This window comes from Enterobacter sp. HSTU-ASh6 (genome assembly GCF_026319105.1).
GTDB lineage: Bacteria > Pseudomonadota > Gammaproteobacteria > Enterobacterales > Enterobacteriaceae > Enterobacter > Enterobacter sichuanensis.
In genome coordinates this window covers 1-57,671 of record NZ_WSPD01000007.1, presented here as the reverse complement: position 1 = coordinate 57,671, position 57,671 = coordinate 1, and the positions used below count along the sequence as shown (strand labels likewise).

The following is a 57,671-nucleotide window of genomic DNA, read 5'->3' as shown; positions in this document are numbered from 1 at the left end:
GCGTCCAAACAGGATGATCGCCCCACCAATCAAAATCATCAGCGTGGAGACTTCCCCGATGGAGCCCGGTATGTTGCCAATAAAGGCGTCAAACCAGGTGACAGGCTGGCCTGTGGCGTTGTTGACCAGCGTTTCGCCGCCGTGTGCCGCCCACTGTGAAAGCGGCGTTGCGCCGGAAAAACCGTCGGCCGCTGTCCATACCAGGTCACCCGAAATTTGCGCCGGATACGCAAAGAACAGGAACGCTCGCCCCGCCAGTGCCGGGTTGAGGAAGTTACGCCCGGTGCCGCCGAAGATCTCTTTGGCAATCACCACGCCGAAACTGATGCCCAGCGCCGCCTGCCAGAGCGGTAAGGTGGGTGGGACAATCAGGGCAAACAGAATGGAGGTTACGAAGAAGCCTTCGTTGATCTCATGTTTACGAATGATGGCGAACAGCACTTCCCAGAAGCCGCCCACGATAAAGACCGTGATGTAAATCGGCAGGAAGAACACCGCACCCAGCGTCATCATGCTCACCCAGCCTGCGTCTGGCGCAAAGCTCACACCCAACGACTGGGCCAGACGGTAGTGCCAGTCTGACTGGAGCACCTGCGCCAGCTGCTGTGCATCATACATATGGTGCAGCGCCGGAATGGTCTGCAGACCGACGTTGTACATCCCCCAGAACATCGCCGGGAAAACCGCAAACCAGACCAGGATCATCATCCGCTTAAGGTCGATGGCGTCACGAACGTGCGCCGCCCCTTTCGTCACCAGCCCCGGCGTATAGAAAATGGTCGCCGTTGCTTCATACAGCGGGTAGTACTTTTTGAGCTTCCCTTCGGTAAAGTGCGGCTCAATTTTTTCAAAGAGGTGTTTTAAGCCCATCGGTTATCCTTCCTGCTCAATGCGGGTTAACACCTCGCGCAATACGGGTCCATATTCGTATTTTCCCGGACAGACATAGGTACAGAGCGCCAGATCTTCTTCGTCAAGCTCAAGGCAGCCCAGCGCCTGCGCGCTGTCGGTATCGCCAGCGAGCAGATCGCGCAGCAGCATGGTTGGCAGAATATCCAGCGGCATGACGCGCTCGTAGTTGCCAATCGGGACCATGGCGCGCTCGCCACCGTGCGTAGTGGTCGAGAAGTTAAACAGCCTGTTACTCAGGAAGTGACCTAACGTGGTACGGGTGACGGAAAATTTTTCCGCACCGGGCAGTACCCAGCCGAACAGCTCTTTGTCTCGGCCTTCCTGCACAATGCTCACCTGCAAATGGAAACGTCCCAGATAGGCGTGCGCATCAACAGCATGGCGGCCACTGAGAACGGAACCGGAAATCAGGCGGTTTTCACCCTCTTTGATTTCCCCCGCCAGCAGTTCATTGATGTCCGCGCCCAGCAGCGTTTTCACCAGACGCGGATGCTTAGCCTGCGGCCCGCCAATCGCAATGATGCGTTCCGCACTCAGTTCACCGGTGGTGAACAGCTTACCGATGGCAATAACATCCTGATAGTTAAGATGCCAGACCTGTTTCGTCAGGCTTACCGGCTCAAGGAAGTGGATGTGCGTCCCGACCAGCCCCGCCGGATGCGGCCCCGCAAACGTATTAAACGTAACCTGCCCCTGCGGATGGCCGCCGAGCTTACCGCCGCCGGCCTGGCAAACGTGGACTTTCCCCGATGTCAGGCGGGTTAAAAGGGTCAGTCCGGCATCAAAGGCTTTACGCTGCGCCAGAATAACCGGTTGTGGATCCACGCTGAGCGGGTTGGTGTCCATTGCCGTCACGAAAATCGCGGCCGGCTCCGTACCCGGAACAGGGGATTTGCTGAAGGGACGCGTACGAAGCGCGGTCCATAAACCGGACGCCAGAAGCTGAGCCTGAACAGCGTCGCGGCTTAGCGATGCGAGATCTGCGGTGTCGTAATGGGCGAATTCACACTGCTCATCGCCTTCAATGCGGATAACCACCGACTGCAGAACGCGCCGTTCGCCACGGTTGATCGCCACTACGGTACCGCTCGCGGGTGCGGTGAACATCACGCCGGGATTTTTTTTGTCCTCAAAGAGTGCCTGGCCTTTGATAACGCGATCGCCTTCCTCTACCCGCATTGAAGGACGCATTCCCAGGTAGTCGTCGCCCACAATGGCGACATGACGGACACTTGCGCCTGTCGAAACGTGCTGCTCTGGCACGCCTGCAATCGGCAGATCAAGTCCTTTTTTGATTTTAAACATGTGGTTAGCAGGTTTCCATGAACAACAATCCAGTGGGCGCGAAGTGTAACATTTTCCCCTTCTCGCGGGCAGGTAATCCGCCGTTACGCGCGCCAAATTGCGAGCTAATACGCAAAGTTCCTGGAGTCAACGCGATTTCGATGGTTTATAAAGTAAAACTAATTTGTAAACTCACCGCCCGGCTCTTGCGAAAATCTCTGGCGGTGCTAATGTGAGCGCTCCTAACAGAATAATCTGATTTCGGGTCTCTTTTGCCGTCCTGGCAAGTTGGTCATGGTTTTATCAAGGAACTAGTAGTATGCGTAAAATCGCATTGTTCATTGCGATGCTTCTGATTCCGTGCATGTCGTTTGCCGGGCTGCTCAGCAGTAACAGCTCAACGACGCCGATCAGCAAAGAATATAAACAGCAGTTAATGGGATCGCCGGTTTATATTCAGATCTTCAAGGAAGAACGCACTCTCGATCTGTTTGTAAAAATGGGTGAGACATATCAGCTGCTTGATAGCTACAAAATATGTAACTACTCCGGTGGATTAGGGCCAAAACAGCGTCAGGGCGATTTCAAAAGTCCGGAAGGGTTTTACAACGTTCAGCGTAGCCAGCTCAAACCGGACAGCCGCTTCTATAAAGCCATCAACATCGGGTTCCCGAATGCCTTTGACCGTGCGCACGGTTACGAAGGTAAATACCTGATGATCCACGGTGCCTGCGTCTCTATCGGCTGCTACGCGATGACCGATTCCGGCATTGATGAGATTTTCCAGTTTGTCACCGGTGCGCTGGTCTTTGGTCAGCCTAACGTTCAGGTCAGCATCTATCCGTTCCGCATGACCGATGCCAACATGGCGCGTCACAAGTACTCTTACTACGCGGATTTCTGGAAACAGCTGAAACCAGGCTATGACTACTTCGAGCAGACGCACAAGCCGCCTGTTGTCTCGGTGGTGGATGGCCGTTACGTGGTCAGCAAGCCGCTGAGCCACGAAGTTGTCCATCCACAGCTGGCGTCAAATTACACGGTCCCCGAGACAAAATAGTACCCACTCGCCTGGCATAATCTTTTGCCAGGTTTCGTTGCCCGTCAGCGGCTGCGTTGCAATGACAGTGACCACATCGTTCGGTGTGGTCTCTTTCTGAAAGTCTATCTCCACATCCTGATCGAGTAGCGTTGCAACGCCAAACGGCGCACGACGGGTGATCCAGAACAGGTTCGTCGAGCAGAACGCCATCACATAGCGCCCGTCAGAGAGCAGCATGTTGAACACGCCTTTTTCGCGCAGCTCAGTGGCCAGCGTCGCGATGTATTTAAACACCGCCGCCATGTTGCCCGGGGTTCGCGGATAGCGCTCCGTCAGCTTATGCAGCAGCCAGCAAAAAGCTTTTTCGCTGTCGGTTTCGCCTACCGGGCGGAAATTGCCCGTCTCCAGCGACTTATAGCCCGTGAGTTGCCCATTGTGCGCGTAGGTCCAGTTACGGCCCCACAGTTCACGGGTAAACGGATGCGTATTTTCCAGCGCCACTTCGCCGCGGTTTGCCTGGCGAATATGGGCGATCACCGAGCGCGACTTGATGGGATAGTCCTGCACCAGTTTGGCAATCGGTGAGTTAAAGCTGGGCTGTGGATCTTTGAACGTGCGACACCCTTTGCCTTCGTAGAAGGTAATGCCCCAGCCGTCTTTATGCGGCCCGGTTCCTCCACCGCGCTGCACCAGCCCGGTGAAACTAAAGCAGATATCGGTTGGCACATTGGCGCTCATCCCGAGCAGTTCGCACATACGTCACCTCCACAACAGCGGGGGCAAGGGTGCCCCCAGCGAAGTCTTACTTAACCATCTCTTTTTCGATCAGCTGAATCAGGATGTGGATCACTTTGATGTGAATTTCCTGAATACGATCAGCATAACCGAAGTGCGGCACACGGATTTCGATATCCGCCGTACCGGCCATCTTACCGCCATCTTTACCGGTCAGGGTGATGACTTTCATCCCTTTTTCACGTGCGGCAGCGATCGCTTTGATCACGTTTGCAGAGTTGCCCGAGGTAGAGATCCCCAGCAGCACGTCACCTTCACGACCCACCGCTTCAACGTAGCGGGAGAAGACGTAGTCGTAACCAAAGTCATTGCTCACGCAGGAGATATGGCTCACGTCGGAAATCGCGATCGCAGGGTAGCCCGGACGGTTTTCACGATAGCGTCCGGTCAGCTCTTCTGCAAAGTGCATGGCATCGCAGTGGGAACCGCCGTTACCGCAGGAAAGCACTTTGCCACCGGCTTTGAAACTGTCGGCCAGCAGGACCGCCGCGCGCTGAATAGCGTGAATATTGGCATCATCTTTCAGAAAGTTAGCCAGCGTTTCCGCCGCTTCGTTCAGTTCGTTACGAATAAGATCCTGGTACATGAGGATAATCCTTCAGTATTGATGAAATAACACAGTGGAGTGTACCGGATAGCGGTAAAAGCGAGAAGCTAAAGCCATACGAATCCCCTGGCGTTTTGCTTTTTCGTGCCGGCGAAAACGCGAACAATGTGAACCAGGTTGTAATTATTTTGTAAACACATTGCTAAAGGAAATAACATCAACTACAACCATATCATCACAAGTGGTCAGACCTCCTACAAGCAAGGGAGCTTTTCTTTATGATGATTTTGAGCATTCTCGCAACTGTTGTTCTGCTCGGTGTGTTGTTCTATCACCGCGTCAGTTTATTTCTGAGCAGCCTGATCCTTCTGGCCTGGACCGCTGCGCTTGGCGTCGCCGGTCTGTGGACTATCTGGCTTTTGGTCCCGCTGGCCATCATTCTCCTGCCGTTTAACCTTGCCCCGATGCGTAAATCCATGATCTCCGCGCCGGTGTTCAAAGGTTTCCGCAAGGTGATGCCGCCGATGTCGCGTACGGAAAAAGAGGCGATTGATGCCGGTACGACCTGGTGGGAAGGCGATCTGTTCCAGGGCAACCCCGACTGGAAAAAGCTCCATAACTACCCGCAGCCGCGTCTGACCGCTGAAGAGCAGGCCTTTATTGATGGCCCGGTGGAAGAAGCGTGCCGTATGGCGAACGACTTTGCCATTACCCATGAAATGGCCGATCTGCCGCCCGAGCTGTGGGCGTATCTGAAAGAGCATCGCTTCTTCGCGATGATCATTAAGAAAGAGTACGGCGGTCTGGAATTCTCCGCCTACGCTCAGGCGCGTGTACTGCAAAAGCTGGCGGGCGTTTCCGGGATCCTGGCGATTACCGTGGGCGTGCCTAACTCCTTAGGCCCGGGCGAACTGCTGCAGCATTACGGTACCGAAGAGCAGAAAGATTACTACCTGCCGCGTCTGGCACGTGGTCAGGAAATCCCTTGCTTCGCGCTGACCAGCCCGGAAGCAGGCTCCGATGCGGGCGCGATCCCGGATACCGGCGTGGTCTGCATGGGCGAATGGCAGGGCGAGCAGGTGCTGGGTATGCGCCTCACCTGGAACAAGCGTTATATCACGCTGGCGCCTATCGCTACCGTGCTGGGTCTGGCCTTTAAGCTCTCTGACCCGGAAAGACTGCTGGGCGGCGAAGAAGATCTGGGCATTACCTGTGCGCTGATCCCTACCTCGACGCCAGGCGTTGAAATTGGTCGTCGTCACTTCCCGCTGAACGTGCCGTTCCAGAACGGCCCAACCCGCGGTCAGGATATCTTTGTGCCGATTGACTACATCATCGGTGGCCCGAAAATGGCCGGTCAGGGCTGGCGTATGCTGGTGGAATGTCTGTCGGTGGGTCGCGGTATTACCCTGCCGTCGAACTCAACCGGTGGTCTGAAGTCTGTGGCGATGGGGATTGGCGCGTACGCCCATATCCGCCGTCAGTTCAAAATCTCCATCGGCAAGATGGAAGGTATCGAAGAGCCGCTGGCGCGTATCGCGGGCAACGCTTACGTGATGGACGCCGCCGCGTCGCTGATTACCTACGGCATCATGCTGGGCGAAAAACCGGCCGTACTGTCCGCCATTGTGAAGTACCACTGTACCCACCGCGCGCAGCAGTCGATCATTGACGCGATGGATATCGCAGGCGGTAAAGGCATTATGCTCGGCGAAGGCAACTTCCTGGCGCGCGGCTATCAGGGCGCACCGATTGCCATCACCGTTGAAGGGGCAAACATTCTGACCCGCAGCATGATGATCTTCGGTCAGGGGGCGATTCGCTGCCATCCTTATGTCCTGGAAGAGATGGCCGCTGCGCAAAATAACGACGTGGATGCCTTCGATAAACTGTTGTTCAAACATATCGGTCACGTGGGCAGCAACAAGGTGCGCAGCTTCTGGCTGGGCCTGACGCGCGGTCTTACCAGCGCGACGCCAACCGGCGATGCGACAAAACGTTATTACCAGCATCTTAACCGTCTGAGTGCCAACCTGGCGCTGCTGTCCGACGTCTCTATGGCCGTACTTGGCGGCAGCCTGAAGCGTCGCGAACGTATCTCTGCCCGTCTGGGGGATGTGTTGAGCCAGATTTTCCTGGCCTCTGCGGTGCTGAAACGCTACGACGATGAAGGCCGTCAGGAAGCGGATCTGCCGCTGGTGCACTGGGGCGTTCAGGATGCGATGTATCAGGCAGAACAGGCGATTGACGATCTGCTGGCAAACTTCCCGAACCGCTTTGTCGCCGGCGCCCTGCGCGCGGTGATCTTCCCGACCGGTCGTCATCATCTGGCGCCGTCGGACAAGCTGGACCACAAAGTGGCGAAGATCCTGCAGGTACCGAGCGCAACCCGCTCCCGTATCGGCCGTGGTCAGTATCTGGCCCCAACCCCGCATAACCCGGTGGGTCTGCTGGAAGAGGCGCTGCTGGACGTGATGGCCGCCGACCCGATTCACCAGAAAATCTGTAAACAGCTGGGCAAAAACCTGCCGTTTACCCGTCTGGACGAACTGGCGAAACAGGCGCTGGCCGGTGGCATTATCAGTAAAGATGAAGCAGCCCTGCTGGTGAAAGCCGAAGAGAGCCGTCTGCGCAGCATTAACGTGGATGATTTCGAACCGGACGAGCTGGCGACGCAGCCGGTAAAGCTGCCGGAGAAGCACCGTAAACCTGAAGCGGCATAACCCGTTTCGCCTGCACAAACCCCGCCGCGCGCGGGGTTTTTTATTGCCACATTTTCTCTTTATGTCGTGCTACAGTGTCAAAAAGCGGTCGTTTGAGGAGTCTGAATTGTGCCTGGTCTGAAGATTTCTATTTTGCAGCAACCTTTAGTGTGGATGGATGGCCCCGCCAACCTGCGCCATTTTGATCGTCAACTGGAAGACATTACCGGGCGTGATGTGATTGTCCTGCCGGAGATGTTCACCACTGGCTTCGCCATGGAAGCGGCAAAACAGTCAATGCCGCAGGAGGAGGTGGTCGCCTGGATGCATACCAAAGCGCAGCAGACTCACGCGCTGATTGCCGGCAGCGCCGCCCTGCAAACCGAACGCGGGCCGGTGAACCGCTTCCTGCTGGTTGAGCCGGAAGGGAAAGTGCATTTTTACGATAAACGTCACCTGTTCCGCATGGCGGATGAACATCATCACTATGAAGCGGGTAACGAGCGCGTGGTTTTTGAATGGCGCGGCTGGCGTATTTTGCCGCTGGTCTGCTATGACCTGCGCTTCCCGGTGTGGTCACGCAACCGCAACGATTACGACCTGGCGCTGTATGTCGCCAACTGGCCTGCGCCGCGCTCCCTGCACTGGCAGTCGCTGCTGGTGGCGCGCGCAATTGAAAACCAGGCCTATGTGGTGGGCTGTAACCGCGTAGGAACTGACGGCAACGGGCATCACTATCGCGGCGACAGCCGGGTGGTGAATCCGCAGGGCGAGATTATCGCCACCGCCGAGCCGCATCAGGCGACGCGGATTGATGCCGAGCTGTCATTGACGGCATTGCAGGAGTATCGCGAGAAGTTTCCGGCATGGCAGGACGCGGATCCGTTTAGCATTGGCTGAAATTTTCCCCTCACCCCAACCCTCTCCCAAAGGGCTGAGGAATCCCCACAAAATAATGCCTGCACAGACAACCCCCTCTCCCTTGAGGGAGAGGGCTGGGGTGAGGGGGAACATACGGCTCTGGTGGACATTCCGTTCACTTTATGTTCAATGCTACTCTGTAACAACATGACCAGTGAACGTGCCAGGGCGGCTCAATCGCCACCGCCCTGGCGACCCGGGCTCCCGGCGGTAAATCGCCGCTTCGCGGTACCCTCAGCTTATTCCTCCAGGCTATCGGGTCGGGCATGAGCCTGCATCCCTGCAGGCCACGCCCTCTCGGCGCATCCCTGCGCCTCGCCCCGGCCTTACGGAAACGCTTCGGCGATTTACAGCCGGACCAGAGCATCGCTGTAAGTCATTAATTTTGCTGAAGCAACGTTCATCGCTTCAGGTAAAAAATTACTGGGGATCCCTCAGCCCAAAGGGAGAGGGAGGATAAAACATTAACTCACCAACGCCTGCCCGTCTTTGCGGCTCTCCGTCGCGGCCACGTAGTGCCCTTCCGGCATCCGGTAAATCACCTGGGCTCCACCGAAGTTGTAATCCTGAAGCGGATCCTCCACCACGATGTGGTGCCCGCGCTCGCGCAGCGCCGCGATAGTATTGCGATCGAACGTCGATTCGACGATCACCTCCCTGCCCTGTACCACGCGCCAGCGCGGGGCATCGATGGCCGCCTGCGGGTTTTGCCCGTGCAGCATAATGCGCAGCGCCATCTGCATATGACCCTGCGCCTGCATCGGCCCGCCCATCACGCCGAAGGACATCAGCGGCTTACCGTTACCGTCCATCGCAAAGCCCGGAATGATGGTGTGGAACGGACGTTTGCTGCCCGCCAGTGCGTTCGGGTGCTCAGGATCCAGTACAAATCCGCAGCCGCGGTTTTGCAGGCTGATCCCGGTATCCGGCACCACAATCCCGGACCCAAAGCCCATATAGTTGGACTGAATAAACGAGACCATCATCCCGCTGGCGTCCGCAGTGCTGATGTAGACCGTGCCGCTCTGCGTCGGGGAACCGTAGACAAAATCAGACGCGCTGTCGTGGTTGATCAGCGCCGCACGCGACTTCAGATAAGCGTCGCTCAGCAACTCTTTTGCCGCGAACGCCATATGATCTTCATCCGCCACGTAGCGGTCGAGGTCCGCCAGCGCCAGCTTCATCGCCTCAATGGACAGGTGCAGGGACTGCACGGAATCCGGATGGTGCTTCTCAATACCACACTGCTCAAGAATGCCCAGCGCAATCAGCGTGGCAATCCCCTGGCCATTCGGCGGCAGCTCCTGCACCGAACCGCCCGCGAAGTCGCGTGACAGCAGCTCTACCCAGTCGACGCGATGGTTAGCCAGATCCTCCGCCGTCAGGTGCGCGCCGTGTTCTTTGGCAAAGGCGGCAATTTTCTGCGCCAGCTCGCCACGGTAAAACGCCTCGCCGTTGGTTCTCGCAATCAGCTCCAGTGAGTTCGCCTGCGCCGGGTTACGGAAAATCTCCCCCACGCGCGGGGCGCGGCCTTCCGGCGCGAAGCAGGCGCTGAAGCCCGGCTGATCTTTCAGCTTGAGATAGCCGCGCTGCCAGAGATGCCCAATCAGCGGCGAGACCGGGAAACCGTTGCGCGCGTAGTCAACCGCAGGCTGCGCCAGGGTGGTCAGCGGCAGCGTGCCGAAGCGTTCCGCCAGCGCGACCCAGCCGGATACCGCCCCCGGTACGGTCACCGCGTCCCAGCCGATTTCCGGCACCGCAGTTTTTCCGGCAAACAGATCCGCATGCCAGCTCGCCGGTGAACGACCCGACGCGTTCAGTCCGTGCAATTTTTCACCGTCCCAGACAATGGCGAAGGCATCGCTGCCAATCCCGTTGCCGGTCGGCTCGACCACCGTCAGGGCCATCGCGGTGGCAATGGCCGCATCAACGGCATTCCCGCCCAGTTGCAGCATCTTCATCCCCGCCTGCGCCGCCAGCGGCTGAGACGTTGCCACCGCGTTATGGCCCATCATCGGTGGGCGACGTGAAAGGTAACCGGACGTAAAATCAAGCGCTTTGGTCATCATGACTCCTTAGTCATGGCGCGGATCGAGCGCATCGCGCAGCCCGTCGCCGAGTAAATTAAAGCCCTGCACGGCGAGGAAAATCGCCACGCCGGGGAAAATGGACATCCACGGCGCCTGCTCAAGAAACCCTTTCGCGGTGTTGAGCATCGAGCCCCAGGACGGGTTGGGCGGCTGCTGCCCCAGCCCTAAAAACGACAGGCTGGCTTCGGCGATAATCGCCGAGGCAATAGCCAGCGTGGCCTGGACCAGGATCGGCGACATCACGTTGGGCAGGACGTATTTGATGATGATCCAGCGATCCGGCAGGCCAATCGCCCGCGCGCCGTCGATGTACTCTTCGTTGCGAATGGCGATCACCTGGCCGCGCGTCAGGCGGGCGAAGATCGGCATGGCGGAAAGGCCGATGGCGATCATCGCGTTGGTGAGACTCGGGCCTAAAAACGCCCCGAGCGCGATCGCCATGATCAGGAACGGGCAGGCCAGCAGTGCCTCGATAACGCGCGAGATCACCCCGTCCCACATCTTCTGGAAGTAACCTGCCACCAGCCCCAGCGGCACGCCGATGACCACCGCGATAACCACCGACATGCAGCCCGCCATCAGCGAGGTGCGCGCCCCCCAGATAATGCGGGATAAGATGTCGCGCCCCAGCTCGTCGGTGCCGAACCAGTACATCGCCGACGGCGCTTTGCGCACCGCCAGGAAGTTAGCCTTGACCGGATCGAACGGGGCTACCCATGGCGCCAGCAGCGCCACCAGCACAAAGAAACCCACTATCACTGCGCCAGCCACTGCGCTCTTGTTCGCGAGGAATTTCTTCAGCACCCGGCTCTGCGCGCGCGGCAGCGCAGGCGCAACGGTTTGTGTCGTCAGTTCCGCCATCGTTAACCTCGCATTTTCGGGTTGATAAGGACGTAGAGCACGTCGGCCAGCAGGTTCAGCAGCAGGAAGCCGATCGCCACGATCAACACCACGCCCTGCACCACCGCGTAGTCACGGTTAAACACCGAGTCGACGATCATCTTGCCGAAACCCGGAATGGTGAAGACCTGCTCGGTCAATACCGCGCCGCCCAGCAGCTCGCCGAACAGCAGCGTAGTAAGCGTGATCACCGGCACCAGCGCGTTGCGAAACGCGTGCTTTAAGATCACCGCTTTCGGCAATAGCCCTTTTGCCCGCGCGGTGCGGATGTAATCCGCTTTCAGGACCGCAATCATCGACGCGCGGGTATGGCGCATCAGCGTCGCCGCCAGACCGGTTCCGAGCACGGCTGCCGGCAGCAGCAGCGTACGCAGGTTCTGGATCGGATCTTCACTGAACGGCACGTAGCCTGAGGCGGGCAGCCACTGCAGGTTCACCGAAAAGACCAGAATCAGCAGGATCCCCAGCCAGAAGTGCGGTATTGAGATCCCGGAGATCGCCACAAAGTTCGCTCCGTGATCGACCCAGCTGTTTTTGTACACTGCGGCGAGGATCCCCATGCTGATGCCAAACACCAGCGCAACAATCATCGCCAGCAGCGACAGCTCCAGCGTGACCGGCAGCTTGCTGGCAATTAACTGCGTCACCGGCTCGTGGGTGCGCAAGGAGACACCCAGATCCCCCTGCAGCGCGCGCGTCAGCCAGTGGAAATACTGCACCGGGATCGGGGCATCGAGATTCAGCTCCGCACGCAGCTGGGCGATGACCGCCGGATCGCGCTCCTCCCCGGCCATGGCGATCAGCGGGTCGCCGGGCAGCAGCTTTTGCAGCCCGAAGACCATCATGCTCACCAGCAACAGCGTCGGGATGGCCAGCAGCAGACGTTTGCAAATCAGTTCCAGCATGGGCTCTCCTCAGGACGTTTATTTCGCCAGCGTTAAGCCAGCCAGACGCACTATGCCGTCCGGATACGGTTTAAAGCCCTGCACTTTCTTGTTCAGGCCAAAAATGCGCGGCTCGAAGTAGAGCCAGGCAATCGGCATGTCGGTTTGCAGCTGCTTCACCACCTTGTCGTACAGCGGCTGACGAACGGCTTTGTCGTTGCTGAGACGCGCCTGGGTCAGCCACTCATCGACCTGGGCGTTGCTGTAGCGACCGTCGTTCAGGGTGCCTTTGCTGTGAATAAACCCGTAGATGCTGCCGTCCGGATCCGGGCGACCCGACCAGCCGGAGAAGCTCAGCTGATAATCACCGCTCTGCTGGCGATCCAGCAGCGTGGCGAATTCGGTCATCTGCAGGTTCAGGTTAAAGCCCGCCTCAGCGACCATCGCCTGCAGCACCTGACCGACCTGCTGCGAGGTTGGGTTGTTCGGCACCAGCAGGTTGACGGTCAGCGGCGTGGTGACGCCTGCCGCTTTCAGCAGCGCTTTGGCTTTATCGACATCGCGCGGTGGCACCGGCAGGTTGACGTGATACGGGCTCACCGTCGAAAACGGCTGGTTGGCTGGCGTATACAGCCCTTCAAAGACTACCTGGTTTAGCGCATCGCGGTCGATGGCCTGAGAAAACGCCTCACGCACGCGGGCGTCCCTGAACGGATCGTTCGCCGGCACCTTGCCGTTATTGATGTTGAAGGTAATGCCCTGATAGCCCAGACCGGTCACTTTTGCCAGCGCCAGCTTGCTGTCGGCTTCGACGGTTTTGACATCGCTGGCGGCAATCCCTTCGGTCAGGTCGAGATCGCCCGCACGCAGGTTCGCCAGGCGCACGGAGGCATCCGGGATCGGCAGATAGATAATTTTGTCGAAGTGGTAGGCATCTTTGTTCCAGTAATTGTCGAAACGCGTAAGAACGATGCGGTCCTGGGACACGCGGCTGTCGAATTTATACGGGCCGGAACAGACGGGATGGGCGGCAAAATCCGGTTTTTTCGCCGCGTCGGGGGCCATCATCGCGCCCGCGCGGTCGGTGAGCTGCATCAGCAGCGCGGCGTCTGGCGTTTTCAGGTGCAGGGCAATCTGCATCGGGCCTGTGACCTCAACGGACTCCACGGAGGAAATCTCGCTTTTACGCAGGGAGCCTTTTAAGGTCAGGGCGCGGTCGAGGTTGTATTTTGCGGCGGCCGCATCGAATTTCTCACCGTCGTGGAAGGTGACGCCCTCGCGCAAATTCAGGGTCAGGGTTTTGCCGTCGTCGCTCCAGGCCCAGTCTTTCGCCAGACCAGGCACGACCTTCAGATTTTCATCCACGTCCACCAGCCTGTCGCACAGGGAGGCAAACACGAAGCGGCCATAGTAGGTGCGCGCCAGATGCGGGTCGAGCATGTCCGGGTCAGCCCCCAGCCCCACACGCAGCACGCTTTCAGAATGGGCGGGCAGCGCCGCGCCAAGCAACATAACACTTCCCAGTACGGTCAAAAGAGAATTACGCATTGTCATTATCATGAGTTCCTTGAAGGAAGGGAGGAGTGAGTGGCCGCGTGTTCAAACAGCGCGCGGCGGCGCAGAAAAGCAGCGGATGGCGGTGCAATCTGGATAACACTGCGATCGCGATTAATTTCCTGCCAGCGATGACAGGCCACCTGACGTCCACCGTCCAGGAGTTGGTTAATGGGTTCAACCTGGCGGCATTCGTCAGTGACGTACGGGCAACGCGTATGGAAGCGACAGCCGGTCGGCGGGTTGGCCGGGTTCGGCAAATCTCCCTGCAACAGCGGGGCGTCACGTTCCGCGCCGGGCTGCATCTGCGGCGCCGAGGCGATCAGCGCCTGGGTATAAGGGTGCAGCGGTGCGTCAAAAATCTCATCGACGGTGGCAAGCTCGACAATTTGCCCGAGGTACATGACCGCCACGCGATCGCTCATATGGCGGATAACCGCCAGACCGTGGGCGACGATCACCATCGTCAGCCCCAGCTGGTGCTTCAGACTTTCCAGCAAATTTACCACCTGGGCCTGCACAGATACATCCAGCGCGGAGACGGGTTCATCACCCAGCAGCAGTTTGGGTCCCGACGCCAGCGCGCGCGCAATGCCAATGCGCTGACGCTGCCCGCCAGAAAACTCGTGCGGATAACGTCCGGCCCAGGCGGCAGGCAGGCCAACGGTCTTCAGCAGTTCAGCTACGCGGTACTGGCGGTCGGCTTTTTTCATGTTCTGGTGCAGCCACAGCGGCTCGCCAACGATCTGCTCCACCGTCATGCGCGGGTTGAGCGAGGCAAAGGGATCCTGAAAGATAATTTGCAGCTCGCGCCGGAGCTGGTTGAGGCGCGCACCCGAGGCATGCGTGATCTCCTCCCCCTGGTAAAACACGCGCCCTTCGCTGGCGGCCAGCAGACGCAGCAGCAGACGACCGAGGGTGGATTTCCCGGACCCCGACTCCCCGACAATCGCCAGCGTTTCGCCCGGCATCACGGCCAGCGACACGCGGTCGACCGCCGTCACAAACCGGGCCGGGGTAAAGAGTTTTTTAGGGCCAGGGAACAGCTTGCTGAGATCGCGGGCTTCAAGGATCGGCGTGGTCATGCGGTCTCTCCCAGGGCAATGTGGTGTTCAAGCGGTACGCGGAAGCAGGCGACCTGATGGCCGGCCCCCTGCGCAGTGAGCGGTGGTTTTTCAGCATGGCAGCGCGCCTGCGCAAACGGACAACGAGTGGCAAAACGGCAGCCCTTCGGCATGAATTCCGCCAGCGGCACCGATCCGGGAATCGTGGAAAGCGGGCCTTTACGTGCGCCCAGAGAGGGAATCGACCCCATCAGGCCGATGGTGTACGGGTGCTGCGGGTCGGCAAAGATGGCCTCCACGCTTCCCTGCTCCACCACCTGCCCGGCATACATCACCGCCACCTGCTGGGCGACCTCTGCCACCACGCCTAAATCGTGAGTGATCATCAGCACCGCCGTGCCGGTCTCTTCTTTGAGGGTGTTCAGCAAGGCGAGAATTTGCGCCTGGATCGTTACGTCGAGGGCGGTGGTCGGTTCATCGGCAATCAGCAGTTTCGGGTGGTTAATCAGCGCCATCGCAATCATCACTCGCTGGCGCATGCCACCGGAAAGCTGGTGGGGGTACGCCTTCAGCCTCATCTCTGCGGCCGGGATCTGCACCTTCTCAAGGATCTGCAGCGCGACCTTCATCGCCTCTGCTCGCGAGACGCTCTGATGGCGCATGACCGCTTCGCTCAGCTGATCCCCCAGCGTAAATGCCGGATTAAGCGAGGTCATTGGCTCCTGGAAAATCATCGCCAGCTCGCTGCCGCGCAGGTCGGCATATTCCCGCGGTGAAAGCTTGCGCAGATCGTGACGGCGAAAATGCATCTCCCCGCTGACGATCCGGGCGCTGGCAGGCAACAGGCCCATCAGCGCTAATGAGGTGATACTTTTCCCGCAGCCTGACTCCCCCACCAGCGCCAGGGTTTCGCCCGCTTTAACCGTCAGTGAAATATCCTCCAGCACGCTCACCGGCGAGCCGGCGAACCTGACATTCAGATTGCGTACGCGCAGAACAGGCGTGGGATCGTTAAATGGGATCGTCGTCATAGCGTGAAGTCGTCCTCAAGGTGGATCGCATGGATCAGGGCGGTTTGCAGGCTGAGCAGGTGTTCGCGCATGGCGGCCGCGGCCTCATTTGGCTGGCGATGGATAATCGCAGCCATGATCTTGTGATGGTGGTCGTTATAACTGTCGACGCGTTCGGGGGTGCGGGCTAATTCGCGCAGGTGCTGCCAGCCCGGTTCACGTCTGACGGCATCTATGGCATCAAACAGGCCGAGCATCAGGCGGTTACCCGCGGCCTCCGCAATGGCGCGGTGAAAGGCGCTGTCCCACAGTTCGTTGAGATCGCGGTCATCCGGGCTGACCTTATCAATGCGTTCCAGCATGCGCTGCATCAGCGCGAGGTTTTCCCTGGTGGCACGCAGTGCCGCAAGCCGGGCTAAGCCGGGTTCGAGCTGCAGGCGAGCTTCCATCACTTCCAGAAGGTTGGTTTGCTGAACCAATCCCTGAAGGGCCAGCGGTTCGACAGGGGCAGAAGGACCGATAAAGGTGCCTTTGCCCTGCTTACGCCAGATGCGCCCCTCTTCTTCCAGCACATCCAGCGCACGACGCACTTCACGGCGTCCTACGCCGAGCGTCTCCGACAGCTCACGTTCCGTGGGCAGTGGAGTGCCTGGTGTTGACTCATGCTGGTTGATTAGCCCACGCAGTTGCTCAAGCGCGGTGCTGGAATTTGCCAGAAACCGTGACGGTTTTTCCATATTGGTTCGCTCGCTTTCATCATTGTTTTATTTTTATTAACGATAAGTTATTGATATGACGTGCTACTTACCGTGCTAATGATTAAGCAATAAACGAACCAATTGTGCATTGGTTCAAATACTTGACGTGATATGAAGAGCAACCTGCTCATTATTAAAGAGATCTCAGGCACATCAGACACGCGTGGGGCGTTATGCCAGAGCGCATTCTGCACGCCACCTGCACAATAATAGTGCAAACAACGCACCAAAAACGATCAATTGTTAACATAATGCACCAATATTGTTTACACTTTGTTAACTTGAGATTATGTTACCGGCTATTTGCTTAGGGAACCCGGCGAATAACATCCAGGATAATGACGGCGAAACGATCGGATATTATCCAATAACATGTCATATAAATAAGACAATGACTTTCCCGGCAAGCGCTTTTTACTATTTCATGCGTCAACCACAATTACTTTAGTTAATAAACTAAAGTCATTTTCCATCTATATTTATCGGTTTCCACCCCGCTAGTCTGATAATTAAAAAAGGCCATTAAAAGTTAACTAAAATACAACAATTACAACATTTCAAAACACAGTAAACACATCTCACTCTCATTTAAGAAATTCCCTAACCAATTGTTTTAATGGCATTTAAATCTTAATAAGAACTCTGCACCCTCACTTCAGACTATTTAATTAAGAATAATGCCTGGTGCATCATATGATTATTCCTAAAGAACGACGGCGTCGGTAAGACCCTCGTCAATGTTATTATCGTAAGACATCATTGCGTGTGAGGTATAATATGTACAGTGCCACTAACAACCCCATTTATTTATCTCATACTGACGGACAACCGGTTTGTCATACTCCAGCCATGCATTGTTATGGCTGTGAAAAGAAATGCCGCTTTAATACCCTGGAACGTGGCCCAAGCCATGACTGTCACGGACTGGAATATGCTATATGGCCTGATAATAATACTTTTTTAGTTGAGGGTATCCGCCACCATTTTGGTGAGGTAAGTGACAAATACGTTTCGCAGCCGGTGGTAATCATCGACTTCAGCTACAAAAACATTAATTATTTTTTATCCGATAACTGGTTAGATCAGTTCAAAAACATGAGATTAATTCTTGTCACCGATAAAAAGATGACGGCAATTGCGCATTACTGGTTCTATAACGACACGTTAGAAACCACCATCAGCTCCGTTATCTTTTATGACGATACCGCAGAAGAAGTCGCGGCGAAACTGAAAAAAACATTCCTGGCGAAAACGATTAAGCCGACAGGTAACCGACCCAAACTGAGTCAGAATGAATACAACCTGTTTTCATTCCTCTTTAATGGCTGGTCACCAAAGAAAATCGCCTACAGGAACGGCACCAGTGTGAAAAACACCTATGCCATGAAGAACAGGATTGAACGCAAACTGGGCGTGTCTATCACGCGTCTTGCAAGCTAGCGTAAACACCGCGAATACGCTCTGTCGATAATTCCTGGACGAACAGAGCGTAATCTTACTGTGACGCGTATTTTTCCGTAATGCAAGATTAATCTGATTGTTGATATATTACGTAATATTTACATATTTTATATGGACGCGTAGCGTTTCATCACATGGATATAATTACTATTAAACCTATTAATCACGACAACATCACTATGCGCTGTTATGGGTGTATTCATAAATGCGCCTATGCTTCCATTCGTACCGCAAAGCATGATGAATGCTGCGGAACAGAATTTTATATCTGGCCTGAAAATAACGCATTTCTGATAGAAGGAGTTTTACAGTACTTCACTGAAATTAATACAAAAATAATTTCACAACCCATTGTTGTCATAGACTTCAATTACAAAAATATTAATTACTTCTTATCAAACAATTGGTTAGCTCAGTTCAAAAACACACGTTTAATTCTGATCGCTGATAAAAAAATGGCGGCTATTGCGCACTACTGGTTCTACAACGACACGACAGATACGATCATCAGCACGGTCATCTTTCATGATGATATGTCCGAAGACATTAAAATGAAGGTCAGCCAGTCATTTATGGGTAAAATTATACGCCCGTCAGAAAAACGAGCCAAACTGAGTGCGAATGAATATGCATTATTTGCTGAATTGTATAAAGGGCAATTACCTAAAAAGATCGCCATGAAAAATGCCACGAATGTCAAAAACATTTACGCGATGAAAATAAGGATAGAAACAAAGCTGGGCGTCCCCATTTCACGGCTCGCCAGTTAACCCATCACGCGTATAAAAAAGAATGGCGAAACAGCAGCATAACAAATTGTACGTAGAGTATTCTTAAAGGGACAGTTACTTTTCTTTATTGTGTATCAGAGGGGTAACCCCCTACACTAAGCTATTACCAGAGCTTGTATTTTCAGCATAATCCATCCGCGTCACCCGCTGTATTTACGGATGCCCCCGGTCTTTTTTAAATACACTATTCTTTACTTTTTAAATCTAAGTGAGGAACGCAACTACAGGTCTGAATTCGAAAATGAATACACATTTCTCCACGGTAAAAATTAATTCAGAGCACGCTCTTAATGATATTGACGCCCCTGAAAAAGATTCTCTTCTGTGGGGTGTTGAATGGCTTTGTAGACATCATGCGAAGTATGCCAGCAAAGAGGTGCTGTACGCTGGCCTGCCAAAAAGCGACAAGCTCGAGCCTGAAATGGCGCTGCGTATGCTTGAGCAGATGGGCATATCCGCAGGGTGGGTAAAGCGCGATCTTAATTCCCTTTCCTCCTGGCTGTTCCCTTTGCTTATTGCCCGCAAGGACGGGACATACTGCATGCTTACCGCGCGCAATGGAAAGCGCGGGCAACACACTTACCAGATAATCGTGCCTGAAAACGAAGGGACGCTGGTGCTTGATGAGGCGGAACTCCACGCGGGTTATGGCGGTTTCGCCCTTGTCACGACGCCAAAACCTACGCTTGATGCACGCGCCGAGGACCAGCTGTTACCGAAAGCCCAGGATGAAGGTCACTGGCTCTATTCGACGCTGTGGCGTTACCGGCATTATTTCTACAGCGCGGCGCTGGCGGCATTGCTGGCAAATATTCTTACGCTGGCCGGCACCTTCTTCACCATGAACGTGTATGACCGCGTGATCCCCACCCAGGCATACGTCACCCTCTGGTCGCTGGCCATTGGCGTGGTCATTGCGATTATCTTTGAATTTGCCAGCCGGCAAATCCGCGCATATTTGATCGACATCGCCGGTAAAAAAGCCGATCTGATCCTCGGAGCAAAGCTGTTTCGCCAGGTGATGTCGATGCGCATGGAGTACAAGCCGCAATCCTCGGGAACCTTCGCTAACCAGTTACGCGATTTTGAAGCCGTGCGCGACTTTATTACCTCTGCGACCCTCGCCACGCTGTCTGATCTGCCGTTCTGTCTGCTGTTCATGTTCATCATCTACATGATTGGCGGCCCACTGGCCGTTGTACCGCTGGTCGCGATGCCGCTCATTTTGATTGTCAGCGTCATTATCCAGTGGCCGCTGGGTCGCTATATGGAAGAAAACGTCCGGGAAATTTCGCTTAAGCAGGGTCTGCTTATTGAGAGCATCGAAGGGCTTGAGGCGTTAAAAGCCGCCCAGGGGGAAGGGGTCATGCAAAAGCGCTGGGATGACTTCAGCGCACTGGCGGCAGCGTCCTCCATGAAAACCCGCTATCTCTCAATGCTGACCACCAACTTTGTCTCGTTTGTGCAGCAAATTACCACCGTCTGCATCGTGGTGCTTGGCGTCTATTTAATCCACGCCGGGGAACTGACGATGGGGGCCATGATTGGGGTGGTGATCTTGTCCAGCCGTTCGCTTGCGCCCCTGGCTTCTGTGGTCGGGCTGGCGTTGCGTTATCAGCACGCCAAAACCGCGCTGAAATCCCTGAACCAGCTGATGGAAACGCCGACCGAGCGCGACGCGCTCATCAATTATCTGCCGACGCCCAATTTCACCGGCAGCCTGCGTCTGAAAAAGGTGGGGTTCACCTACCCGGTACCGGGAATGATGGTGGCGCCACGCATTCTGGACAACATCAATATCAACATCGAAGCCGGGGAGCAGGTGGCCATTCTGGGCAAAATCGGCAGCGGTAAGTCTACTCTGCTGCGCGTCATGGCTCGCCTGTACCAGCAGAGCAGCGGACAGCTTTTCATTGATGGTGTGGATGCAACCCAGGTAGATCCCGCGGACTGGCGCGCCGCGGTGGGCTACGTCGGGCAGGACTGCCGTCTGTTTTACGGCACCCTGCGCCATAACATCGTCATAGGTAACCCGGGCGTGAGCACGGAAGAATTTCTGCGGGTGGTGCGTCTGACCGGGCTTGATCACGTGGCGGCCCGACATCCGTTGGGTTTTGACATGCCTATCGGCGAAATGGGCAATTGCCTTTCCGGTGGCCAAAAACAGCTTGTCGCCCTCGCCCGCTGCCTGTTGCTGCGGCCAAAGATTTTGCTGATGGATGAACCTACCAGCTCCATGGATGCGATGACGGAAACCCTGTTCCTTCGCCGGTTAAAAGAGGCGACGCAGGGACAAACGCTGGTCATTGTGACCCACCGCATGTCGGTGCTGAGCCTGGTGGAGCGTCTGATCGTCATGGAAGACGGGCATGTCGTGAAAGACGGACCAAAAGATCAGGTGATGGCCAGCCTGAATGAGAATGTACTGAAGAAAAAACAAGCAATGCATTCAGTCGAAGAGAAGCAACAGAAACAAGGTGTGAATGGATGATGAACGAGGACGCTACGCAGAAGAGAGCCGGCACCGGGCTGGCATTGCCCCCCACACAGCCAACGGGGAAAGTGAAAGCAGACGATCTGAAATTCATGCACGACCTGCAGGGAGCCCTGATCGCGCAGAAAACCCCTTTCAGCATGATCATGCTCTACACCATCACGCTGGTGGTGGTGGTGGCGCTGGTGTGGGCGCATTTCGCCCGGGTTGAGGAGATTACCCGTGGCGACGGGAAAGTGATCCCCGCCAGCCGTGAGCAGCTGATTCAGAGCCTGGAAGGCGGCATTCTCGAAGAGTTGAATGTGCAGGAAGGCGACATTGTCGAGAAAGGACAGGTTCTGCTGAAAATTGACCCGACTCGCGCCGCGGCCAGCTATGGGGAATCTTTGTCGAAAGTGCAGGGGCTGAAAGGCAGCATTGCCCGCCTCAGGGCGGAAGCCTACGACACGCCACTGACCTTCCCGCCGGATATCGCCGGGATTGAGTCTATCGTGCGTGATGAGACTCAGGCCTATAACGCACGCCTGAAGACCCTGAATGAGAGCGTAGAGGCTTTAAAACGGAGCCTGTCGCTGGCACAAAACGAAGTCAGTTTGTCAGAGCCGCTGGCGCGCAGAGGGCTGATGTCGGATGTCGAAATCCTGCGCCTTAAGCGCCAGGCAAACGAATTTAGCCTGCAGATCGCCGAGCGGACTAACCGCTTTCGTTCCGATGCCAACAGCGAGCTGAACCGTCTGGAATCTGAACTGGCGCAGGCGGAAGAGATTCTGCGCGGGCGCCAGGACGTGATGAACCGTACCACCGTGGTGGCTCCCGTGCGCGGCACCGTTAACAACATCCGGGTGACCACGCGCGGCGGCGTCATTCAACAGGGGGCGGAGATCATGACCATCATTCCGCTGGAAGATAACCTGCTGGTTGAAGCCAAAATCAAACCCTCTGATGTGGCCTTTATCCATCCTGGCCTGCCCGCCACGGTAAAAATTACCGCCTACGACTATGCCATCTATGGCGGATTAAACGGTGTCGTCGAACACCTCAGTTCAGACACGTTGATCGATGAAGAGAAAGCCCGTCAGGGGCGTGGGGATTCCACCTATTACCGGGTGTTCGTCCGCACCGACCGGGCCGCGTTACAGGTAAAAGACAAGTCGTTCCCGATCATACCGGGAATGGTGGCAAACGTAGAAATCAGAACGGGGGAGAAGACCATTTTGTCTTACATCCTCAAACCGATACTGAAAGCGCGCGAAGCCTTCAGGGAGAGATAATTTTATGGTTAAGGCACGTAAAGAGCGTCGTTGGGCAAGGGTTGCAACCGCAGTTGCCCTCTGCTTGCCCTGCTCTTCTTTTGTCATTCCGCTGCACGCGGCTGACATTGCGCAGGCTAAAAGCAGCCTGGCGTCATTGCCGCCAATGCGCACGCAGTCACAGCTCAACCGGGAACCGCAGCCTGTGACGAGGACAACGTCGCAGGGTACGACATCGCAGACATCATTGCCCGCTATGCGTACCCAGTCACAATACGCCAGCACGCAAAAAGCGGTACCGGTGCCATCCACTGCTCGCCCTGCGCGTTACGCTTCTGCAACGCCAGACCGGGAGTTTGCCCCCGCCTCGCCAACGCCAGCGGCAAGCCGGGCAGCGCTGAAGAAAAACGCAGACTTCTTCCCGCCCGTCACCGAGTACTACAAACCGGACCCGGCGTACGCCGGGGTGCGTCAGGAGGGAGATGCGCGGCACGCCATCAGCGGCAGGTCGCAGAGCTACCTTGCCGGCAGTCAGGATTCGCTTGTCTTCCTGCGAAGCATGGTGGCCAGAGCGCTGGCGTATAGCCCGGAATTGCGGGCGGCATCAGCAGAGGTGATGGCTTCAGATTACATGGTCGATCAGGTTAAAGGTCAGCGCCTGCCACAGGTACGTCTGGGCGTGACCTCGCCGCTGTCGACCGTGGGCGGCGATCGTCAGTCGTCCTCCAACAATAGCCATATCAGCGACTCCAGCGGCACGGTCTCCGTCAATACACCGATTATTGACTGGGGAAGGATCAGCAACCAGGTGGACAACTCTCTGGAAACGGCAAAAGCAGCCCGTTATTCAAAAGAGTATTCCCGCGAACAGCTGGCCTATAACACCGTGTCTGAACTGATGAATATGGGGCGCTACCAGCGCAGTAAGGTTGTGGCGAAACAGTATGTCGGCCGCATGAAAGAGCTGGTCACCATGCTGTCGCAAATTACTCAGGCGGACCGCGGAAGAGAGAGTGAACTGGTACAGGCAAAAGCAAAACTGATGTCGGCCCAGGCGAGTCTCGATAACATTGAGCATCAGCTGAGCGCCAGCAAAATCAAACTGGTGCGCCTGCTGGGGAGCGAGCCTGAATTACCGGAAGGCATAAGCTGGCACGACACGGTCATTCCGGCCTCGGTGGCCCTTTCGGCGCTGGATAAAAACCCGATGATGCTGAACCTGCAGTCCAAAGTACGGGCGGCAGAGTATGAGGCAGAAAGCATTAAATCCTCGGCTCTGCCACAGGTGAACTGGGTCATCTCCAAAAGCACCGCCAAAGACAGCAACGGTAACGAGGCCGGGTGGTATACCGGTTTAAACGTCGAGTGGGAAGCGTTTAGCGGCGGCTCTCAGCGTGCCGCCGAGATGTCGGCGCGCGCGAAAGCCAATATGGCGCAGCAGCAATATGAAGTGAGTTACAAAGATCTGGAGTATCAGATCAACTATCAGATCCAGGTCCGTGACTCCTCCTTCCTGCGCGCCGATGATTACGATCGTCTGTCAGGTGAAACGGATCGGGTTCGCCGCATGTTCTACGAACAGTGGTACCACCTGGGCAAACGCACTTTGCTCGACGTGCTGACGGCAGAAAACGATCATTTTAATAATCAGCTTTCTGCCATTAACAACCGCTACGACGGCTATATTTCCAACATTAACGTCATTGCCAGCGCATCCATGCTGCTGTCTTGGATGAAAATGAGCTAAGCGAAACGGGCGTAGTAAAAAGCCAGACCGTCAGCAATGACGGTCTGGCTTTTTTATTCCGGCAATAAGGTCATTACCAGAGGGAGTTCTCTTTGCTGATCTCCGCCCAGCGCAGATACATATCGCTCGACATCATAAAGTCGGTATGCCATTTCCACCAGGTATGCAGCGTGTAATACACCAGACACGGCAGATAACAGAGCAGGAAATAGACCTCAAACCAGACCTGCCATCCCGAAAGCGTAAGCAGCACACCGATAACAGCCGACCAGAGACATTCAACCCCCACCAGCATCGCCAGCCTTAACCACAGGGGTTTCTCAGACAGCGTCCGCCACGGGATTGACGGGGAGAAATAGAGGTCAATCTCGTTAAGGAACAGATGGCCAAGAAAAACATAGCGTCGGGTAAAGCGTAAGAACAGCAGGTTGATTGCCAGCACCACCACGCAGAGCACCACCATGGTAATGATGGCGGTTAAGGTGAAGTAGCGTCCATAGAGGTCAAACTGCTCGCTGTTGCGTAACGGACTTATCGTCAGGAGATTCAACACCACGCTCATAATGACAGCGACGGCCACATACTGTGAAAGCCGTGTGTACTTGACTTTGTCTCTGGCGGATTCAATGACCTGCAGCGTATAGATATAGCGCAGTGCGGCAAACATTCCCCAGATAAGCAGCGGCGCAACGAGGGCCAGAATCAGTAACACCATCCCCGGCTGAGCCAGCGCAAGGAGGAGCGCGATGATACCTGCAAACATCAGGGTAGCGATGAGCAACACAACAAACGGTTCAAAAATGAACGCCTTTATCTTCGGGCTTTTTTTGCCGATAAAAAACGATAAATCAATATTCTTGATGGCGCATTTATAGGCCCAGAAGGCCTTAAGATCGGCAATAAAGCTGTACAGGATCAGCGCGAAAATACCGCTCGCTACCCAGGCATCTTGCCGGGAAAAAGAGAAACCGGCATTTTTCCAGTAAAAAGCCAGCAGGATAAACGTCACGATATAGATAAAAAGAACGTTTCTTTTATCCTGAAAACGGATGAAGGTTAAATAATCAGGAATCATAGCTCGGCCATCACATCTCTAAAGCTTTTCTGCAGTGCAGGACACGTTCGGAAGAGAAACCGGCAAAATCATTCAGCATCTGTCCCAGATAAGGCTTGTTGCTCATCTCCAGGAACAGCGGTTGTTCTGGATGATGGATCAACCTGGCCATGGAATCAGCCCATTTCACCGTATGCGTCAGATGCAGGGAGAGGTTTTCTTTGATGATGTCCGGTGCCGTTTCTATTCTGGCTGTCACGTTCATCAGCACGTCATAAGCCGGCGAGGTGAAGGGCTGTCCCGCCAGGAAATCCCGCATCAGCGGCACGCCCTCAGCCATTAAACGGGTATGCCAGGCTCCGCTGACGCCGAGCTTGATGGGTTCATAGCCTTCGTCCGCCAGCACTCTGGCAAAATCACTCAGCGCAGACGGCGTTCCGCCAATCACCTGCTGACGCGGTGTGTTGTCGCAGCTGATATCCAGCGCGATCCCGCTGCGGGTGATGATGTCACTGAGGGTGGCAAAATCGGCCCCCTTCAGCGCCAGCATCGCGCCTTTATGTTTTTTACTCACCGCATCCATGGTGCTGGCACGAAAATGCAGCGTACGGAACAGGGTCTCAAGCGAAATTGCGCCTGCCGCGTACAGCGCGCTGTATTCGCCAACGCTATGGCCGCAGGCGCCCACGACGCGGAGCGCCGGGAAGCGCTCGCGGCAGAGGCTGTACAGCGATATGTTGATCGCCGTAACGGCCAGCTGTTGTACCGTGGTCTGGATCAGCCTGTTCATCGGCCCTTTGAGGCAGAGTCGGCGCAGATCGAGACCCGACACATCGCTGGCACAATCCCAGATCTGTTTCGTCGTTGCATTCAGATCCCACAGATCGCTGCCCATACCAATCACCGGGTTTCCCTGGCCGGAAAACAGCAGCACCACAGGCTGCGATGGATTATCACGCGTCATAGTCATTTCCTTATAAGTAATACTTAAAGCCAACATAGCCACCGGCGACATCGCCGAAGAAGGCAAACTCAGAATTTGCGCTACCCAGCGCGGAATAGACGCCGGTATACGCTTCCAGCTGGTCATCGATAAAGGTCAGCGGTGCGCTGATGTGGAGTCCCGCCATGGTGCTTTTATCCATCAGGTTGAGGATAAAATAGGGTTGCAATGCAATCTGATGGGTGAACTGCACGCTGGACCAGGCGTTAAGATAGTGTTTCCCCTGCAGCATGCCTTTATTGCCCGTATTGCTTATCTCGGAAGCCATCAGGTACTTATAGGAATCAAATGCCCTGTCGAGCGGCGCATAGCCTGTCGGGGTATTTAAGAAGGTCATCAGCTCACGCTGTTTGCGCCATTCCGAGCGGGAATACCCTTCGCTCTGGTAATAATATTCCAGGCCGAAAACATTAAAGGTATCAGAGGTATATTGCCCGCCAACGGCCAGCTCTACGCCATTTTTGTCCCCGGCGTCATACAGCGAGGAAGGAAAGGCATAGTTCTGGACTTCGGCACTTTTCTCCTCAGAGAGATGACGCCAGCGCTGCTCCCGGTGCCAGGCCATCTCGGCATTCAGGGTAAGCTGTGGGGTGTAGTGATAGCTGTCAGAGACGGCAATCGACTGCGACTCACCCAGCAGGATGCGCATTCCCGGCGTATGGTGACGGAAGGCATGTGAGGTATAGCTCAACAGCCAGGTCTCGCTGCTGTTGCCACGCTGGTTCGCGGACCAGTTGCCGGAGGTCAGGTAGTCTTTACCGATCGTCGCCAGCTTCGGAATCACGGTCAGCGAGAGCGACTCCTCCCGGTTATCCATTGACAGCGTCGCGGCCCAGGACGAGGACTGATACGCCGTGCGAAGCGCGGGATCGTAAAGCCGCGTCGGTTTGAACCCGGCGTAGTAATGCGGGGTCAGATCGGACGGTGAACGCAGGAAAAAGAGCCCTGGCTTCGCCTGAAGTTTTCCCACTTCAAGCTGCACGCTGTCTGACACGGCGTAAACCAGTCTCAGACGTTCAATCAGCAGTTGAGAGCGGCTGTCGTCCTCTTCAAATGCCCCCAGCTTACGCGGGGAGTACCAGGTCAGCCCGTAGAGGGATAAGTCCAGTTCCAGCGCATTATCAACAACGGCGCACCGGCTGGTGAGATTCACACCGGCGTCATTGTAGATATTGTGTCTGGTATACGGGTTTCGGCCAGCAATTCGCCAGTCTGAGATTTGCTTTTTGACCAGCGACACCTGCTCATACAGCGTGACCGTGCTGTTTTTAGCCACGTCGGAGCCGGACAGGCAGTCCGCCAGTACGCTCACCGGCAGAGCGGAAAGGGCCAGGGTTAACCCCATGAGTGTGCGTTTCAATTGACACCTCGCTGAATAGACTCGCGAGTAAAGTGGGATTCCGGCAAGGATTCCAGGCGAACATCGCTGTACTCCATCACGGAATAGCTTTTACCGTGACGGGCCTCCTGGACGATAATTTTCATCGGACGCATCTTCCCTAATACCATTTGAAAATCCTGATACAGCACGTCTTTAATCAATTTATTATCCAGAGAGTAATACGACGCTTTATAAGGACGGTTCTCCCCCTCTTTTTCGACGTAATAGATAACTTTTGGCCAGGTGACGTCATCCGTTTTGCGCACTAACGCCAGCTTATAGCACTGCGTTTCGCCGCACGGCTCTTCACCCAGCAGGGTGGCGTGGTAGGCATACTCAAAATTGGTCACAATGACGTCGCCATTGGAAATTTGTCCCACCAGACGCTGCTGGCGCGAAACGGGAACCGGGCGACGAAGTTCCGGGGTGTAGAACCAAAGATCGTACCAGTCAGAGAGCAGCACTTTGCCCTTGTCGCGCGGGGGATAAATAAACCGTGCCAGCGAACGGGCGTCGGCTTTCATTTCCCCTTCGGGTTTCATAAAGCGCATGGAAATATCCAGTATCTGCTTATTGTCAGGTTGAGACGCTCCCGACTTATATTCATAAATGGTCAGGGTGTAGCGAAAAGGTTTATTCGGAGAACGCACCTCATCGGCACGGCGAATAATCTCTGAGGCTTTGTTATCCACCGGGGCTGAAAACGCCCCCGCGGAAAACAGGCCCAGACAAAAGAGCAGTTTTATGATGACAACGCGTTTCATATCGCTTCCTTACGAAAATTTAAAAGCATCTGAAATATTCAGCCGTGACGCACGTAATGCGGGCAGCACAGAGGCACCGGTGGCGGCCAGGATCGGTAATACCAGGGTTATCCAGATAAGCGCGACGCTGTTGGTTTTAATAAATGCCGTATAGCCCAGCGTTTGTCCCGGTGACGGCGGCATCGCAATACCGTAAAGATTGATGGCGGAGGCAATGGCATAACCTGTCGCCAGACTGCCAACGGCGCCGATAATGCCAATAAAAATCCCCTCCAGTAAAAACAGCCTTGTAACGTGCAGCGGTTTCAGGCCAATCGCCCTGAGGGTGGTTATTTCCCGGGTACGTTCAATAATGTTCATGGTCATCGAATTGCCGATCATAAAGATCACGATCAACCCGACGATGAGCTTAATGAAGAAATAGATCCCGGATAATAAGCCTTCCACTTGCTGATAAAAGATCGACGTCTCTTTCCAGTCTTTTACCATCAGCGGTAAATGATGCTTCGTAATAAACTGGCGCAGTTTGGCGCTGAACAGGGCGGTATCATCGTCCTTCAGCAGTATTAATACCTTGCTGACGCTGTTGGTCCCCATGATGCGCTGCGCGGTATCAAGCGGGATTTTCATTGCCACATCATCGTAATCCTTAATACCGGACTCAAAGATGCCGCGAAGCTTCATCGATAACGCGCCCTGCCCACCCTCGGTATTCACCACCAGCACATCCAGCCAGTCGTCATAGCGGGCATTAAGCGTTTTCGCCAGCCCACTGCCCAGCGTGATTTCGTCCGTACGCACCCGGGACAGATCGCTACCGGAAATTAATTTATCAAACGATCCCAGCTTTAAGGCAGGCAGAGGCTCCACACCCAGTGCGGAAAAATAACTGGACGTTTCGCTTTCATACTGCGAAATCACCCCGGTAAATTCCAGCTGACCGGATAGCGTCGAAATATGCGGTGCGAGATCGCGATCGTTGAGAATCGCTTTTTTCAGGGCTGCATAATCTGCAATCAGGCTTTTATTCTTATTCGACGTCTGGAAGTAATTTTCATTATAAATTTGCACATGCCCAATATTGGTTCGAATCGTTTGCTCTTTCAAAATCCAGAAAGAGTAATCGATAAACCCGCCATACAGAAAAATCGACACGCCACCGAGCATAATCGCGGCAATGGTGGAATACGATCGTCTTTTGTGGCGAAAGAGGTTTAAAAAAGCAAACTTCACGTCCCGCGAGCGGAATAATACGCACCAGAGGACAAAAATCAGAATCAGGACAACAACACTATTCGCTAACACCATAACCCCGGACATTTAGTTCCCTTTCACCAGCGGTAACAAGACCTCTGTCACTTCGTTGATATCCCACTCTGGCGCATCGCCAGAAGCCAGCGCTAATGCTGAGTTGGCGTTGCGCAATTCAATGTGTGCCAGTAGCGCTTCTGCCTCAGCGGTACGTTTACAGCTCAGCAGCGCGCGATAGCGCATTTCGTCAATGTGCTTCATCAACCCGGCATTAAATACTTCAGGGCTTTTCGCCATCAGTTCCGTATCTTTTAACGTCACCACACAGCGTCCAATATCCGCTGACAGGTAAGCGTCGACACGGGCGCGCATGTAGCGCACCAGCAGATTGCCCTCATTAAGATCTACCGCTTCATCAAGGTAGAAAAAGCCCGTTTTGCCGTATTCAGACGCCCGAATCAGGTCATTCGTTTTGAGGGAATGCTCTGCCTGGCGCAGCATGCCGTAGGCATAAAAAACCAGCGACAGCGCGTTATCATTGGCCTTGTATTCGGTAAACAACGCACGGGTGATATCGGCAAGCTTTTCCGCCTGCGCCGGGAAGCCACTTTTTATCACCTGCTCAGCCACGGGGGCCGCTGCGGCTTTAACGCTCCCGGCATAGGCCATGCAGATCAGCAGCCAGCAGAGAATGAAAAAATTACGATTGTGAATCATGAACTAACACTCCGTCCTTAATTTCAACGACACGCCGCGCGCGCTCTTTCAGCTGGCTTGAGTGCGTCGAAATAATGAAAGTGGTACGCGTCTCCCGGTTGATTTTCAGCAGCAGATCCAGGATGGCTTCACCGGTCACCAGATCGAGGTTCCCGGTCGGCTCATCGGCAATCACCACCTGAGGGTCATGCGCCAGCGCACGGGCGATAGCCACGCGCTGCTGCTGTCCACCCGAAAGCTGGCCCGGCTTACGATCGGTATATCCCATCAGCCCGACGCTCTCGATAAAATACAGCGCCCGCTCTTTCGCCTCTTTTTTGCTGGTATGACCGTTTAATACCAGCGGGAAAAAAACGTTATCAAAGACGCTCAATACGGGTATCAAGTTAAAAAACTGAAATATGAATCCCAGATGCTTGCCGCGAATCTCCGATAATTGTTCTTCCGGTAAATTATTGAGTAACTTTCTCAGAAACATCACCGAGCCAAAGCTGGGCTTATCAATCCCCGACAGGATATTTAACAGCGTACTTTTGCCGCTGCCGGAAGGGCCGCACAGGGCCAAAAATTCGCCTTTCTCTATTTCAAGATTGATATTTTTCAGGGCATCGACTTTGCCTTCGCCCGAGCCATAACTCTTATAAATATTGTTCAGCGATAGCATTGGGAGTTCTTTAATTATTCCGCTCATGGGTTGCCGTTATTCCTTGCAAGAGTCAATGTCGAAATAGCTGTAACCGAACTGCCTGTCAGGAACGACAGTTCTTAATTTTCCGGCGAAATGCGGCGCCTGCTGGATATACGCAAAGCTTAATGCCGGCGTCAGGCAGCCACTGGCACCATAGGTGTCGACCAGATCTAACGTCTTCACCGGCGAAACGGTTGAGCGAGACAGCATCTCTTTACGCAGACCGGCAAACGCCACGCGATCCGCAGCGTCCGTGTTCTCAAGGGTATCTGCCAGCACGTATTGCCCGCCGTTCACCCGGATCGCACTTTCCTGCTGACTAAAAATGAAACATCCCGCACGCTCGACGGTTAAATTGACATCCTGGGCTTTACCCTTGTGCTTCTCTCTCCACTTGAGCGCAATATCTTCGTCCGAAAAGACCAGCACCGGGATCGCCCGGTAGGCGGCGCAAATCACCACGTAATCAAACACATCCCAGCTCAGGTAATCCTTTGCCAGACTCATGGCCTGAATGAAAGATTGCCTCTCCCCCCGGAGTTTGCAGGTGGGTGAATTCACGGAAAATTTCTTCACCAGGTTTTTGGGCAGCGTATCAATCATCGAGATATGTAATGCGCTGGAGATATTTTCAAACGGCCCGGATTCGCCCCAGGAATCGACATAAATAAATGCCGTCCGCTGCTTTAACAGCCTCATCCGCTCTTTCGCCGACAGCGCCATGAGGGCGTTATCTGCCGCTTGCTCCATTGCTTCAAGGTATTTTTGATACTGAGGATTACGGATCATCTCACCGGGATATAACTCCGGCTGGGTCCCAAAACGTTTTAAGCCCCAGCCGTTGGCATGGGTTGATTTAAGCGCTTTATTAAATAAATGCGCCTCCCAGGCGTTTAGCCAGCTGGGCTGATAGAAATAAAATTTATCTTCCGGCTCAATGAGCGAAAATGAGGATAAATACATGTAACTCTCCATGATCGTTCAACAGCCTGGATGAATATCAGACATCACGGCGCCAATAATTGAGCCATCCACACCCACCCCGACTTTAAGCAGATGATTTTTTTGATGTCCAATAACGCCCTGGTCAATCAGGACATGCTGAGCAACGGCATCAATAATGGTGTCGTTGCCAACGGGTGAAATAAGCTCTCGCTGGGTTAGCGAATGATGCCCAATAATTAAATCGATAATCCCTGAGCCGGTGGCGGTATAGCCAATCTGGCCTTTATAAGCCAGCACCGGGAGGGTATTCCCCCCAGTAAACATCTCGATCGCTTTGGCTTCCGCTTTATCACTGACGGATGAGCCATTACCGTGGGGGATAATCGCGCATAATGCCTCCGGGTCGAGTTCAGCTTTTTTCATCGTGGCCTGCATCACTTTTAATATATTGGTGCTAAGCCAGGAACTGTCGTTGCTTCTGCCTGCGCTGATTTGGGTATAGGTTGTTTGTAGCCGCACCCCTCCCTTTGCTTTTCTGGCACGTCGGTGACGGCAATTTTCCAGCAGAATCGCACTATAACCTTCAGCGAAAAGCACCCCCTGACTGTTTTCACCAAAGGGCTGAACAAGATGGCTATCCAGCATCGACTGGGTATCCAGAAACCAGATATCCTGGGTTTTTATTTTCGAGCAGTTCACGACTAACACAATATCCACGCCGCCATGCTCAATAGCCTGGCAACCTAAATGCACCGCCGTCAGGGCTGAATTACTGGTGCAATTCATATTGGGGGGTAAATACTGCAGGTTATATTTACGCGCAAGATGCCCGGCAATACGATCCTGCGACATATTATCGACATGCAATTGCATCAATGACTTTGAAAGATAAATATCCTCAACGTCATTTTTGTTGTAGAAACTTTTATAGGCCATACCATCGACCCGCGGGCCAATACCGGTTAAATAAACCCGGGCATTGCACCCGGCCAGCCATTGTGCATCCAGGTTTGCCTGGCCGAGTGCATCGTCAATCAGACGATAAAGCAGATCTAATGCGCTATCATCCGTATGATCCAGCGTGGCAATATGTTTATTGCCATCGAACCCACATTTAATTGCCTCGTCGTCGGATTTAAACCAGGGTTTTCTTTCAACGCGTTTGCCCAGCTTCAGATTATGAATTAACTGAAGACTGTCTTCGGCAAACGGCAGACAGGAACTGAACCCCGAAATGATAGCGGCATTATCCACAATATTATCCTTTAATCACAAACGCGTAGTAGTTGCCGCCTTCCGTCGCGCCCACCAGCAATACGTGCTTCAGGGCAAGTTTCAACGGTTCACGAACGAAGTTAATTCGTTTATCGAAGAACTCAACGGTATGAGGAATAGCGGGAACCGCCTGCTTCTTAATACAGTCAATAATGACGGCCAGGTTAAGCAGTCCGGCAGCAGACGCCACAAAGCCAAAGCAGGCGTTGTAGTTAACAACCGGCACGTCCGGCTTTGTCCGGGCGAAGATTTCGCAAATCGCATCAATTTCAATGCGTGAGCTGTCATCGCTACCGTTGCTGGTACCGCAGACCAGATCGATCTCCTGCGCCGTTACACCGGCATCCGCCAGCGCACGGGCGATGGCCAGCGCCATGGAGGAGGATTTCTCGTCCCGCTGAGAGGCGTCAAAATAGCTGTTGCTACAGGCTTTACCGTAACCGGCCACTTCCGCCAGCACTTCTGCACCCCGCGCGGCGGCACGCTGCGGATCTTCCAGCAGCAACATGCAGGCACCTTCGCCAGGAATGTAGCCCTTCGGATCGTTACCGTAGACCTGATATTCTCCGGCGTTGGAGGTCATATGCAGCTTCTGAGTAACGGCATCCATATAGAGGGACATGGACGGGAAATACTCATCCGCACCGCCCACCAGCACCTGCGGCTGCAGATCCTGACGCACGATTTCGTAGCCGTAGGTGAGTGCGCCTAATGCCGCGTTTTCACCGGTCGCCAGCGTTGTGGTGTAGCCCTTGATGCCTTCCGAAATGCCGCAGAACGTTGGGATGGAGTTCATCAACGATCCCGGGAATTCGGAGGTTCTGACTTTGCGTGGGTCCGGCTTAAGGCTCTGCAGATATTTGTAGGTTGTCTCCTGCGGCCCGCTGGACATCCCCATGACCATGCCAAGCGCGTCGCCATCACGCTTGATTTTACGCTTCGCCTGCTCCAGCGCTTCGGACAGGGCAATCAGCGCGAATGTCCCGCCACGCGTGGCCTTACGAGGGTCAAAGCGGCGCAGATGTTTACGCGGCTCGAGCCCGGTAACCTGGAAGGTTTTAAAGTGTTCATTCGCTTCCGGCAGCGTTTCGGCCAGCGCGCTGAAATCTTCCCCAAACAACGCTTCGAACTGACGGGTGGTTTCAAGCACCTCCAGCAGTTCTTTCGCCTCTTCCAGCGTGTCTTCCGGGAAGGTGACGCCGCCCAGCTCAACGGTATGGTGTTGTTGCCATACGTTGTCGAGGATCTCGTTAACGGTGTGGCCAATCGCGGAAACGGCACCCAGACCGGTGATCGCCACACGCTTTTCGTCGTAGGCAGTGACCGGGATCGAACAAGGCTCCATGCTGATAATCATGCTGCAGTTGTTACCGCCGAAGGCATAATTGTTCTTCATGAAGAGGTTGATTTTCTGGTCACGGAAGTCGTTTGGCACGTAATCCAGATCGCAGTTTGGACGCGCGTTCGTGAAGTTCAGCGTCGGCAGAACGCGGTTATCCGGCAGCGTGACCAGGCAGGCGATCAGTTCGACGATGCCCGCCGCACCGATGTTATGACCAAAGTAAGACTTGGTTGAGCTCACCAGCAGTTTTTCATTGTTGGCGAACACCTTTTTCATCGCCAGCGTTTCGATACGATCGTTGGCTTCTGTTCCGGTACCGTGGGCGTTGACGTATTCGATCTGATCCGGGGTGACGCCGGCATTTTCCATCGCCTTATGCATGACCTGCACCGCGCCGCTGGCGCGTGGATCCGGTCCGGTTTCGTGGAACGCATCGCAGGAGGTGGCATAAGAGAGGATTTCACCGTAAATGGTGGCGCCGCGTGCGACCGCATGTTCATATTCTTCAAGTACGATCGCCCCGGCCCCTTCACCGATGGACATCCCCGAGTTGCCGGAGAACGGCGTGCAGGCCTCCGGATGCATCACGTTCAGGGCATAAAAGCCCGCGAAGGTTGGCAGGTAGATCGGTTCCGTCCCGACGGCCAGCATGGTTTTGCTTTTGCCGTTCTGGATATAGTCAAACGCCATACCGACCGCGTTAGGGCTCGCCGTACAGGCGGTCGCGACCAGCTCAACGCCGCCCTGTAAGCCGAGCAGCGTGGAGACGCTGGAACAGCAGGAAGAGAAACCGCCAGAGAACAGCGCTTTACGCAGGGAGAAGTCTTCCATGCGTTGCTCAAACAGCGGCAGAAACGCCTCTGTCCCGGCAGACGAGACACCGACAATTAAACCGGTCTCTTTAAGTTGCGCCTTATTCTCAGCCAGCCCCGCCTGTTTCAGCGCATCTTTCCCCACCTTCCAGGCCCAGAGTGCGGCATTATCCAGGGAGGCGATAACGTCATCCGGTAATTCCGAATAATCAATGTCATGCAAGACTTCGGCGGCTCTGGCATTCTCAAACCATTTTGAAAACCGCACGCTGTCCGTGACGCCATTTTTTTTATTCAGTAATGCGTTTCTGAAATCCTGCAGGTTTTCAGCCAGCGAAGAGAGAATACCGATCCCGGTAATGACAACCCGTTTTCTGTTTGTCTTCATAAATATATGTACCGCCATGTACAGGCAATAAACCGCGAAAAGGATCCGTGGTGTTAATATCCCCACGGATTCTCTTCTCGCCGTTTTAATTAATAATTACAGTGCGCTTTTCGCTTTAGAGGCATCAACAAAACTGTGTTCAGTAGGATTCACCAGCATGCTCAGGTTATAAATAAATGGCATACCTTTGGTTTTCGCGGTCACCGTTTCCGAACGCGTTTGAATCGCAAAGCCGCTAATATCAGACCATGCATATTCATTGTCCATCAGCGCCAGAGCAATAAAGCACTGCAGGGCGGGAGAATAGATGGCCTTAGCCACGTTCCCGACCACCTGACCATCAACCAGTACGTTATCGCCTGATTCAATGCCCGAACAGGCACCCTCGGTAATCATGCCGATAACCTTGCGTGCGCCTTCGCGGTGAGACAGTTCTTCGGCCGCGTCTTTACCCACAAAGCCTTCTTTGTCGTACTGCACGGCCCATTGCAGCTGCAGCTCTACCGGATTGAGGTTGTACTCCGCCCACAGCGCGTCGTCCCAGCCTGGGTTTTCGATACGCACAATTTTCTGGTAGTCCAGCCCGCCGGTCTGCAGCTGGTATTTGCCGCCGTGCTCCAGCAGCTGCTGCCACTGATCCAGCAGCTGTTCCTGCTGGCCAATGACCATATAGGCGAATTCACCGTGTTTACCGCAGCGGAATACCATCAACTCATCGTCGGTATTCATGTACTCATAGTAAGGCAGACCAATCACGTCGAAGCCGTGGATCTCGGACATCAGCTCCCAGGAGTAAGGCCCTTCTACCATGATCGCGCCCCAGTTCTGCTCGCGCATATCAGCCATTTCGGGCGCTTCCTGGATATCCAGCTCGTCGGCTTTTTCCAGAAGGGCGTTCAGGCCAGCGATAATTTCCGCCGCCGGAATGTTCTCGGACATGATGTAATAGCCCTCGGATGAGCAGAGCACATACACATCGCCGCGCACGGTACCGTCTTCATTCAATACCAGCGAGTAGATCCCCTGCTCATCGCGGATAATCGAGACATCGGCAGAGACAAAATAGTTCACCAGTGCCCAGGCATCATCCCCCATCACGCTGACAATCGACATGTGGGAATAGTCCACCAGCAGCGCATTTTCACGCACCGCTTTATATTCCACCATGGGGTCGTGATAGGCAGAAGGAACGTTGGCATTGTTGTAAATGCCCATTTTCGCTTTGTTTTTTAAATGAAAATCATAAAGAGATTTCATAACGTAATCCTGTTATTCGCAATGATAAATTAAGCTTTTTTCTTCTGGATGATAAATGTCGCCAGATTATTGATACTTCTCATATAAGAAGGATCGTCGCTTTCGCTCACTTTGATATCGAAAACTTTATCCAGCATGACCACAATTTCCGTCGCATCAACGGAGTCCAGTTTTAAACCATTACCAAACAGGGCAGTATCATCATCAATTTGAGACTCATCACGTTGGATATTCAAACGCTGAATAATCTCAGTTTTAATTGTCATCAGCACGTCCTTGCGCTGGTCAATTTCGTTTTTCATTGTAGACATGGTTATAACTCTCTCAGGGGTTTATTTTGTTTCGCGGAAATTAATAATGGTGCCATGGCTAATTAACCGCTTACCGACGTTTGCCGTCACGGAATAGTGCTTAAAGCCATGGGCATCAGAAAATGCCAGCTTGCTGGTCACTTCAATCGAATCGCCTGGGTAGGCAATATCTTTAAATTTCAAATTCTGGGCCGCCAGAACACCGCGAACCTGTGCGCGGCGCGTGCGAATGATTGCCAGCATCTCGTCACGCTGAATGAGCGCATGAATGTCGCGTAACGATTTCAGCTCACCACCGAACGTCTCATTGTAGATATCGCAAATATCGGTGAGGAACGACAGATACTCGCTGGCCTGACCAAAAATCTCAGAAATAATGACCCCGGGCATGATCGGATCGTCCGGGAAATGCCCCAGCAGATAAGGTTCGTTATAGGTGATGTGTTTGGTCACCTTCACGTAGCCATTTTCGCCATATTTGAAGTCATCAATTCTGTCGACCATCAGCAGCGGCTGGCGCCAGCCGCCCATTTCCAGAAAAATCTTCGAGGGGATAACGTATTTAGACATAACTCACCGCATCACCAGACCGCCATCGATAACGATGGTTTGACCCACAATATAGCTGGACGCTGTCGAGCCCAGATAAACGATGGTGTTGGCCACTTCATCACACTGGCCCAGACGGCGCAGAGGAATGGAGGCGGTGACGCCACGCACGACGGTACGGGATACCTTCTTCACCATTTTGGATTCAATCATTCCCGGCGCGATGGCATTTACGCGCACGCCATACGGCGCCAGCTCAGCCGCCAGGGTACGGGTGAATCCGAGGATGGCCCCTTTAGACGCGCTGTAGTTTGCCTGCCCGACGCTGGGGATAATGGCCGCAATGGAGGCCACGTTAATGATGGCCGGGCTTTCGGCGGAGCGCAGCAGCATTAAGGCTTCTTTCGTCAGGCGGAAAATGCTGAACAGGTTGGTGTCCACCACCTGGCTGAAATCATCAAAACTCATTGAGGCAAACAGGCTGTCTTTCACAATCCCGGCGTTGTTAACCAGCACATCCAGCTTGCCCGCTTCCTCGGTCAGGCGTGAACAGAGCGCAGTGACGCTCAGTGGATCGGCGAGATCGCACTGAATCAGCGTGAGTTTGCCCCCGGCCGGGTGGGTTTCTTTCAGTTCGGTTAACTGCGTGGCATTCGATTTATACAGCGCATAAACGTCGCAGTCCTGATCAAGAAACTTAGCGCAGATCGCCAGGCCAATATCACCACTGGCGCCGGTGACCAGAACCGTCTTTTCCTTAAGATCGTTATATTGATACATAATATTCACTGATAGTTAGGTTAATAAAGTATGACAACAGCCGTCGCATAACTCTGACAATGCGAAATACTCAACGATGAATTCGCAATTTTTTTCTCGACCAGCAACGCTTTTACGCGTCCGTTAAAAATAAAACAGGGGCATCCATAATCATCATGGCTGATTTCGATGTCCTGAAATGTAATACCGTCCCGGAAGCCACACCCCAACGCTTTTACGAGCGCCTCTTTCGCGGCCCAAAACCCTGACGCACGTTCATAATTGGGGTCGGCCAGATCAATTTTTTTGATTTCTTGTTCGGTATAGACCCGCTGTAAAAAATCTGCCTGCCAGTGGGTTATTGCCCGACGTATTCGTGAAACCTCGACGATATCCGTACCGATACGCATTTTTTTGCCAGTCCTTTTTTATAACTGATAAGTCAGATTCAGATTAAAATTAAGCTTATCGACATCCATGCTGCCGGGGTATTTCAGCGGTACTGACAGTGATGAGTCATAGCCCAGACTTTTTATGCTTCCCTGAATACCCACTGTCCCACCGATAATAAATTCCTCACCCCAGGTCTGGTCCCGCCGCATTTGCCCGCCATCTACGCCGATATAGTAGCTGGCGTTGATATTTCGCACCGGGTGATAGAGTGTATTTTGCAGGTAGTAACCGCTGTTTCCCGTCAGGCCAACGCTATTTTCAAACCCACGAACGCTCCAGCGATCCCCTATCGTTATTTGATCCTGGAGGGTCAACTCACGCGGCGCGTATTGCGCAAAAAAAAAGGCGCTATATACGTTATTGCTAAACTGTCGGGTATAGCGACTTTCAACATTAACCCGCTGACTGACGGGGCTGACATCGCCATAGACCATATCCGGCGTTTTTTCGGCACCGAACCCGGTGACAAAACGCTGCCAGGATAAGGTGGAATCCCAGTTTGCATTCACCAGCTGCTGCGTGTAATTCACACCAAACTTGACGTTATCCATGTCACGCTTCTGCAGGACAAGCTCTTCGCCATTAATGGTATAACCGGATTTTCGCCGAATCAGCTCGGCACTCCCCGTCACCTTCCGGCTTTTATCCCGGTAGACCGTACGCGACGCTTTGACGCTGCCGTACTCACTCTTTCCGGCGTAGTCCACCGAGGTGTAATAGAGCGGTATCGCCTGCCGCGAACGACTGCCGCTGTAGAACAGTGAGTAATTCCAGTAGCCTACCGGCAGGGCATAGTAACCACTTACACTCTGGTACTGCCCCGTCGTGCTCTTCGTTCCTGCCAGATAAAACAGGTCACTAAAGCGGGCGGTGTTGTATAAATATCCCACCACTGAGGCCAGGTATTCTCCTGTCGCTTTATCGCCCCAGTTGTTATAGCTCGCCCGCACGCTCCACTGCTTTTCCCGGTTGGTGGTGATGCGAATCGTGCTATACCCATGCTTCGTACCCGGTTCAATATTGATCTTCACATCCACGCCGGGTTCTTGCTGCAGGTTTTCCAGGCCCTGCTCGATATCGCGAATATTCAAAATATCTTCTTTCGCAAACGGCAGCATCCATGGATTAATATCATTATGCTCGACAATAATTTTTTCTATTTTCCCGGCATTCACATCAAGCTTCAGCGTGCCGGAGGAAATATCCTGCGAAGGAATAGTGATACGGGTCGTGATGTAACCGGCATCAATATAAAAATCTTGCAACGCGGTGGCAATTTTCACCACACCGATGCTGCCAACGCAGCGTCCGAGGATCTCTTTTTTAACCGCTTTTTCGGTTTTACGTTTCAAAAAATCATTATCAAGAACAAGCGCCTTTAGGGTAAAACAGTTTTCCTCCTCCGGTAGTTTATCCAGTCTGAATACTTTACGTTCGGTGCTGGAGAATACATCCTGCCGATACACCTTTTGTTCTTTGAAAGCATTCAGATCTGCATTTTGCTGCTGTTTAATCAGAGTAGAAATGTCGTCAACCGCAAACAATTGAAAAGACATCACCAGCAATAACAGTAAAAATTTAAATCGCAGTTCCATTCACTTTCTCAGAAGAAAAGGCAGCAGGGTCTCGTTCTGACTTTGCGCTATCAGGCGATAGCTGCTGCCTTTTGTTACACCTTATCGATTACATACCAACAATGGTGCCGGTATTGGTTACTTTATTGGTAATCAGTTCCATACCGTATAAGCCGCCGAATACGGCATCCTGACCGCTGTTTGTCACGTTATTCGCCGCGACACCAGCAACGCCATAAGACAGCATATTGAGGTAGTTATAGATATTTCCTGTCGTTTTCACAGACAGCGTATAATCGCTCACAATATTACCGCGGTTGGAAATGTCGGCACCGGCATTCAACGCGATATTCTGAGCAAGAATATTACTGTTGCTGTTATTGGTAATGTGACGCTGAGTATCCATTTTCAGATTGGTACCCGCGACGATGTCTTTGAAGTTCTCAACACCGTTCAGGGCATTAATTGCCAGCGCGTTATCTGCAGAAAGCGTATTGCGGTTATACAAAGTACCTTTCAGCACGTTGACGTTCACATCGCCTTTACCGCTGATCCAGCCGTAGTTGGTGACGCTGTTATCCACAGTCAGATTAAGATTCTTATCTGACGCGATAACGCCGGTCGCGGTGTTGTTAGCCATGCTGCCATCGCTGTAGTTGCTTAGCGAACCCGCTGTCACATCCAGGTTGCCCGCACTCCAGAGGGTTGCGTAGTTGTTGTAGAACGTGCCTGCCGCTTTGACGATCGCATCGGCGCCGCTCACCAGCATCGCACGGGTGTTATCCAGCGTCCCTTTAGACAGCACGCTCAGCGCACCGTTATCCGCGATGATACTGCTGTTGTTGTTGTAGACGTTCTGCCCGGAAACAGACACACCTTCTCGGCCAATCATGCCGCCAACATCGCCCGTCACACCAAAGGTTTCGCCGTGATAACGAACAAAGTTGTTACCGTCACGGTTTTCAACATTTCCGGCCGCATTCACGGACAGCTTTTTGTTCGCCACGATCATTGCGGTGTTGTTATACACCGTTGATTTCGTCTCAACAGCGACATTCTCACCCGCAATCAACCCGTTGTTGTTATCCACAATGTTGGCTGAAAGTTTGATATCACCGGCCTGAGAAAGCAGTGAACCACGGTTGTTGTCGAAATACCCCATCAGCGCCAGGTCGATATTGCCGTAGGCAGCCGTCCGACCGTAGTCGTTATTCAGTCGGTTTGCCTTAAGAACGAGATCGCTACCGGACTCGATTTTCCCGTAGTAGTTATCAACGGTTCCACCCGCGGTAATCGTCACATCGCCGGCCTCAGCGATGAGCTTACCGCGACTGTTATTCACATTGCCTGTCGCCGTCAGCGTCAGATTGCCGTCGGCTTTGATCGTGGAGGCGTTGTTATCAATGTTATTGGCACTGAAGGAGGCATCGCCATAGCTGACCATATTCAGGTCGTTATAGAGATTACCTTTAGTGGTAATCACCATACCGTTGTCAGCGACGATGTTACCGCGGTTGTTGACATCATAGACCGCCGAGATCGTGACGCTATCGCCCACCATGTTGCTGTCGGTGCTGTTCGTCACGCCACGCTGGGTATTCACCACCAGAGCGCCACCCGCAGCGATGTTTTTCTGGTTTTCAACACCCGACTGAGCAGAAACCGTCAGCGATTTCTCAGCGGAGAGCGTATTACGGTTGGTCAGGGAGCCGTTCAGAATGTTCAGGATGGCATCACCCAGGCTGCTGATCCAGCCATAGTTGGTCACGCTGCTCGCCACATTCATCGTCAGATCGCTGTCAGCCGCAATCACCCCCGTCGCATTGTTGTCTTCGAGCGCGCCGTTGCTGTAGTTGCTCAGGCTGTTGGCCTCGATCGCCAGATCGCCCATGCTGTAGGTGGTGGAATAGTTGTTGTTAAACGAACCACCCGCCTTGATGGACGCATCTCCACCGCTCACCAGTAACGCGCGAGAGTTATCGATGTTGCCTTTTGCCTGTACTTTCAGCGGGCCTTTTTCAGAAATGATACGGCTTTGGTTGTTGTAAATCGTGTTCCCGGACAGCGAGACGCCTTCTTTACCAACCATGCCGCCATTCTGCTGAGGCATGCCGAAGTAGGTACCAAATGCAGAGCCGAAATCCGTACCGTAACGGTTTTCGATGTTATCGCCTGCAGTAACGCTCAATACCTTACTGGCAACGATGAACGCGGTATTGTTATTAACCCCGGCATTGGCATTAATGGTGACGTTTTGTCCCATAATGAAGCCACCGCGGTTGTTCAGGGCATTTGATGCCAGGGCAACATCACCTTCTTCAGAACTGAATACGCCAATGTAGTTGGTGATATTGCCACCCACTTGCGCGCTCACGCCGGTACGGCCCGCTACACCGCCGTTGTCGTTACGCATGGAGGCGGCTTTAGCAATCACTTTGCTGTTGGAATTCAGCTTACCGGAGTAGTTATCAATCGCGCCGGCACTTTCGAGGGAGATATCGCCATTCGACGCCATCTGCCCACCGTTATTGTTGATGCTGTTCGCGGCAATCTGCACGCCCTTCTCAGCGATAATGCCTAACGAGTCATCGCTGGCCGTATCGGCGGTTTTGGTCGCGCCGTTGTTAACGGTGCCTTTCGCGGCAATCTTGGTGAAACCACCCGCAGAACGGATCATGCCTCGGTTGTTATCGACGTTACCGCCGCTCACAACGTTCACATCACCGAGGGAGTCAACTAAACCGCTGTTGTTGTTAACAGCAGCAGATTCAAGGCCAACATATCCGCCCTTGATCTGGCCGTTGCTGTTATTCAGGGTGCCGGTTTTTAACGCCACGATCCCGGCTTCAATACCGACAGTATTCCCTTTACCGTAGTTGGTTAAGGTGTTGTTGTTGGTATCAGCAGCCAGCATGCCCGCTGCGGCCATTTTACCGTTGGTGTTATCAATGGCGCCGCTATTGACGTAGAGGTCGCCCATCGTCGAAATGTTGCCAGAGCGGCTGTTGACGAGGGTATTTTTGTTGGTGTCCAGCGCAATGGTACCGACGGACGTAATATCCCCGGTGGTGTTGTTCAGTGCACCATTGGTTTTAATATTGATCTGACCAGAGGACTCAATGCGCGCATTGTTATTCAGCAGTTGACCGTTAGCGTCAATATTTACGCCGTTAACGCCACCCGCAATAATGCCCTGGTTACGCACGCCCACACCGCTTTCGGTGCTGACGAGAGTGATCTTGTTGGCATACATCCCGCCGAGGGCAGCCACGTCAATGCTGTTGGCATTACGAATGCCAGCCGCAGTAACAGAGCCGGTGACCTGACCTGCCGCGTTGACGTAGTTATTACCCGCCACAACGTTCAGCTCACCCGCGCTCACTTTGTCAGTGACCACCACATTACGGGACAGAATTTCTGTCGGGCTGGCGTTATTCAGTTTACCCAGCGTAATGGTGCCGCCATTGACAGAATAACCGGCTAACTGATCGTTCTGAATATCCGGCGTACCGGTTGTCAGGGTCAGTTTACCGGTGTTAATGGAGCCGCCACCGTTAACGGTAATCCCGTTCGGGTTGGCAATGATTAAATCGGCTTTATCGCCCGCCACTTCCATCATACCGTTAATAGCAGAGGCATTTTTAGAGGTGACTTCGTTCAGGATGACTTTCGCCGACCCGGAGGTCAGATTGCTGTTCCCCTGCACCTTACCCGCCAGGACGGTGTTGGATTCAGTCGTGCTGTTATTGAAGATAAGTCCATTCTTATCAACGTTTAACTTGTCATACACATTATGAGAAAGCCCCTTATCGTTGGCTTTATTAATGTTAATGACGGGCACATTTCCGGCCGAATACACCACGCCGTTCTTGATGTTAATCTCTGCTGTGTGCGCAACAAATGGCAGAGCGAGCAGGACAGAAGCAGCAACGGGGTGCCACTTCAGCTCCAGCTGAAAGACTTTATTTTTTTTACTATTCATTTGATCGACTCTTTATTACGGAATTATTACATTTTTCAAAATATAACATCACCACTCTAAATAATTACTTCATATCCGTTGATTGCTTTTGGTCCCTCCTGTCACTCCCTGATGGTTCATTAATTTAGATTTTTAAGAGCATTCCTTGACATTAATTCTGGCATTTTTATTCTGAACTGGCATTCAGACTGCACCACATAACGGGAACTTTTAATTAGGAACTCGTCATCAGGCCTTCGGAATTTTATACATTCCAGACCTGTCAATACGTATTCATTAAAGAACAGAGATGAATTATTCCTGGTATGAGTAATCGCCATAGCTATAAGAAGCTGAAGCCCGCTTCTCAACACCGTTGAATATCACACCCTGGATAGCGATACCGTTTTGATCAAATCGACGCAGTCCCGCTTCAACTTCCTGGATCGAGTTCTGTTCGAACCTGACGACCATCAGAGACGTTGAGGCGAAACGGCCAATGATCGCGGCATCCGTGACGCTCAGAATCGGTGGCGTATCCAGAATAATGACATCGTACTGGGCTGAACAGGCGTCAATCAGCGTCCGGAATTTCTGCGACATAAACAGCTCGGCAGGGTTGTTGACCATTCTTCCCCGGCCAATAAAATCAACGCCCTGGTACTCTGTCTCTTCTATTACCTGGGCCACCTCCGCATCCGAAGATAAATAATCGGCAAGCCCTGCGTGGCCGTCCGTTTGCGAGAAGATACTGTGCAAATAGCCCCTTCGCAGATCGCAGTCAATCACCAACACCCGGGTGCCGGCCTGTGCCATCAGCACCGCGAGGTTGGAACTGATGAAGGATTTACCCACCCCCGGTGAGGTACCTGAAATCATTAATATTTTGTTCTCCGCCTTCAGCATGGCGAAATGAAGGCTGGTCCGTAGCCCTCTTATCGCCTCAACCGCCAGCGAGGTGGGCGAAGATTTGGCTAACAGCTCGTCAGACTGGTAGGTTGTAATGGCGCGGCAGCGTCTGCTCTTCGTCCGTTCAGGCGCCAGCGGAACGACGGCATGAACAGGAATACCCCGTTTTTCCAGCTCCGCGGGCTGTTTGATCCCTTTGATTAACATGTTGCGTATCAGAATCACGCCGGAGGCGAACAGGAAGCCCGTCAGCGCCGACAGGATGACAATCAACAACTTTTTCGGTTTAACCGGCTTATGCTGGGTGACAGCATTGTCAATAATACGAACATTACCCAGCGTACTGGCCTTATTGATATTGAGCTCATGCTGCTTGTTCAACAACAGCATATAGATATCATTTCCCATCTGCACATCACGGGTCATGCTCAAAATTTCCTGCTGCGTTCGCGGCATGGTGCTGATACGTTGATTAAGCTTCTCTTTTTCTTCCTGCAGGACGGCTCGTTTTTCTGACAGTGCTTTATAAGCCGGATGCGAACGCTTATATAGCTTTGAAATCTCGGCCTCTTTAAAGGTTAATTCATTCAGTTGGGTATCGATGGACACCACATTGTCGAGGATGAATTTAGCCTCCAGCGATAAATCCACCGACTCATTATTTTTTCTGAAATCATTGAGTTTATTTTCGGCCGTCACCAGATTGTTTTTAATTTGCAGTAATTGTTCATTCACGAAGGCCAGACTCTTGCTGGCCTCTTCTGACTTACGTGCAACATCCTGGGCAAGATAATTGTGGCTGATCGTTTCAAGAATTTTGCTGATCATCACCGGATCGGAACCGGTCATGCTGAGATGAAGCATCCCATTGCCACCGGATTTTCCATCCACCACCAGGTTGTTTTTGATCTCATCAATCACCGAATATTCATTGTGTTTACGTAAAATGAAGACGGTGTTCTGCGTCAGTTCGGCATGTTCAAGCATAAAATCAATGCCGTGCGCGTGAAGCGGGACGCCGACTTTACCCTGCAACACGGTCTCGCCGACCTGCAGGGTGTAATCACCCGCCACCGAGATAGTCAGGATCATCGCTTCGTTCAGGAACGCCTCGGGCACGGCCAGGGTGGAAATCTCAATCTTTCCCGTCGGTTTGCCAAACAGGCGCAGGAGCAGCGTATTCGCAAACGGATAGCGTTTCTCAGTCACGGAGATATCCAGGGCCAGATCGCGCACGGTTTTGCCAATCACCATCCGCGATTTAATTAACGAAATCTCTGATTCTGAAGCGACGCCGGAGCCTTCAGGCAGCATTGTTGAGAGTTTATTTAAAAGCCCCGTAGAAGCATTTTTCTCAACCTGAATTAATGCATCACTTTTATAGACGGGCGCTAAAGTGTAAGCGATAACAATGCCGAACGCGATAAACAGTAATGTTGTCACCGCAATCCAGACCTTGCTGTAATATAAAACCTTAAGGATTTGGAAAAGGTCAATATCCTCCTCCCGCGGAACATTATCGGTTTGCGATTTGCTAATGTGTTTGTCAAACATGCTCTAATCAGCCTTGATTATTTAACCTGCTGGAAAACCCTGACCCATTCTTCGGCAGCGGAAAAAAGTTGTTGAAAAATAACACCTGAAATATCTCGTCCCCGACGATAAGGATCAGCGATCTCCATTTGCTGGAGCCAGTAGCCGAATAAAAATGTCTTTCCCCGGGATTCCATTGCCAGGCGGGTAACGGCTTCAATATGATTTTGCTCCATGGCCAGAATCAAATCATATTCGCGACACATCAACGGCGTGAGTTGTTTTGCACAATGGCCCTCTAATGAAAGGCCATGCTCGCGGGACGTCTCTGCCATTACGGGATCGGCCGCCTCACCTGTTAACGCAGCAATCCCGGCTGAATCCACCTTCATATCGGGCAAGCGTGAACGCAAAAGGCGTTCCCCCACCGGGGAACGACAGATATTGCCTGTGCAGACGACAAGAATGGACTGGTATCTTCCATTCATATTAATTACTCCAGTTCCTGATGAAGCGCGTCGTTTCCGTCAGGCTGTAGACACCACTAATGGTGGGCATTAATTGATTAATGACTCTGTTCCAGCGAGAAACAGGCGCAGTCGTCACATACACAATATCGTACGGCTTGAGCCTGAATTCGGTTCCAAGCACCAGCGCCGTCGCATCCCGGGCATCAAGCTGATAAATATTTGCCTGCTTTCCTTTTGCCGCATCCGGTTTGTTTTCCGAGCGGATCACAAAGATACCGCTGGCATCACTGGTTAATTGATTCATTCCCTCCGCATTGCCCAACGCTTCCGTCAGGGTCATGCCAGAGCGATCCATCTTCAGGGTGGTTTGCTTCACAACATCCCCCATGACGAAGACCTTTAATTCATCATTGCGAGGGATATACAGAATATCGCCGGCATAGAGCAGCTTATTCTGCTGCAGATCGCCGTATTGCATTAACGCCTGCAGGGAGATAATTGATTTTTTACCGCCCTGGGTTAAAACCGCATTGCCCCAGTCCGCGTTTTCAGTCAGCCCACCCGCCAGATTCACCGCATCAATAATGGTCAGCGGAACGTTGGTGATGGGCTGCTGCCCGGACTGATTAACTTCGCCTGAAACATACACTTTCTGAGAACGGAATGCGGCAATCCCCACATCAACCTGTGGGGACTCAATGTATTTCGCCAGGTGTTCAGCGATCAGCTCCCTGACTTCGGTGACCGTTTTATCCTTAACATGGATTTTTCCGATGTAGGGGTAAAATATCGTGCCGTCTGAATGCACCCAGTTCCCCGTATCGCTGGCGCTACGGTACTGGCCGGACGGGGTGGTGAGCTCAGGGTGCTCCCACACCGTAACCATGATGATATCTCCGACACCAATGCGGTATTCATACGCTTCAAGCCGTTTATTCAGCTCAGCATTGGCGTGGGCGACCACCACGTTCTCGCGTAATTTTTCTATCAGCGCCGGGGTGACAGGATAAACGTTAACCTTTACATCATTGAGGTTCTCGGGATCGGGTGTTTCGACCACCGTTTTCCCGGCGGTATCAATATGACTGCCAGGCGTGATCTGACACCCCGCCAGTAAAAATAGCGTGGTGAAAATAAACAGAACTGAAAATTTTCTCATACTTTTCTTTATGCCATTTCAGGGAAATGACATTTCCTTATAATTAATCAACCACCCGTGGTGTTGCAGAGAGAATGAAGAGTGGAACCCGCAATTGATTAAATGATAAACCTTAAAAGTATACCTGTCCTGCAGACGTAGAGTAATCTTACCCACAGACGTCTCTTTCTTAATATTACTATAAAGCAAGACCAAAACGGCAGATACGTAAACAATTCCCATTTATGTGGAGAGCATTCTCAAATAATAAGCCGGCGACATCGTGTAAAATAAAAATATATACATACCGTATCATAAGCTCGATAGCATGCAAATCTTAGGCTAAAAAGAGACGTGCTGAATAAATTAACCAAAGGGATAACCATGGATACGTCGCGAGTCATACTATCAAGATGTCATTTCAGCAATATCGGATTGCGTCACTTGCTTTCCGGCATATTCAAAAAAGAAGAGATTATCTCTTTTTATAATCAACATCATTTATATGACTGGGCAAAAGGTATCAAAAAAGATAATTTTTTTACCTTATACCTGGTTCTTCCTGACTCCATTTATAGCAATATTGTCTATTTTCAATGGCTTATCTCACTCCAGCGAAAAACAAATCTCCGCGCGCCTGAAGAAATCATCATCGCCTACCACTCAGACTTTTTCCCGGAGCTTTTCGCCTGCATTTGCTCGCACTATAAACATCGCCTGGTGAACATCAATAATCTGACCAACGATGAGATTGTCAAAAAAATGCATACCCAGCGTCATCCCAGTAAAAGTGGGGTGGTCAAAAGATACATCGAGCTAACGCATATGGAGTTCTGTGTGTTAAAGCTGATGATCTCGGGCTATACCATTGATGACATCAGTACCTTATACAACATCAAACCGAAAACCACGTACACCTACAGCAATAACATTATGAAACAGCTGGGGTTTAACTCATTAAAGAAAATTTACTCCTGCGGTGAAATCATTAGATCATCGATTGAACATGAAATAATAAGAGAAAAGAAAAAATACTACAGCCTTGCCCGCATCCAGATGTACGAACCGCAGACTGCTTAATACCTCATACCCTGTTACACCTCTCGCTGTGTCTTCAAAACCCGTTGCAATTCTCCAAAAAAAAATACGGAAAGCATTTCTGCAATCCGTATTTTTTGTTTCTACGCGAACTTAGTGGCTTTTCACTAAAATTTCTACGCGCCGACTGTTGACGTTACATCCTGCCGCCTGTTGGCTGGCCGAAGTCCCGCAGCCTTCGGCACTTTGCGCGACCCCCATGCCCGTGGTGTTATTGATCAGCTCCGGTTTAATGCCTTTGGCAATCAGTAACGAACGAACGGTATCGGCACGTGCTTCAGACAAACGCTGGTTAGCCTCACGGCTGCCAATCGCATCGGTATACCCCACAATCTGGATCTCCCGAACGTTATTTGCCTTTCTGGCGAATTTCACCACCTCGTCAAGCTTATTGCGCGACTCCGCAAAAATCCCCGCCGCATTACTGGCCGCAAAGCGGAACAGAATTTGCTCCTGAATAAGCACCACGCCGGTGTTATTCACGTAATCACACGCTTTTACCTGTGACGCACGGTTAATGATTTTGCTCTGTTTATGCATGTTGCTCAACAGAGATTCAGCCCGTGAACGCTCTTCCAGTGCCGCCGTATTTCCTGTCGTGCCTGGATTAACCTGAATAAAATAGGTTTGCGCACTCTCGGTGCTGAGCTGCTGCAGGGGGTTTTGTTTGCCCTGATAAGTGGGATGATCGTTGAACCAGGACTCCACCGCATGCGCGCCTGGCGCGGCGCACAGGACGGTAAATTGCCCTGGCAACAGCACCGACTGCAGCTCGCGATCGACATAAATTGTCGCGGGTACGCTCCCCTCAGGGTAATAAACCACAATCTGCGCCAGTTCAGGGGTAACATCAGCTACAGGACGATATGGCTGAGGCGCCGCCTTTTTAGATACCGGCTTTGTCTCTGCCGGTATATCGATGACATGCTTCACTCTTTCCGCTGACAATGCAGCGCTGGATATGAATACGCTGAGCGCGGCAGTAATCGCACACGCCAGGTTTATTTTTTTAAACTTATTAAGGGTTACTTTCATTTATCCAATTCCCGATTAACCCAGTGATTGACTGTGTAACAACGATATAAAGATGTGCGCAGAAAGCCCGCCATCCGAAGATGGCGGGTATTGACTGGGTTACATCATGATTTGGTTATTCTGCAGCAGCGTCACCAAATCCGTTTGCACGTCGGCCAGCGTGACAACCTGGGTAAATCCATGTTGTCCGCCCTGACCGTCACGGTCGATACTGATCACGGTGTCATTACCCACAACCTCAACCTTGACGTAGTCAAGTACGCCGCGGGAGGAGTAATCCAGCTCCAGTTTTCCTTCGTCTTCGAAGAAGGAGACTGAACCTTTGTAGTCAAGCAGTTCGCTCATATCGAGCAGATCTGCATCACTGTCTTTCACCAGATTACCCACCTTGAAGCCGTGGATCGTGTCGTGACCGTTGCCACCGGTGCTGTCGTTGGTCATACCTGCCAGCACTTTGTACATCAACGTATCGTTGCCGCCGTTGACCAGATAGAAGGCGTCGTTACCCCCACGTCCTTCAAACACGTTATTCGCGGAGTTATCCGTAAACGTGTCCTGCTGGCTGGAGCCTACAAGACCCTCAATGCTGAGGAGCTTATCGGTACCATTACCGGTTGCAGTACCTGTCCACAGGTTCGCGTTGATGGCCGTTGTTGAACGGCTATAGTCAACGACGTCCATGCCGGCTTTTTCACTCCAGACTGGCTTACCGCTCACAATCTGGTTCCAGCCACCGCCACCGTTGTAGGTGTCGTTGCCTGCTGAACCGAAGAAGGTGTCGTTATAGCCGGTACCGATGATCCCGCTGTTGCCGGTGGTATTGTTCGCGGCAGTGCCGCTTTCCGCCGTCAGTACGTAGGAGTCATGGGCTTTACCTGTTGTCAGGCCACCCCAGTTCTCATTCACCGTACCGTTGGTATAACCACCGATGCTGCCCGTTGCGCCAACGTGATCCGCTTTACCGTCGGTAATGCGCAGCATCTGCACGGAGTAAACTTCGTTCGGATCCAGTCCGAAGAAGCTCACCAGCCCCATGCTGTTGCTGGAACCGGAGGATTGCGGGTTAATCAGCTGGGTTGCCACAAGCTCGCCCGCGGAGTTATAGAGCTTCACGGTGTTGCTGTAGAAGGTATTGATGCCGTTACCGTCAACAATACGGATCTGCAGGCTCGTGCCGTCCGCCGCGATGTTGGTGTTTTTCACCAGCAACGTGCGTGCCGCGTCGTCTCTTGCCACCACATCGGCATCTGCCCCAGAACGGTACAGTACCAGGTCCATCGAACCGTCCCAGTCGTAGTCAAGCGCCACGGCACCGGTCAGGTTGTTAAACGTCGTGCTCCCCGTCAGGCTGACTTTATTGGTACCCCAGTTGTTACTACCGGTATTGGTATACAGCATCGGCGAACCAGTCACGCCAGAGCGTGGCACTTCGATGATGTCCATCTTACCGTCGTGGTTCCAGTCCACTGCCAGCGACGTGCCGCCGTCAACGTTATCGCCAAACCACAGTGCCTGGCTGTCAGTTGCATTGAGCTTGCCGGTACCATCGTTGAGATAGATACGGCTCTCATCGCTGTTACTACCGCCCTTCGATCCTCGACTCAGGAACAGATCCAGCCAACCATCGTTGTTGTAATCTGCATAGGTCATGGAGATTGACAAGTTACCGTAGTCTTCATGGCCATCGTCACGGAACACGTTCGTGTAGTAGCCAACTTCACCGAAGTTAGTCTTCGACGTTCCGGTTGTCTGGTTATACAAAATACCCAGACCACGTGAGTTGTTACCGACGAGGTTGCCAGCGCCGTTGTAGTCGATATGTGCCGTAATATCTACGGTACCGTTGTTATCGATATCCACAGCGCCCACCTCGTGCAGCACACTCAGTGACGCTGGCAATGCCCCGCCAGGATGTCCGTCAGAGAAGCCGGCATTATCCTCGTAACTCAGCGTGCCCTGCGTATTCTTGATGAACGAGATGGAGTCCGCTTCTGAGTCACCCAGCACAAAGTCCAGATAACCATCACCTTCACGGTCATAGGAAATCACGCCGCCGAGGTGGTTCAGGGTACCCTGATCCAGCGCCTTCGCAGAGTAACTACCGTCAGCGTTCTGCAGCCAGTAGGCGGTACGACCCGCGTTACTGTAGCTACTGATCTGAGACATTACGTCGGCATAGCCATCGCGGTTGATGTCCGCAAAGGCAGCGGAGTTTACATAACGGCTGTAGGACGTGCTATCTACGTTGTAACCCGCACCGTTGTCAGTTGACGGCTGTGCAAGGTACGTTGAATCGTAGTCTTCACGCGTGACGGAGTCATAGACGCGTCCGGCGTTCGCGGTTGTCGTACCGGAAGTACCACGGGCACTCTGGAAGAACGACCACAAACCGTCCTGACTGATGGTCACCGCAGCGGCGTTCAGACCGCGGCTATCCGCATCGGTCGTTCCGCCCCAGGTTTGTTCAATCAGCGTACTGCCGCCACCTTCGGTGACCCCTGTACTGGTGCTTGCGCTCATGCTTGAGCGGTTACCCGCTTCATCCCAGACCACAAAGGCCAGGTTATGGGCGCCCGCAGGCAGCGTCGTGTTCAACGTCCAGGAGCCGTCCGCGTTCGCTTTCGCGAAGCCAATGACCTGATCCAGACCTTCCTGATAGGTCCCGTTGTTGTTCACATCACTCACCAGCGAGACAATCGCCCCCGCTTCAACACGGCCGTACTGACCGCTGGAGAAGGTGAACGAATCTCCGGTGGTGGTGTGCTGCGGCACATTCGGCGCCCCGGTAATACCGTCCGGAGAATCCAGATCGATAACCACGTTGTAGCTGTCCGCAAACTTCGTGTTCGTGCCCGGGTTGCCTGCAACGTCAATCACCTGCAGCTTGAAGTTATGCGTGACGCTGGCCATCGCTTCCGGCAGTTCATAGCTCCAGCTCTGGCCGTTAAGGGCCAGCGTTTTCCAGGTTTTACCGTTATCCAGCGAGATCTGCAGATGCTCACCCGCCTGCAACGCAGCACTCAGGTTACCGCTGATGGTCACCGTACGGTCACGGGTGATCATGTCGCCGTTAGTCGCCGTTGCGGCATGGCTGAAGTGATCCCCGGTCGTCAGACCATGGCTGGTATCGGTGGTGACTTTGGTGGTCGTCGTCAGACCATTCATGTCACTGCCGCCCGATGCCACCTGCAGAGCCTGAGAATCGGTGCTGCCAACGTTACCGGCGTTATCCACCACGCGAGCCTGGATGGTATAAGCCCCATCGTTCAGCGGCGTGTTCTGCATATCCACAGTCCAGGATGTGCCGGTTACCGTTGAGGCACGCGTCCAGGTTGCCCCGTTGTCGAGGCTCACCTCAACCCACTCGTCCGCCTGCAGGGCTTTGTTCAGCTCACCGTTAATCAACAGCGTGTTATCGCTGGTAATAAAGTCGGTGTCTGAAGCGCCACGGTCTTCCGAGACAGAGCTGATGTTGATCACTGCGTCAGAGACGGTGGTATCGACAACAATCGTCCAGGTGTTGCTCGGCGTACTGATGTTGCCAGCCGCATCCGTAGAGGTTGCCACCAGATTCCAGGTGCCTTCAGCCAGCTTGTTCGCATCGCTGATTTGCAACGTCCAGTGACCCGTCGTGCTATCGGCAACGGCGGTACCCAGCAGAATGCGCGTTGTCGCATCCACCTGATGGTACACATTCACCGTGCTTCCCTTCTCCGCCGTACCGGTAATTTCCGGCGTGGTGTCGTTGGTCGGCTTGCCGTGGGCAACGGAACCCTGAACCGGGTTAACGTCATCCAGCACATTCGTAATAACCGGTGCGACAGGCGCAACCGTATCCACCACCAGATCGAAGTCAATCGGCGTGAGTGGGTTATTGGACGGATCGGTCCCGGTAATACGCAGCGTATGCGCGCCATCTTTCAGGCTGCTCTGCAGCGTGAATTCCCAGTTACCGTTGGCATCCGCTTTCACCGTGCCAAGCTGAACGCCACCGACGTCGGTGATGATAATAGTGCTGCCTGCCGTCGCCTTACCGACCAGCTGTACCTGGCTGTCGTTGGTAACGTCACCCTCGCGAAGCACGCGTGAACCACCCGCTTCCTGGACGTCATCCACCACCTGCAGCAGTTGCAGATAGCTTGCGCCCGTGGAGACGTTGACAGTGATATCATCCACGATCGCGCTGCTGTTACCCGCCGGATCCGTTACCTGGGTCGCGAACTGGTGTTCACCATCCGCTAACGGCGTGGTTGGCGTGTACTGCCAGCTACCATCAGTGTTCGTCACAACAACCGAAGCAATCGCCTGGCCGTTATCATAAATCGTGACCGTACTGCCCTGCTCCGCTTTACCGGTGAAGGTCGGCTTGTTGTCGTCGGTGGTCATACCGTCGGTTAACTGACCTTTCCAGGCCCCCTGATCGTCAGCCACCTGCAGGCCGGAGACCGGATTTGGCGCTGTTGAATCAATGGTGAGGGTGAACGAACCACTGCGATCGCTCTCCTGACCTGCGCTGTTGGTATTGGTCACCGTAAAGGTGTAATTACCGTCAGCCAGCGCTGGTGATGGCGTAAAGCTCCAGGTGCCATCGCTGTTCAGCGTCGTCTTACCAACAACCTGAGTACCGTTGTAGATGGTGATCGTATCGCCAGCAGCTCCGTCCGCCGTTCCTTTCAGGGTCGGCGTGTCGTCTTTGGTCAACGCATTGTTGGCCAGGTTGATAACGGTGGTGCCGGTATCGTCCAGAACGTTAACGATCGCTGGCGCATCCGGCGTGTCGGACATAATGACGTCATAGCTGTCAGCCGGTTTTGCCACGTTGCCAACCCGATCGGTTTCCGTCACGGTCAGTTTGTTGATGGAATCACCGTACAGCGATTCAGATGGCGTCAGTTCCCATTTGCCATTCTGATCAACCGTCGTGGTGCCCAACACCTTCGTGTTGCCGTCTTTATCCGTGGTGTAGACGGTAATGACGTTGCCCGCTTCCGCACCCGAGCCGCGAATCACCGGACGTGAATCGTCCAGAACGCCGCCATCCGCAACAATTCCCTGAACGTTACCCACGTTATCCGTTACGGAATCGATGGTCACTTTGCTCGCATCCGGCGCGGTGTAGTCGGTGGTCAGAATGAAGTCCGCAGACTTATCGCTGACGTTGCCGGCTTCATCCGTGGCCGTCACGTAGAAGGTGTTTTTGCCTTCCGGTAACTTGCTGCCCGGTTTGAAGTTCCACGCGCCGCTGCTGTTCGCGGTGACTGAACCCAGCAGGGTGCCATCAAGGGTGTAAATGTTGACGGTGCTGTTCGCTTCAGCCGTACCGTGCAGGATTGGCTGCGGATCGTCAGTCACGTCGTTGTTGCTCAGATCGTCCTTAACCGTACCCACCTGATCTTCCGCGTAGTCAATACTCGGACGGTTCGGTGCTTTACTGTCAATTTCGAAGCTGAAGGTGCTGGAGGTATCCTCTTTACCCGTCAGATCTTTAGCGGTTGCCGTAATGTTGTGTACGCCATCGCCCAGATCGCTGGTAGGGGTGAATGTCCAGTTACCGCTGGCATCTGCCGTGACGGTGCCCAACACTACGTTGCCATCCTTGATGGTCACGGTGCTGCCTGCTTTCGCTTTACCGATGATCTCCGGACGCGCGTCGTCAGTGACGTCGTTCGCCTTCAGTTCACCCGTGACGCTGCCTTTATCATCCATGACGCGGACGATGGTGACCGGAACGCTGGAAGTATCAAGCGTGACGGTAACACCGGCATTTTCAGCTCCCAGGTTGCCTGCTGAATCTTCAGCACGCGCGGTGAAGGTATATTCCCCATCCGCCAGTGAACCGGTGGTGTAAGACCAGTTACCGTTCGCGTCTGCTACCGTCGTACCGTTTTCCTGGCCGTTCACATAGATGTGAACCACGCTGCCTGGCTCTGCTTTACCGCTGATGGTCGGTGTCGCATCGTCAGTGGTATCGCCATTGGACAACGTACCGGTCTTAGGACCTTCGTTATCGCTCACGATAAAGCCAGTGACCTCACCCGGTGCGCTGGTATCCACCGTGATCGGGAAGCCGCCAGTCTGCGGGCTTACCTGACCAATGTCGTTAATGGCTTCCGCGACAAACGTATGAACGCCGTCCGCCAGTTTCGGCGTATTGAAGGTCCATTTGCCCTGGGCATCAGCCCGGGTTTCACCCAGCAGGGTGGTGCCGTTCGGGCCGCCATAAATGCGAACCGTGACACCGGCTTCAGCCGTACCCGTCAGCAGCAGCGTGTTGTCGTTGGTCAGGGCATCCTTTTGTAATGGGCCGGTATGCGGCGCAACATCATCTTCCACACTGCTCAGGGTCGGTGGCAGCGGCTGACCGCCGGCATCGATCTGAATAATGTATTCCGGTGATGCCGCCGTGGTGTTACCCACGCTGTCGGTCTCTTTCACCGTCAGGTTGTAGGTCCCGTCAGGCAGGGCTTTCGTGACCTGAAGTTCCCAGGTACCGTCGGCCTGCACTTTCGCGGTGCCAATCACCTTGTCACCGTTGTAGACGGTGATGGTGTTGCCTGGCTCTGCGCCCGTACCCTTGATCAGCGGCGTGTTATCGTCCGTCTTACCACCTGAGGCAATCGATCCGGTTACGGAACCAAAATCATCCACCACATCGGTAATGCTCACTTTGCTGGCATCCGGCGCGGTGAAGTCCAGGTTAAGGACGAAGTCGTCCGACGCGGCACTGGTGTTGCCCGCCCTGTCGGTGGCCGTCACGTGGAAGCGGTGCTCGCCTTCCGGCAGTTTCGCCACCGGCGA

The 57,671-nt window shown here is 53.5% G+C and carries 42 protein-coding genes (1 of these 42 running past the window's edge); 9 read left to right on the top strand and 33 right to left on the bottom strand.

Annotation, left to right across the window (positions count from 1 at the left end):
- On the bottom strand, window positions 1-870 hold the 5' portion of the coding sequence (locus GM298_RS10410) for an NADH:ubiquinone reductase (Na(+)-transporting) subunit B (protein ID WP_008500258.1). It extends 366 nt beyond the left edge of the window; the window shows 870 of its 1,236 coding nt (coding positions 1-870); its start codon is at window positions 868-870; its stop codon lies off the left edge, out of view.
- Window positions 871-873: 3 nt separating this feature from the next.
- Window positions 874-2,217, bottom strand: a complete 1,344-nt coding sequence (locus tag GM298_RS10405; RefSeq protein WP_266154072.1) for a Na(+)-translocating NADH-quinone reductase subunit A — start codon at window positions 2,215-2,217, stop codon at window positions 874-876.
- A gap of 298 nt (window positions 2,218-2,515) precedes the next feature.
- On the opposite strand from GM298_RS10405, the gene dpaA reads away from it, so the two are divergent.
- On the top strand, window positions 2,516-3,256 hold the full coding sequence (gene dpaA, locus GM298_RS10400; RefSeq protein ID WP_025760182.1) for a peptidoglycan meso-diaminopimelic acid protein amidase: 741 nt from the start codon (window positions 2,516-2,518) through the stop codon (window positions 3,254-3,256).
- Here dpaA and GM298_RS10395 read toward each other — a convergent pair.
- Window positions 3,227-3,994 carry a class II glutamine amidotransferase gene (locus GM298_RS10395; RefSeq protein WP_008500262.1) on the bottom strand — a complete coding sequence of 256 codons (768 nt, stop codon included), beginning with the start codon at window positions 3,992-3,994 and terminating at the stop codon, window positions 3,227-3,229. The two genes, dpaA and GM298_RS10395, sit on opposite strands and share 30 nt — an antisense overlap.
- A 46-nt stretch (window positions 3,995-4,040) precedes the next feature.
- Entirely contained in the window at window positions 4,041-4,619 is a 579-nt protein-coding gene (gene lpcA, locus GM298_RS10390) for a D-sedoheptulose 7-phosphate isomerase (protein ID WP_025760181.1), read from the bottom strand.
- Between the two features lie 239 nt (window positions 4,620-4,858).
- On the opposite strand from lpcA, the gene fadE reads away from it, so the two are divergent.
- Window positions 4,859-7,303: an acyl-CoA dehydrogenase FadE gene (gene fadE / locus GM298_RS10385; RefSeq protein ID WP_266154071.1), complete on the top strand. Its 2,445-nt coding sequence runs from the start codon at window positions 4,859-4,861 to the stop codon at window positions 7,301-7,303.
- A 108-nt stretch (window positions 7,304-7,411) separates the two neighbouring features.
- A complete protein-coding gene (locus tag GM298_RS10380; RefSeq protein WP_045285103.1) occupies window positions 7,412-8,182 on the top strand; it encodes an amidohydrolase in 771 nt (256 codons plus the stop codon).
- 485 nt (window positions 8,183-8,667) lie between these two features.
- Here the strand turns inward: GM298_RS10380 and GM298_RS10375 are convergent, their stop codons facing one another.
- Genes GM298_RS10375 through GM298_RS10345 form a run of 7 tightly spaced genes read right to left on the bottom strand, consistent with a single transcriptional unit; the run spans window position 8,668 to window position 16,442 of the window.
- A complete protein-coding gene (locus GM298_RS10375; protein WP_126801742.1) occupies window positions 8,668-10,269 on the bottom strand; it encodes a gamma-glutamyltransferase family protein in 1,602 nt (533 codons plus the stop codon).
- Window positions 10,270-10,278: 9 nt separating this feature from the next.
- Window positions 10,279-11,154, bottom strand: coding sequence for an ABC transporter permease (locus GM298_RS10370; RefSeq protein ID WP_095450628.1), 876 nt, complete (start codon window positions 11,152-11,154; stop codon window positions 10,279-10,281).
- A 2-nt stretch (window positions 11,155-11,156) separates the two neighbouring features.
- Window positions 11,157-12,098, bottom strand: a complete 942-nt coding sequence (locus GM298_RS10365) for an ABC transporter permease (protein WP_045285101.1) — start codon at window positions 12,096-12,098, stop codon at window positions 11,157-11,159.
- An 18-nt stretch (window positions 12,099-12,116) separates the two neighbouring features.
- A complete protein-coding gene (locus GM298_RS10360) occupies window positions 12,117-13,631 on the bottom strand; it encodes an ABC transporter substrate-binding protein (protein ID WP_025759014.1) in 1,515 nt (504 codons plus the stop codon).
- Window positions 13,632-13,633: 2 nt separating this feature from the next.
- Window positions 13,634-14,716, bottom strand: coding sequence for an ABC transporter ATP-binding protein (locus tag GM298_RS10355; RefSeq protein ID WP_045285100.1), 1,083 nt, complete (start codon window positions 14,714-14,716; stop codon window positions 13,634-13,636).
- On the bottom strand, window positions 14,713-15,726 hold the full coding sequence (locus GM298_RS10350; protein WP_266154070.1) for an ABC transporter ATP-binding protein: 1,014 nt from the start codon (window positions 15,724-15,726) through the stop codon (window positions 14,713-14,715). Before GM298_RS10350 ends, GM298_RS10355 begins: the two co-directional genes overlap by 4 nt.
- Window positions 15,723-16,442 carry a FadR/GntR family transcriptional regulator gene (locus GM298_RS10345; RefSeq protein WP_095450626.1) on the bottom strand — a complete coding sequence of 240 codons (720 nt, stop codon included), beginning with the start codon at window positions 16,440-16,442 and terminating at the stop codon, window positions 15,723-15,725. Before GM298_RS10345 ends, GM298_RS10350 begins: the two co-directional genes overlap by 4 nt.
- Window positions 16,443-17,240: 798 nt before the next feature.
- On the opposite strand from GM298_RS10345, the gene GM298_RS10340 reads away from it, so the two are divergent.
- The 5 genes from GM298_RS10340 (at window position 17,241) to GM298_RS10320 (ending at window position 24,206) form a co-directional block, all read left to right on the top strand.
- Window positions 17,241-17,903 carry a helix-turn-helix transcriptional regulator gene (locus GM298_RS10340; protein ID WP_266154069.1) on the top strand — a complete coding sequence of 221 codons (663 nt, stop codon included), beginning with the start codon at window positions 17,241-17,243 and terminating at the stop codon, window positions 17,901-17,903.
- Between the two features lie 155 nt (window positions 17,904-18,058).
- Complete coding sequence (locus tag GM298_RS10335) at window positions 18,059-18,694, top strand: hypothetical protein (RefSeq protein WP_262748434.1); 636 nt, start codon at window positions 18,059-18,061, stop codon at window positions 18,692-18,694.
- A 262-nt stretch (window positions 18,695-18,956) separates the two neighbouring features.
- Window positions 18,957-21,206, top strand: coding sequence for a type I secretion system permease/ATPase (locus GM298_RS10330; RefSeq protein ID WP_025759022.1), 2,250 nt, complete (start codon window positions 18,957-18,959; stop codon window positions 21,204-21,206).
- Window positions 21,203-22,480: an HlyD family type I secretion periplasmic adaptor subunit gene (locus tag GM298_RS10325; RefSeq protein ID WP_416347235.1), complete on the top strand. Its 1,278-nt coding sequence runs from the start codon at window positions 21,203-21,205 to the stop codon at window positions 22,478-22,480. Before GM298_RS10330 ends, GM298_RS10325 begins: the two co-directional genes overlap by 4 nt.
- A gap of 4 nt (window positions 22,481-22,484) precedes the next feature.
- Window positions 22,485-24,206 (top strand): TolC family protein, encoded by a 1,722-nt coding sequence (locus GM298_RS10320; protein WP_266154068.1) that lies wholly within the window; start codon window positions 22,485-22,487, stop codon window positions 24,204-24,206.
- A 73-nt stretch (window positions 24,207-24,279) separates the two neighbouring features.
- On the opposite strand, the gene GM298_RS10315 is transcribed toward GM298_RS10320, so the two are convergent.
- The 20 genes from GM298_RS10315 to GM298_RS10220 all read right to left on the bottom strand — a co-directional run bounded on the left by GM298_RS10315 (window position 24,280) and on the right by GM298_RS10220 (window position 48,761).
- Window positions 24,280-25,281 carry a hypothetical protein gene (locus GM298_RS10315; protein WP_266154067.1) on the bottom strand — a complete coding sequence of 334 codons (1,002 nt, stop codon included), beginning with the start codon at window positions 25,279-25,281 and terminating at the stop codon, window positions 24,280-24,282.
- A gap of 10 nt (window positions 25,282-25,291) precedes the next feature.
- A complete protein-coding gene (locus GM298_RS10310; RefSeq protein WP_266154066.1) occupies window positions 25,292-26,224 on the bottom strand; it encodes an ACP S-malonyltransferase in 933 nt (310 codons plus the stop codon).
- 10 nt (window positions 26,225-26,234) lie between these two features.
- Window positions 26,235-27,623: a hypothetical protein gene (locus GM298_RS10305; RefSeq protein WP_262748439.1), complete on the bottom strand. Its 1,389-nt coding sequence runs from the start codon at window positions 27,621-27,623 to the stop codon at window positions 26,235-26,237.
- Window positions 27,620-28,408, bottom strand: a complete 789-nt coding sequence (locus tag GM298_RS10300; protein ID WP_025759029.1) for an outer membrane lipoprotein-sorting protein — start codon at window positions 28,406-28,408, stop codon at window positions 27,620-27,622. The genes GM298_RS10305 and GM298_RS10300 overlap by 4 nt, the downstream gene beginning before the upstream one ends.
- Window positions 28,409-28,417: 9 nt before the next feature.
- Window positions 28,418-29,728 (bottom strand): ABC transporter permease, encoded by a 1,311-nt coding sequence (locus GM298_RS10295; protein WP_025759030.1) that lies wholly within the window; start codon window positions 29,726-29,728, stop codon window positions 28,418-28,420.
- Window positions 29,729-30,376 carry a hypothetical protein gene (locus GM298_RS10290; protein ID WP_025759031.1) on the bottom strand — a complete coding sequence of 216 codons (648 nt, stop codon included), beginning with the start codon at window positions 30,374-30,376 and terminating at the stop codon, window positions 29,729-29,731. It lies immediately after the preceding gene.
- Window positions 30,360-31,067 carry an ABC transporter ATP-binding protein gene (locus GM298_RS10285; RefSeq protein ID WP_025759033.1) on the bottom strand — a complete coding sequence of 236 codons (708 nt, stop codon included), beginning with the start codon at window positions 31,065-31,067 and terminating at the stop codon, window positions 30,360-30,362. Before GM298_RS10285 ends, GM298_RS10290 begins: the two co-directional genes overlap by 17 nt.
- Before the next feature lie 9 nt (window positions 31,068-31,076).
- The gene (locus tag GM298_RS10280) at window positions 31,077-32,027 is read right to left on the bottom strand and encodes a hypothetical protein (RefSeq protein WP_032672586.1); all 951 of its coding nucleotides are present in this window, start codon (window positions 32,025-32,027) and stop codon (window positions 31,077-31,079) included.
- An 18-nt stretch (window positions 32,028-32,045) separates the two neighbouring features.
- On the bottom strand, window positions 32,046-33,263 hold the full coding sequence (locus GM298_RS10275) for a beta-ketoacyl synthase (RefSeq protein ID WP_266154065.1): 1,218 nt from the start codon (window positions 33,261-33,263) through the stop codon (window positions 32,046-32,048).
- 4 nt (window positions 33,264-33,267) lie between these two features.
- Complete coding sequence (locus GM298_RS10270; RefSeq protein WP_025759036.1) at window positions 33,268-35,826, bottom strand: beta-ketoacyl-[acyl-carrier-protein] synthase family protein; 2,559 nt, start codon at window positions 35,824-35,826, stop codon at window positions 33,268-33,270.
- Between the two features lie 96 nt (window positions 35,827-35,922).
- Window positions 35,923-37,083, bottom strand: coding sequence for an aminomethyltransferase family protein (locus tag GM298_RS10265; protein WP_025759037.1), 1,161 nt, complete (start codon window positions 37,081-37,083; stop codon window positions 35,923-35,925).
- Window positions 37,084-37,112: 29 nt separating this feature from the next.
- Window positions 37,113-37,394 carry an acyl carrier protein gene (locus GM298_RS10260; protein ID WP_013095701.1) on the bottom strand — a complete coding sequence of 94 codons (282 nt, stop codon included), beginning with the start codon at window positions 37,392-37,394 and terminating at the stop codon, window positions 37,113-37,115.
- 21 nt (window positions 37,395-37,415) lie between these two features.
- Window positions 37,416-37,964: a 3-hydroxyacyl-ACP dehydratase FabZ family protein gene (locus GM298_RS10255; protein WP_025759038.1), complete on the bottom strand. Its 549-nt coding sequence runs from the start codon at window positions 37,962-37,964 to the stop codon at window positions 37,416-37,418.
- 3 nt (window positions 37,965-37,967) lie between these two features.
- Window positions 37,968-38,723, bottom strand: coding sequence for an SDR family oxidoreductase (locus GM298_RS10250; protein WP_059385942.1), 756 nt, complete (start codon window positions 38,721-38,723; stop codon window positions 37,968-37,970).
- Between the two features lie 20 nt (window positions 38,724-38,743).
- A complete protein-coding gene (acpS, locus tag GM298_RS10245) occupies window positions 38,744-39,112 on the bottom strand; it encodes a holo-ACP synthase (RefSeq protein ID WP_094919492.1) in 369 nt (122 codons plus the stop codon).
- An 18-nt stretch (window positions 39,113-39,130) separates the two neighbouring features.
- Window positions 39,131-40,711: a ShlB/FhaC/HecB family hemolysin secretion/activation protein gene (locus GM298_RS10240; RefSeq protein WP_266154127.1), complete on the bottom strand. Its 1,581-nt coding sequence runs from the start codon at window positions 40,709-40,711 to the stop codon at window positions 39,131-39,133.
- A 127-nt stretch (window positions 40,712-40,838) separates the two neighbouring features.
- Entirely contained in the window at window positions 40,839-44,711 is a 3,873-nt protein-coding gene (locus GM298_RS10235; protein ID WP_266154064.1) for a beta strand repeat-containing protein, read from the bottom strand.
- A gap of 294 nt (window positions 44,712-45,005) precedes the next feature.
- On the bottom strand, window positions 45,006-47,153 hold the full coding sequence (locus tag GM298_RS10230) for a polysaccharide biosynthesis tyrosine autokinase (RefSeq protein WP_266154063.1): 2,148 nt from the start codon (window positions 47,151-47,153) through the stop codon (window positions 45,006-45,008).
- 17 nt (window positions 47,154-47,170) lie between these two features.
- Window positions 47,171-47,620: a protein-tyrosine-phosphatase gene (locus GM298_RS10225; protein ID WP_025759048.1), complete on the bottom strand. Its 450-nt coding sequence runs from the start codon at window positions 47,618-47,620 to the stop codon at window positions 47,171-47,173.
- Window position 47,621: 1 nt separating this feature from the next.
- On the bottom strand, window positions 47,622-48,761 hold the full coding sequence (locus GM298_RS10220) for a polysaccharide export protein (RefSeq protein ID WP_047957799.1): 1,140 nt from the start codon (window positions 48,759-48,761) through the stop codon (window positions 47,622-47,624).
- A gap of 363 nt (window positions 48,762-49,124) precedes the next feature.
- Between GM298_RS10220 and GM298_RS10215 the strand changes: the two genes are divergently transcribed.
- Window positions 49,125-49,820 (top strand): LuxR C-terminal-related transcriptional regulator, encoded by a 696-nt coding sequence (locus GM298_RS10215; RefSeq protein WP_266154062.1) that lies wholly within the window; start codon window positions 49,125-49,127, stop codon window positions 49,818-49,820.
- Between the two features lie 111 nt (window positions 49,821-49,931).
- Here the strand turns inward: GM298_RS10215 and GM298_RS10210 are convergent, their stop codons facing one another.
- On the bottom strand, window positions 49,932-50,873 hold the full coding sequence (locus GM298_RS10210) for an OmpA family protein (protein WP_059385944.1): 942 nt from the start codon (window positions 50,871-50,873) through the stop codon (window positions 49,932-49,934).
- 99 nt (window positions 50,874-50,972) lie between these two features.
- A partial coding sequence (locus GM298_RS10205) for an Ig-like domain-containing protein (RefSeq protein ID WP_266154061.1) occupies window positions 50,973-57,671 on the bottom strand: 6,699 nt, incomplete at its 5' end.

Bases quoted from the DNA above. Each gene is read 5' to 3' on its own strand.
- GM298_RS10405 (WP_266154072.1), bottom strand. From the start codon at position 2,217: ATGTTTAAAATCAAAAAAGGACTTGATCTGCCGATTGCAGGCGTGCCA.
- dpaA (WP_025760182.1), top strand. From the start codon at position 2,516: ATGCGTAAAATCGCATTGTTCATTGCGATGCTTCTGATTCCGTGCATG.
- GM298_RS10395 (WP_008500262.1), bottom strand. From the start codon at position 3,994: ATGTGCGAACTGCTCGGGATGAGCGCCAATGTGCCAACCGATATCTGC.
- lpcA (WP_025760181.1), bottom strand. From the start codon at position 4,619: ATGTACCAGGATCTTATTCGTAACGAACTGAACGAAGCGGCGGAAACG.
- fadE (WP_266154071.1), top strand. From the start codon at position 4,859: ATGATGATTTTGAGCATTCTCGCAACTGTTGTTCTGCTCGGTGTGTTG.
- GM298_RS10375 (WP_126801742.1), bottom strand. From the start codon at position 10,269: ATGACCAAAGCGCTTGATTTTACGTCCGGTTACCTTTCACGTCGCCCA.
- GM298_RS10370 (WP_095450628.1), bottom strand. From the start codon at position 11,154: ATGGCGGAACTGACGACACAAACCGTTGCGCCTGCGCTGCCGCGCGCG.
- GM298_RS10365 (WP_045285101.1), bottom strand. From the start codon at position 12,098: ATGCTGGAACTGATTTGCAAACGTCTGCTGCTGGCCATCCCGACGCTG.
- GM298_RS10360 (WP_025759014.1), bottom strand. From the start codon at position 13,631: ATGACAATGCGTAATTCTCTTTTGACCGTACTGGGAAGTGTTATGTTG.
- GM298_RS10355 (WP_045285100.1), bottom strand. From the start codon at position 14,716: ATGACCACGCCGATCCTTGAAGCCCGCGATCTCAGCAAGCTGTTCCCT.
- GM298_RS10350 (WP_266154070.1), bottom strand. From the start codon at position 15,726: ATGACGACGATCCCATTTAACGATCCCACGCCTGTTCTGCGCGTACGC.
- GM298_RS10345 (WP_095450626.1), bottom strand. From the start codon at position 16,442: ATGGAAAAACCGTCACGGTTTCTGGCAAATTCCAGCACCGCGCTTGAG.
- GM298_RS10340 (WP_266154069.1), top strand. From the start codon at position 17,241: ATGTACAGTGCCACTAACAACCCCATTTATTTATCTCATACTGACGGA.
- GM298_RS10335 (WP_262748434.1), top strand. From the start codon at position 18,059: ATGGATATAATTACTATTAAACCTATTAATCACGACAACATCACTATG.
- GM298_RS10330 (WP_025759022.1), top strand. From the start codon at position 18,957: ATGAATACACATTTCTCCACGGTAAAAATTAATTCAGAGCACGCTCTT.
- GM298_RS10325 (WP_416347235.1), top strand. From the start codon at position 21,203: ATGATGAACGAGGACGCTACGCAGAAGAGAGCCGGCACCGGGCTGGCA.
- GM298_RS10320 (WP_266154068.1), top strand. From the start codon at position 22,485: ATGGTTAAGGCACGTAAAGAGCGTCGTTGGGCAAGGGTTGCAACCGCA.
- GM298_RS10315 (WP_266154067.1), bottom strand. From the start codon at position 25,281: ATGATTCCTGATTATTTAACCTTCATCCGTTTTCAGGATAAAAGAAAC.
- GM298_RS10310 (WP_266154066.1), bottom strand. From the start codon at position 26,224: ATGACGCGTGATAATCCATCGCAGCCTGTGGTGCTGCTGTTTTCCGGC.
- GM298_RS10300 (WP_025759029.1), bottom strand. From the start codon at position 28,408: ATGAAACGCGTTGTCATCATAAAACTGCTCTTTTGTCTGGGCCTGTTT.
- GM298_RS10295 (WP_025759030.1), bottom strand. From the start codon at position 29,728: ATGTCCGGGGTTATGGTGTTAGCGAATAGTGTTGTTGTCCTGATTCTG.
- GM298_RS10290 (WP_025759031.1), bottom strand. From the start codon at position 30,376: ATGATTCACAATCGTAATTTTTTCATTCTCTGCTGGCTGCTGATCTGC.
- GM298_RS10285 (WP_025759033.1), bottom strand. From the start codon at position 31,067: ATGAGCGGAATAATTAAAGAACTCCCAATGCTATCGCTGAACAATATT.
- GM298_RS10280 (WP_032672586.1), bottom strand. From the start codon at position 32,027: ATGTATTTATCCTCATTTTCGCTCATTGAGCCGGAAGATAAATTTTAT.
- GM298_RS10270 (WP_025759036.1), bottom strand. From the start codon at position 35,826: ATGAAGACAAACAGAAAACGGGTTGTCATTACCGGGATCGGTATTCTC.
- GM298_RS10265 (WP_025759037.1), bottom strand. From the start codon at position 37,083: ATGAAATCTCTTTATGATTTTCATTTAAAAAACAAAGCGAAAATGGGC.
- GM298_RS10260 (WP_013095701.1), bottom strand. From the start codon at position 37,394: ATGTCTACAATGAAAAACGAAATTGACCAGCGCAAGGACGTGCTGATG.
- GM298_RS10255 (WP_025759038.1), bottom strand. From the start codon at position 37,964: ATGTCTAAATACGTTATCCCCTCGAAGATTTTTCTGGAAATGGGCGGC.
- GM298_RS10250 (WP_059385942.1), bottom strand. From the start codon at position 38,723: ATGTATCAATATAACGATCTTAAGGAAAAGACGGTTCTGGTCACCGGC.
- acpS (WP_094919492.1), bottom strand. From the start codon at position 39,112: ATGCGTATCGGTACGGATATCGTCGAGGTTTCACGAATACGTCGGGCA.
- GM298_RS10240 (WP_266154127.1), bottom strand. From the start codon at position 40,711: ATGTCTTTTCAATTGTTTGCGGTTGACGACATTTCTACTCTGATTAAA.
- GM298_RS10235 (WP_266154064.1), bottom strand. From the start codon at position 44,711: ATGAATAGTAAAAAAAATAAAGTCTTTCAGCTGGAGCTGAAGTGGCAC.
- GM298_RS10230 (WP_266154063.1), bottom strand. From the start codon at position 47,153: ATGTTTGACAAACACATTAGCAAATCGCAAACCGATAATGTTCCGCGG.
- GM298_RS10225 (WP_025759048.1), bottom strand. From the start codon at position 47,620: ATGAATGGAAGATACCAGTCCATTCTTGTCGTCTGCACAGGCAATATC.
- GM298_RS10220 (WP_047957799.1), bottom strand. From the start codon at position 48,761: ATGAGAAAATTTTCAGTTCTGTTTATTTTCACCACGCTATTTTTACTG.
- GM298_RS10215 (WP_266154062.1), top strand. From the start codon at position 49,125: ATGGATACGTCGCGAGTCATACTATCAAGATGTCATTTCAGCAATATC.
- GM298_RS10210 (WP_059385944.1), bottom strand. From the start codon at position 50,873: ATGAAAGTAACCCTTAATAAGTTTAAAAAAATAAACCTGGCGTGTGCG.